Origin of the sequence: Sinomicrobium sp., from assembly GCA_029266035.1 — a bacterium.
GTDB lineage: Bacteria > Bacteroidota > Bacteroidia > Flavobacteriales > Flavobacteriaceae > Sinomicrobium.
This window is the reverse complement of sequence record JAJUFH010000007.1, coordinates 1-57,671: the sequence shown is the minus strand read 5'-3', so window position 1 is coordinate 57,671 and position 57,671 is coordinate 1. Positions and strand designations below refer to the sequence as shown.

General features: G+C 41.9%; 45 protein-coding genes, 3 tRNA genes and 1 rRNA gene (1 of these 49 running past the window's edge). 28 read left to right on the top strand and 21 right to left on the bottom strand.

The genetic code is table 11. The annotated features are described in order from the left end of the window. From ACYZZR_RS05575 to rplT, 5 genes are all read left to right on the top strand, one after another. On the top strand, nucleotides 1-1,383 hold the 3' portion of the coding sequence (locus tag ACYZZR_RS05575; protein ID WP_461533008.1) for a sodium:solute symporter. The gene continues 111 nt to the left of window position 1, outside the view; the window shows 1,383 of its 1,494 coding nt (coding positions 112-1,494); its start codon lies off the left edge, out of view; its stop codon occupies nucleotides 1,381-1,383. An 89-nt stretch (nucleotides 1,384-1,472) separates the two neighbouring features. Then, nucleotides 1,473-3,413 (top strand): threonine--tRNA ligase, encoded by a 1,941-nt coding sequence (gene thrS, locus ACYZZR_RS05570; protein ID WP_461533007.1) that lies wholly within the window; start codon nucleotides 1,473-1,475, stop codon nucleotides 3,411-3,413. 43 nt (nucleotides 3,414-3,456) lie between these two features. Further along, entirely contained in the window at nucleotides 3,457-4,020 is a 564-nt protein-coding gene (gene infC, locus ACYZZR_RS05565; protein ID WP_461533049.1) for a translation initiation factor IF-3, read from the top strand. Nucleotides 4,021-4,048: 28 nt separating this feature from the next. Further along, nucleotides 4,049-4,246, top strand: coding sequence for a 50S ribosomal protein L35 (rpmI, locus tag ACYZZR_RS05560; protein WP_072315460.1), 198 nt, complete (start codon nucleotides 4,049-4,051; stop codon nucleotides 4,244-4,246). A gap of 124 nt (nucleotides 4,247-4,370) precedes the next feature. Continuing rightward, nucleotides 4,371-4,715 (top strand): 50S ribosomal protein L20, encoded by a 345-nt coding sequence (gene rplT / locus ACYZZR_RS05555; protein ID WP_112373110.1) that lies wholly within the window; start codon nucleotides 4,371-4,373, stop codon nucleotides 4,713-4,715. A gap of 95 nt (nucleotides 4,716-4,810) precedes the next feature. Here the strand turns inward: rplT and ACYZZR_RS05550 are convergent, their stop codons facing one another. The 8 genes from ACYZZR_RS05550 to tgt all read right to left on the bottom strand — a co-directional run bounded on the left by ACYZZR_RS05550 (nucleotide 4,811) and on the right by tgt (nucleotide 16,764). Further along, nucleotides 4,811-5,764: a PorP/SprF family type IX secretion system membrane protein gene (locus ACYZZR_RS05550; protein ID WP_461533006.1), complete on the bottom strand. Its 954-nt coding sequence runs from the start codon at nucleotides 5,762-5,764 to the stop codon at nucleotides 4,811-4,813. 83 nt (nucleotides 5,765-5,847) lie between these two features. After that, nucleotides 5,848-8,877: a T9SS type B sorting domain-containing protein gene (locus ACYZZR_RS05545; RefSeq protein ID WP_461533005.1), complete on the bottom strand. Its 3,030-nt coding sequence runs from the start codon at nucleotides 8,875-8,877 to the stop codon at nucleotides 5,848-5,850. A 553-nt stretch (nucleotides 8,878-9,430) separates the two neighbouring features. Beyond that, a complete protein-coding gene (locus ACYZZR_RS05540) occupies nucleotides 9,431-10,651 on the bottom strand; it encodes an asparagine synthetase B (RefSeq protein ID WP_461533048.1) in 1,221 nt (406 codons plus the stop codon). A gap of 135 nt (nucleotides 10,652-10,786) precedes the next feature. After that, complete coding sequence (dnaB, locus tag ACYZZR_RS05535) at nucleotides 10,787-12,349, bottom strand: replicative DNA helicase (RefSeq protein ID WP_461533004.1); 1,563 nt, start codon at nucleotides 12,347-12,349, stop codon at nucleotides 10,787-10,789. Between the two features lie 194 nt (nucleotides 12,350-12,543). Beyond that, on the bottom strand, nucleotides 12,544-13,497 hold the full coding sequence (locus ACYZZR_RS05530; RefSeq protein ID WP_461533003.1) for an acetyl-CoA carboxylase carboxyltransferase subunit alpha: 954 nt from the start codon (nucleotides 13,495-13,497) through the stop codon (nucleotides 12,544-12,546). An 84-nt stretch (nucleotides 13,498-13,581) separates the two neighbouring features. Then, nucleotides 13,582-14,520, bottom strand: coding sequence for a DMT family transporter (locus ACYZZR_RS05525; protein ID WP_461533002.1), 939 nt, complete (start codon nucleotides 14,518-14,520; stop codon nucleotides 13,582-13,584). Further along, the gene (locus ACYZZR_RS05520) at nucleotides 14,507-15,583 is read right to left on the bottom strand and encodes an LptF/LptG family permease (protein WP_461533001.1); all 1,077 of its coding nucleotides are present in this window, start codon (nucleotides 15,581-15,583) and stop codon (nucleotides 14,507-14,509) included. Before ACYZZR_RS05520 ends, ACYZZR_RS05525 begins: the two co-directional genes overlap by 14 nt. 50 nt (nucleotides 15,584-15,633) lie before the next feature. Then, nucleotides 15,634-16,764, bottom strand: coding sequence for a tRNA guanosine(34) transglycosylase Tgt (tgt, locus tag ACYZZR_RS05515; protein WP_461533000.1), 1,131 nt, complete (start codon nucleotides 16,762-16,764; stop codon nucleotides 15,634-15,636). A 243-nt stretch (nucleotides 16,765-17,007) separates the two neighbouring features. Between tgt and ACYZZR_RS05510 the strand changes: the two genes are divergently transcribed. The 3 genes from ACYZZR_RS05510 to ACYZZR_RS05500 are packed head-to-tail and all read left to right on the top strand — an operon-like array spanning nucleotide 17,008 to nucleotide 19,479. Beyond that, nucleotides 17,008-17,853 carry a transketolase gene (locus ACYZZR_RS05510; protein ID WP_461532999.1) on the top strand — a complete coding sequence of 282 codons (846 nt, stop codon included), beginning with the start codon at nucleotides 17,008-17,010 and terminating at the stop codon, nucleotides 17,851-17,853. A gap of 24 nt (nucleotides 17,854-17,877) precedes the next feature. Continuing rightward, nucleotides 17,878-18,831, top strand: a complete 954-nt coding sequence (locus ACYZZR_RS05505) for a transketolase family protein (protein ID WP_461532998.1) — start codon at nucleotides 17,878-17,880, stop codon at nucleotides 18,829-18,831. 51 nt (nucleotides 18,832-18,882) lie between these two features. Then, the gene (locus ACYZZR_RS05500) at nucleotides 18,883-19,479 is read left to right on the top strand and encodes an outer membrane beta-barrel protein (protein WP_461532997.1); all 597 of its coding nucleotides are present in this window, start codon (nucleotides 18,883-18,885) and stop codon (nucleotides 19,477-19,479) included. Between the two features lie 81 nt (nucleotides 19,480-19,560). Here the strand turns inward: ACYZZR_RS05500 and ACYZZR_RS05495 are convergent, their stop codons facing one another. Next, nucleotides 19,561-20,265 carry an FKBP-type peptidyl-prolyl cis-trans isomerase gene (locus tag ACYZZR_RS05495; protein ID WP_461532996.1) on the bottom strand — a complete coding sequence of 235 codons (705 nt, stop codon included), beginning with the start codon at nucleotides 20,263-20,265 and terminating at the stop codon, nucleotides 19,561-19,563. Nucleotides 20,266-20,342: 77 nt separating this feature from the next. On the opposite strand from ACYZZR_RS05495, the gene ACYZZR_RS05490 reads away from it, so the two are divergent. Further along, nucleotides 20,343-20,717, top strand: a complete 375-nt coding sequence (locus ACYZZR_RS05490) for an RNA-binding S4 domain-containing protein (protein ID WP_461532995.1) — start codon at nucleotides 20,343-20,345, stop codon at nucleotides 20,715-20,717. A gap of 48 nt (nucleotides 20,718-20,765) precedes the next feature. Continuing rightward, on the top strand, nucleotides 20,766-21,269 hold the full coding sequence (locus ACYZZR_RS05485) for a phosphoribosyltransferase family protein (RefSeq protein WP_461532994.1): 504 nt from the start codon (nucleotides 20,766-20,768) through the stop codon (nucleotides 21,267-21,269). 35 nt (nucleotides 21,270-21,304) lie between these two features. Here ACYZZR_RS05485 and ACYZZR_RS05480 read toward each other — a convergent pair whose 3' ends face one another. After that, nucleotides 21,305-21,820, bottom strand: a complete 516-nt coding sequence (locus tag ACYZZR_RS05480) for a shikimate kinase (RefSeq protein WP_461532993.1) — start codon at nucleotides 21,818-21,820, stop codon at nucleotides 21,305-21,307. 176 nt (nucleotides 21,821-21,996) lie between these two features. On the opposite strand from ACYZZR_RS05480, the gene ACYZZR_RS05475 reads away from it, so the two are divergent. The 3 genes from ACYZZR_RS05475 to ACYZZR_RS05465 all read left to right on the top strand — a co-directional run bounded on the left by ACYZZR_RS05475 (nucleotide 21,997) and on the right by ACYZZR_RS05465 (nucleotide 22,302). Continuing rightward, nucleotides 21,997-22,069, top strand: a tRNA-Lys gene (locus ACYZZR_RS05475). Nucleotides 22,070-22,133: 64 nt separating this feature from the next. Continuing rightward, nucleotides 22,134-22,206: transfer RNA gene (locus ACYZZR_RS05470), tRNA-Lys, on the top strand. A gap of 12 nt (nucleotides 22,207-22,218) precedes the next feature. Further along, nucleotides 22,219-22,302 (top strand) — tRNA-Leu (locus tag ACYZZR_RS05465). A 130-nt stretch (nucleotides 22,303-22,432) separates the two neighbouring features. Here the strand turns inward: ACYZZR_RS05465 and ACYZZR_RS05460 are convergent. From ACYZZR_RS05460 to bshC, 6 genes are all read right to left on the bottom strand, one after another. After that, nucleotides 22,433-24,697, bottom strand: coding sequence for an aconitate hydratase (locus ACYZZR_RS05460; protein ID WP_461532992.1), 2,265 nt, complete (start codon nucleotides 24,695-24,697; stop codon nucleotides 22,433-22,435). A gap of 250 nt (nucleotides 24,698-24,947) precedes the next feature. Beyond that, entirely contained in the window at nucleotides 24,948-25,352 is a 405-nt protein-coding gene (locus ACYZZR_RS05455) for an OsmC family protein (protein ID WP_461532991.1), read from the bottom strand. Between the two features lie 72 nt (nucleotides 25,353-25,424). Next, entirely contained in the window at nucleotides 25,425-27,323 is a 1,899-nt protein-coding gene (locus ACYZZR_RS05450; protein WP_461532990.1) for a LysM peptidoglycan-binding domain-containing protein, read from the bottom strand. 27 nt (nucleotides 27,324-27,350) lie between these two features. After that, nucleotides 27,351-28,880, bottom strand: a complete 1,530-nt coding sequence (guaA, locus tag ACYZZR_RS05445) for a glutamine-hydrolyzing GMP synthase (protein WP_461532989.1) — start codon at nucleotides 28,878-28,880, stop codon at nucleotides 27,351-27,353. A gap of 94 nt (nucleotides 28,881-28,974) precedes the next feature. Beyond that, entirely contained in the window at nucleotides 28,975-30,345 is a 1,371-nt protein-coding gene (locus ACYZZR_RS05440; protein ID WP_461532988.1) for a pyridoxal phosphate-dependent decarboxylase family protein, read from the bottom strand. A gap of 36 nt (nucleotides 30,346-30,381) precedes the next feature. Continuing rightward, nucleotides 30,382-31,983 carry a bacillithiol biosynthesis cysteine-adding enzyme BshC gene (gene bshC, locus ACYZZR_RS05435; protein ID WP_461532987.1) on the bottom strand — a complete coding sequence of 534 codons (1,602 nt, stop codon included), beginning with the start codon at nucleotides 31,981-31,983 and terminating at the stop codon, nucleotides 30,382-30,384. A gap of 165 nt (nucleotides 31,984-32,148) precedes the next feature. Here bshC and ACYZZR_RS05430 point away from each other — a divergent pair, with 165 nt between their 5' ends. Both ACYZZR_RS05430 and ACYZZR_RS05425 read left to right on the top strand, forming a co-directional pair. After that, on the top strand, nucleotides 32,149-33,852 hold the full coding sequence (locus ACYZZR_RS05430; protein ID WP_461532986.1) for a M23 family metallopeptidase: 1,704 nt from the start codon (nucleotides 32,149-32,151) through the stop codon (nucleotides 33,850-33,852). A gap of 91 nt (nucleotides 33,853-33,943) precedes the next feature. Next, nucleotides 33,944-34,573, top strand: coding sequence for a hypothetical protein (locus tag ACYZZR_RS05425; protein ID WP_461532985.1), 630 nt, complete (start codon nucleotides 33,944-33,946; stop codon nucleotides 34,571-34,573). Nucleotides 34,574-34,661: 88 nt separating this feature from the next. Here ACYZZR_RS05425 and ACYZZR_RS05420 read toward each other — a convergent pair whose 3' ends face one another. After that, nucleotides 34,662-35,813 carry a cysteine desulfurase family protein gene (locus ACYZZR_RS05420; protein ID WP_461532984.1) on the bottom strand — a complete coding sequence of 384 codons (1,152 nt, stop codon included), beginning with the start codon at nucleotides 35,811-35,813 and terminating at the stop codon, nucleotides 34,662-34,664. A gap of 234 nt (nucleotides 35,814-36,047) precedes the next feature. On the opposite strand from ACYZZR_RS05420, the gene ACYZZR_RS05415 reads away from it, so the two are divergent. After that, complete coding sequence (locus tag ACYZZR_RS05415; RefSeq protein ID WP_461532983.1) at nucleotides 36,048-37,034, top strand: hypothetical protein; 987 nt, start codon at nucleotides 36,048-36,050, stop codon at nucleotides 37,032-37,034. A gap of 31 nt (nucleotides 37,035-37,065) precedes the next feature. Here the strand turns inward: ACYZZR_RS05415 and ACYZZR_RS05410 are convergent, their stop codons facing one another. Beyond that, on the bottom strand, nucleotides 37,066-38,079 hold the full coding sequence (locus tag ACYZZR_RS05410; protein ID WP_461533047.1) for a 3-oxoacyl-ACP synthase III family protein: 1,014 nt from the start codon (nucleotides 38,077-38,079) through the stop codon (nucleotides 37,066-37,068). A 447-nt stretch (nucleotides 38,080-38,526) separates the two neighbouring features. On the opposite strand from ACYZZR_RS05410, the gene ACYZZR_RS05405 reads away from it, so the two are divergent. The 9 genes from ACYZZR_RS05405 (at nucleotide 38,527) to ACYZZR_RS05365 (ending at nucleotide 51,962) form a co-directional block, all read left to right on the top strand. Further along, on the top strand, nucleotides 38,527-41,658 hold the full coding sequence (locus tag ACYZZR_RS05405; RefSeq protein ID WP_461532982.1) for a type III restriction-modification system endonuclease: 3,132 nt from the start codon (nucleotides 38,527-38,529) through the stop codon (nucleotides 41,656-41,658). Nucleotides 41,659-41,756: 98 nt separating this feature from the next. After that, nucleotides 41,757-43,217 (top strand): ATP-binding protein, encoded by a 1,461-nt coding sequence (locus ACYZZR_RS05400; protein ID WP_461532981.1) that lies wholly within the window; start codon nucleotides 41,757-41,759, stop codon nucleotides 43,215-43,217. A gap of 324 nt (nucleotides 43,218-43,541) precedes the next feature. Beyond that, complete coding sequence (locus ACYZZR_RS05395) at nucleotides 43,542-44,966, top strand: site-specific DNA-methyltransferase (protein WP_461532980.1); 1,425 nt, start codon at nucleotides 43,542-43,544, stop codon at nucleotides 44,964-44,966. Then, the gene (locus tag ACYZZR_RS05390) at nucleotides 44,920-45,477 is read left to right on the top strand and encodes a hypothetical protein (RefSeq protein ID WP_461532979.1); all 558 of its coding nucleotides are present in this window, start codon (nucleotides 44,920-44,922) and stop codon (nucleotides 45,475-45,477) included. Before ACYZZR_RS05395 ends, ACYZZR_RS05390 begins: the two co-directional genes overlap by 47 nt. Before the next feature lie 88 nt (nucleotides 45,478-45,565). After that, nucleotides 45,566-47,503: an SNF2-related protein gene (locus ACYZZR_RS05385; RefSeq protein ID WP_461532978.1), complete on the top strand. Its 1,938-nt coding sequence runs from the start codon at nucleotides 45,566-45,568 to the stop codon at nucleotides 47,501-47,503. A 44-nt stretch (nucleotides 47,504-47,547) separates the two neighbouring features. Beyond that, nucleotides 47,548-48,795: a C-terminal helicase domain-containing protein gene (locus ACYZZR_RS05380; protein ID WP_461532977.1), complete on the top strand. Its 1,248-nt coding sequence runs from the start codon at nucleotides 47,548-47,550 to the stop codon at nucleotides 48,793-48,795. Beyond that, on the top strand, nucleotides 48,796-49,419 hold the full coding sequence (locus ACYZZR_RS05375) for a DUF4391 domain-containing protein (protein WP_461532976.1): 624 nt from the start codon (nucleotides 48,796-48,798) through the stop codon (nucleotides 49,417-49,419). A gap of 119 nt (nucleotides 49,420-49,538) precedes the next feature. Continuing rightward, nucleotides 49,539-51,422 carry a molecular chaperone HtpG gene (gene htpG / locus ACYZZR_RS05370; protein WP_461532975.1) on the top strand — a complete coding sequence of 628 codons (1,884 nt, stop codon included), beginning with the start codon at nucleotides 49,539-49,541 and terminating at the stop codon, nucleotides 51,420-51,422. A gap of 159 nt (nucleotides 51,423-51,581) precedes the next feature. Beyond that, a complete protein-coding gene (locus ACYZZR_RS05365; protein ID WP_461532974.1) occupies nucleotides 51,582-51,962 on the top strand; it encodes a hypothetical protein in 381 nt (126 codons plus the stop codon). Between the two features lie 48 nt (nucleotides 51,963-52,010). On the opposite strand, the gene ACYZZR_RS05360 is transcribed toward ACYZZR_RS05365, so the two are convergent. Then, nucleotides 52,011-52,793 (bottom strand): S1/P1 nuclease, encoded by a 783-nt coding sequence (locus tag ACYZZR_RS05360; RefSeq protein ID WP_461532973.1) that lies wholly within the window; start codon nucleotides 52,791-52,793, stop codon nucleotides 52,011-52,013. Nucleotides 52,794-52,932: 139 nt separating this feature from the next. Here ACYZZR_RS05360 and ACYZZR_RS05355 point away from each other — a divergent pair, with 139 nt between their 5' ends. From ACYZZR_RS05355 to ACYZZR_RS05345, 3 genes are all read left to right on the top strand, one after another. Beyond that, on the top strand, nucleotides 52,933-53,742 hold the full coding sequence (locus ACYZZR_RS05355; RefSeq protein ID WP_461532972.1) for an HAD family hydrolase: 810 nt from the start codon (nucleotides 52,933-52,935) through the stop codon (nucleotides 53,740-53,742). A gap of 135 nt (nucleotides 53,743-53,877) precedes the next feature. Beyond that, nucleotides 53,878-55,143: a DUF819 family protein gene (locus ACYZZR_RS05350; RefSeq protein ID WP_461532971.1), complete on the top strand. Its 1,266-nt coding sequence runs from the start codon at nucleotides 53,878-53,880 to the stop codon at nucleotides 55,141-55,143. 52 nt (nucleotides 55,144-55,195) lie between these two features. Further along, nucleotides 55,196-55,933, top strand: a complete 738-nt coding sequence (locus tag ACYZZR_RS05345) for a DUF4369 domain-containing protein (protein WP_461532970.1) — start codon at nucleotides 55,196-55,198, stop codon at nucleotides 55,931-55,933. Between the two features lie 84 nt (nucleotides 55,934-56,017). Here ACYZZR_RS05345 and dnaN read toward each other — a convergent pair whose 3' ends face one another. Together dnaN and rrf are read right to left on the bottom strand one after the other, a co-directional pair. Continuing rightward, complete coding sequence (dnaN, locus tag ACYZZR_RS05340; RefSeq protein WP_461532969.1) at nucleotides 56,018-57,136, bottom strand: DNA polymerase III subunit beta; 1,119 nt, start codon at nucleotides 57,134-57,136, stop codon at nucleotides 56,018-56,020. A gap of 454 nt (nucleotides 57,137-57,590) precedes the next feature. Then, nucleotides 57,591-57,671, bottom strand: a 5S ribosomal RNA gene (gene rrf / locus ACYZZR_RS05335); the annotation flags it as partial.

Sequence of the window (57,671 nt, the reverse complement as noted above, 5' to 3'; positions counted from 1 at the left end):
AAAAGACAGTCACCTTGGTATGTTGTAGCCTTCGGAATGATAGGAGCATCCCTGAGTGGGGTCACTTTTATCTCAGTTCCGGGATGGGTCGAGGCCTCCCAGTTCAGTTATATGCAGGTGGTATTCGGCTATATCCTCGGATATCTGGTGATAGGCACCGTACTCCTACCACTGTATTATCGACTCAATCTGACCTCCATATACACCTACCTCGGCGAGCGATTTGGCGATTACAGCTACAAGACAGGAGCCTCCTTTTTCCTTATTTCGAGAATTATAGGTTCCAGCTTCAGACTATTCCTCATCGCCAATGTTTTACAGGTTATATTGTTTGACGAATTGGGTATCCCTTTCTGGGCTACAGTCACTATGGCTATACTACTTATCTGGCTGTACACCTTTAAATCGGGTATAAAAACCATAGTGTGGACCGATACGCTTCAGACGCTGTTTATGCTTATCGCTGTTGGTGTAGCCCTGCTTTCTGTGTATGGCGATTTGGGTATTTCAGAAAAGGGGCTCATCTCCTACGTTTCGGAAAGCGAGCTCTCACAGATATTCTTTTTCGATGATTACAAAAGTGCTGACTACTTTTGGAAACAGTTTTTTTCAGGAGCCTTTATCGCCATCGTCATGACCGGACTGGATCAGGATATGATGCAAAAAAACCTCACTTGTCGAAGTCTTAAGGACGCACAAAAAAATATGTTCTGGTTTACAGTGGTACTCATTATGGTCAACTTCTTTTTTATGGTTCTCGGACTACTGCTTACAATATACGCCAGAAAAAATGGGGTAGACGCCCGCGGAGACGAGCTCTTTCCTGTTCTAGCCAAAGACCATCTCGGTCCTTGGATATTTGTCACCTTTCTCATCGGATTGATCGCTGCAGCATACAGCAGCGCCGATAGTGCCCTCACCTCACTCACAACCTCTTTCAGCGTAGATATACTAAATATTGAAAAACACAAAGACAAACAAAAGCAGGTCAGCATCAGAAAAAGGGTACACATACTCATCTCCGCTGTGCTCATACTGGTCATTGTGATATTCAAATACGTTATCAAAGACGAAAGCGTTATCGCAAAACTCTTCGTCTTTGCCGGATACACCTACGGACCACTATTAGGGCTATACACATTCGGATTGTTTACCCGCTGGAATGTAAAAGACAAATGGGTGCCCCTTGTGGCCATTGCTGCTCCCGTGCTGTCTTATTTTATCTCAGATGCAGTCGCAGAGCGATTTGGATTCGACTTTGGTTTCTTTATCCTCATCCTCAATGGCGCCATCACCTTTTTCGGACTACTTCTCTTGTTGGACACAAGCAGAAGATCTCAAGAAGAAAAACAAAACAATTTACCCGAAACACAAGTAATGTAAAAACCATTGTCTGTATCACTTAAAACACCTCTGTGTATTGCACGCTTCGGCAGTTACGCTTATCTTTGCACCCTAAAAACTGGAATTCAATGATCGAGATTACCTTACCCGACGGGTCTGTTAAGGAGTATCCCAAAAACACTACTCCTATGGATGTTGCCAAAAGTATCAGTGAAGGATTGGCGCGAAATGTGATATCTGCAAGCTTTAACGGCACCACGATAGAAACGGCAACTCCGCTTACCTCAAACGGTAATCTCGTATTGTACACTTGGAACAACGACGAAGGCAAAAAAGCATTCTGGCACTCCACTGCCCACGTACTCGCTCAAGCATTAGAAGAGCTCTACCCAGGTGTGAAACTGACTATTGGTCCGGCTATAGATCACGGTTTTTACTACGATATAGATCCGGGCGACCACACCATTTCGGAAAAAGACTTCCCGGATATCGAGAAAAAAATGCTCGAGATTGCCAGAGGAAAACACAATTACAATATGAGGTCGGTCACTAAAGCCGAAGCTCTAGAATACTATAAAAAACAAAACAACGAATACAAGCTAGAGCTGATAGAAAATCTTGAAGATGGCACTATCACCTTTTGCGACCACGACACCTTTACCGATTTGTGTCGGGGCGGACATATCCCCAATACCGGAATTATTAAGGCTGTAAAACTGCTCAATACAGCCGGAGCTTATTGGCGAGGTGACGAAAACAACACTCAGCTCACCAGAATATACGGTATCTCTTTCCCAAAACAGAAGGAGCTCACCGAATACCTTCAGTTGCTTGAAGAAGCCAAAAAACGAGATCACCGAAAACTCGGAAAAGAGTTGGAACTCTTCGCCTTTTCAAACAAAGTAGGACAAGGACTTCCCCTCTGGCTTCCCAAAGGAGCTGCATTGCGCGAACGTCTGGAAAATTTCCTGAAAAAAGCACAGAAAAAAGCAGGATACGAACAGGTCGTCTCTCCTCATATCGGTCAAAAAGAACTCTATGTAACCTCCGGACACTACGCCAAATACGGCGCAGACAGCTTTCAGCCTATACACACACCTCACGAAGGAGAGGAGTTTTTGCTAAAACCGATGAACTGTCCGCATCACTGTGAGATATTCAATGTAAGGCCGTGGAGTTACAGAGAACTGCCAAAACGCTATGCCGAGTTTGGCACGGTATACCGATATGAACAGAGTGGTGAGCTACACGGACTCACTCGAGTTAGGGGATTCACACAAGACGATGCACATATTTTCTGTACCCCCGATCAGCTAGACCAAGAGTTTAAAAACGTCATAGACCTGGTACTCTACGTATTCGGATCGCTCGGATTTGAAAACTTTACCGCTCAGGTATCCCTTCGCGACCCCGAAACTCCAGAAAAGTATATCGGAAGTGACGAAAACTGGGAAAAAGCAGAAAACGCCATTATCAATGCCGCAAAAGAAAAAGGACTCAATTACGTTATAGAAACAGGAGAAGCGGCATTCTACGGTCCTAAGCTCGACTTTATGGTAAAAGATGCACTAGGCAGAAACTGGCAGTTAGGCACCATACAAGTGGATTACAACCTTCCGGAGCGTTTTGATCTGACCTACAAGGGTAGCGATAACGAAATGCACCGACCTGTAATGATACACAGAGCCCCTTTTGGCAGTATGGAGAGATTTGTAGCCATCCTTTTAGAGCACACTGCCGGAAACTTCCCCTTGTGGCTAATGCCCGAGCAAGCTATTATTCTCTCTATCAGTGAGAAATACGAAAAATATACCGAAAAAGTTTTAAATTCATTAGAAAATTACGAAATTCGCGCCCTAGCCGATAACCGAAGTGAAACCATAGGTAAGAAGATTAGGGAAGCAGAGATGAAAAAAATTCCCTATATGCTTATCGTAGGTGAGAATGAGGAGAAGGAAGGTACTATTTCCGTTAGAAAACACGGAGGAGAAGATCTAGGAAGTATCAGTGTAGAGGCATTTGCAAAAATAGTGCAAGAAGAGATAAACCGAACTTTAAAGCAGTTTTAAGCAAGGTCAGCAACAGAGAAGTTTAATTAAAAATTTGTAAGCCATAGCAATTAAAAGAAGATTTAACAGAAATCGTCCGCCCCAGAGAGAGGACAAGAACCCGCACAGAACCAATCGGGACATCCGAGTGCCGGAGGTTCGTCTGGTAGGCGACAACGTAGAAACCGGGGTATACCCCACTAGGGAAGCACTGTCTAAAGCCGAAGAACTAGAACTAGATCTGGTGGAAATTTCGCCTAAAGCAGTCCCCCCTGTCTGTAAGATCATGGACTACAAGAAGTTCCTCTACGAACAAAAGAAGAGGGAAAAAGTTTTAAAGGCAAAGGCTGCCAAGATTGTAGTCAAAGAAATACGTTTCGGCCCGCAAACCGACGAACACGACTACGAGTTTAAAAAGAAGCACGGCGAGAAATTCCTCAAAGACGGAGCCAAACTAAAGGCTTATGTCTTTTTTAAAGGACGCTCTATAGTGTACAAAGATCAGGGAGAGATATTGCTGCTCCGCTTGGCTCAGGATTTGGAAGAGTACGGAAAAGTAGAACAGATGCCAAAGTTGGAAGGTAAGCGAATGACTATGTTTATCGCTCCCAAGAAAGTTAAGAAATAAGCGAAGTAATCATAATAATTAGGAAATTATGCCTAAAATGAAAACCAAATCCAGTGCTAAGAAGCGTTTTAAGCTTACAGGTTCTGGTAAAATTAAGAGAAAGCACGCTTTTAAAAGTCACATTCTGACTAAAAAGAGTAAAAAGCGTAAGCTCGCGTTAACGCACAGTACCTTGGTACACGACAACGACGTTAACAGCATTAAAGAACAATTGCGTCTTAAGTAATTAAGCGCTTGTTCCGGTTTTATAGTATTGTACAACCCTGGAGTCAGGCCAATTATTAAAGAATTCACCATTGCGAATTTATCGTTTTTAAGTGTGAATCGCCTGCTACAAAAAACAAAAGATTATGCCAAGATCAGTAAATTCAGTAGCCTCAAGAGCCCGCAGAAAAAAAATTATGAAGCAGGCAAAAGGCTACTACGGAAGACGTAAAAACGTTTGGACTGTTGCCAAGAATGCGGTTGAAAAAGCTATGCTCTATGCATACAGAGACCGCAGGAACAAAAAGAGAACATTTAGAGCACTTTGGATTACCCGTATCAATGCAGGTGCCAGATTGCACGGACTCTCCTACTCCCAGTTTATGGGTAAGCTCAAAGCCAATGATATCGAGCTAAACCGAAAGGTACTCGCGGACCTGGCTATGAACCACCCAGAGGCTTTCAAGGCTGTTGTAGACAAAGTAAAGTAAACGTTATTAACAAGATATATTTCGCTTATTTAATCCGGTCTTGAAAAAGGCCGGATTTTTTTTGCCTTCTACACTAATCCTCTCCCATCACCAACTCACCATCCCCCGGTATTGTGAGTACATTTACACTCACCTATTCCCTGAAAAATATCCACTCCCAGTGTAATCATATGCGTTCCGCCATTGTAGCTCATTATCGAATTAAGAGCCACCTGATAAGAATAGGCCGCATAAAAATTGCTTATTTTAACCCCTGCCATAGGTCCGATATTGAGCGGATTCAACAGCTGATCGTTCAGAAAGCGATACGAAATACCCGCCCAGTAATAGTCCTCAAAATCGTATTTCCGAAATTTGATACTGAGGTCGGTACTCGATCGACCGTCGTGTTCAAAGAGCTGAAAATAAAGTGAAGGTTCTATTTCAAACTCACTTCTCTTGTGCTTTCTAAAGCGATACCCGGTATACACAGAGTAATTTCTATAAATTCCCGAACTCATTACAGTAAACTGGTCCGTAGGCTTGTTTAAGAGATTAGCGACATTGAAGCTCAGGTAAAATTTCCTGTAGCGATACAGCACACCTATATCAAAATTGTGATTGTTTACCAGATGATCGCCATGAATACCAGGATCGGAAGGATCGAATTCTGAAACATCAATCTTAAACTGGTTGAAATTATAAGAGAGGGAAAACGACAGAAAATGGTTCTCATAGGTATCGAGAGTGAGGTGATGAGCATAAGAAAGTCGCCCTCCATACTGGCGAGTATAACCGTTTTTGTCGTTAAAGAACATAATTCCAACTCCCGATCGCATTCCCAACCGCACATCCCCTGCCAGCGACTGTGTGGCCGGAGCATCTTCTATGCCCACCCACTGTGCAACGCCATTGGCTCTTAGTTTGATATATTCCCCCATCCCGGCATAGGCAGGTGATATCAGGAACTCACTGTCCCCCAGATATTGGGTATATACCGGAAGTGAGAGCTCTTGGGCATAAAATTTCGCCGTGCAAAAAATAGCGAGTAAACCTAATCTTATTTTCATCGGCTTCCTTTTTGGAATACAAAGGTTTTTCATCTCCTGATAGCTGCACTCCTTTCAATATTGTTCCTACCTCCTTTCACAATTTATCTATACAGTGTGAAGTGGCCTACAAATTCTCTGTTATCTTTCTCATTGTTCAGTTTTAGGGTATACCAGTAATCGCCTGTAGGCAGGAGACTACCCTTGTAAACCCCATCCCATCCCGCACCCGGAGGGAGTTTTACGAGCTCTCTTCCATAGCGGTCGTATATAATGACCTTCATGCCGGGGTATGCTTCGATATTCTTTATCGTCCAACTGTCTTGATATCCATCGCCATTAGGTGTAAACACCTTCGGAATCTCTATATCCACAAAATCCATCGCTATAGTTGAAGAGAGTGTACAACCCTTGGCATCAGTTACAGATACCGTATAATTTGCAGACTGATATATGCGGTAAGTATTCACTTCTCCCAAACTATTCCCATTCACCTCATAGCGATAAGTTCCCCTACCTCCGGAAGCCACAGCTGTAATTTCGTTCAGTTCGTTCACTTCAAGACGGAGCTCTAGTGGCGCTATATCCTCTATTATAAACGACACTCCCTGTACACATCCGTTGGCATGGGTAACCTCTATCACATGCTCTCCCGAACCGAGGTTTGAATAGCTGTTTCCCATTTGTAAAGGTGCCCCATCCAGGCTGTACATCACCTGTCCTGACACTTCGGGATTTACTTCTACAACAACCCTATTCGACGTATATGCACCTTCACATTCATAGCTGATATCCACTACAGGCATTATATTCACCGGATTGGCAAGTGGAATTTCGTATGCGTACTCACAACCGACGGCATCTCTGATATAGATTACATTATGCTCTTCTCCCGAAAGTCCGAAAAATTCAAATTGATTATCCACAAAATTATCCTTGTAATTAAGACTGGTAGCATAAGGCGGTGTTCCTCCCGAAATATCAATCAACACTCGGGCATCGCGGTCGCCTACACAGACTTCTTGATCAACATTCTGCTCCTGTAACTGCACACTTATTGCATCGGGCTGGGAGATCTCAACATCCACACTCAGTTCACACTCCCTTTCATCTCTTACTATTACCGTATAAATTCCCGCTTCGAGATTATTGAATACTCCAGAGGTTTGGAACACTCCCTTCCCTGCTATGCCATAACGCAACTCTCCCAAACCACCGCTAGCCTGTACTGTAATACTTCCTGTAGCCTCACCATTGCACAATACATCAGTACGATCTATAAGCCGTATGTCACTCAGAACAGCTGCACCTCCTACCCCGGTTACGGTAATATTCTCCTCCATATCAAAACACAATGAACCTTCTTCCAACTCCTTAAAAACGGTATAAACCCCCGGTTCATCTATCGTAATGGTTCTCGTATTCCCAATCACTTGTCCCGTGTTGTCTTTCCAGGTATAGGCAGAAAAGCCTTCTCCGGCAACGAGTTCCATTTGCAGACATTGTAACACCTCGTCCCTTTCATAAATACAATGAGCCGTGTTGACCAGAAAATTCACCGACTCTTCTCTGCCTATATTACATCCATCCACTCCACTAAAACTGGCATCCTCCTGAACAATTCCGCTCTCCACACCCGTATAGGTGGCAAAAGCCTGGTTCTTTACAATATGAGAACAGGCTGCTGTAAATTTATTACAGTCCGTCGCTACACTTACCGAAATAACAATACTACCTTGTGCTCCCACCTTAAACTCTCCATCGTTATCGGCTATGCTAAACAACAATTCGCCACTTTCCTGATCGTACTGGTAACTAATCCCCTCACTGGTCGACTCCACCTGCACATCCTTATTGACTGTTACCGGAAGCAGGTCTCTTATCGTAAAATCACGAGCGTGGTCGTTTCCGGCATTTTCAAATTCTATGTGATAGTATATTTTAGATCCCATAGCCACCTCCTGGTCGGAAAGATTAGCTCCTGAAGCATCTCGAACCGATGTCATCATTCGTATATCCGGCTCGTAAATCTCTGCACTAAAGGCTACAAAAAAGGGAAAATAAGAGTCTTGATTAGTGGTAAACCTCATCGTGGCTTCAGTTTCATTATTATTGAGGAGGTCTACTGTAGATATAATTTTAGAATCATAACCCAAGGTATTCTCGCTATTGGGAATTCGATCGGTTAACTTCTGACCGTTTTTGGATATTTTGCTGTTAAAATAATTATTTGCAGCACTGACCTCATCGCTAATCCGGAAACTCCCGCGATCGGAATTTAGATAAAAACTATCTCCCGCAGCATTTTGATCCCCTTCGAGTGCAATGGTCATCAAATCTACCCTAACCGGACCGGTAGGATTGGTACTGAACCCTGAAATAGGAACATTGACAGACGGCACGCTAGACTGTACCCAAGAAAACCCATCGAAAGTAGTGATAAAACGAGCCGGAAGCGACTGATCTTCATAGACTACGAAGATGGTCCAGCCCGCTGAGGTACCTGTACCAAAAATAGTACTGGCTCCACTATACTTCCCTTCTGCCGCGTGTACATTGGCTACGGTATACTCTCCTTCTACATTGGGAAGATTTCCTAAAAGATCCGTAATATCGGCATAGCAGGCATAAGGGCTTCTCAATCTCACATTAGATCTATCTGAATCTTTCCCGTCAAAAACCACTTCCTTCGCCGTGATATCTCTGTAGACCGACTCTCCGGGGAGCTTGAGTTTCACTTCTTCTATCGCATGTCTTACACCAGTCTGCTCTTGGTTTTCAAAAGGGTAAATACCAGACCAGTACAGGGCGGCATACTTAATACTATAGCATCCGTCACTATCTACAATAGAAAGTGTAGCACTGCTGGAACTAAAAGTAAACTGGTCATCGTCAATATCGATATAACGCATATCCAGATTGTCGTTGAAGGTAGTACCACTATAAGGAGTTTCGGGAGATGCTCCTCCCTCTACATATCTGTTTAATATACCATTGGCAATCATGGTCATATTTCCCCTTACCTTTTCCTTATATTGCTCATTAAACTGCTTTAGTACCTGAGCCTGAAGCGCGGAAGTCAACAGAAAGGCCACGATAAAAAAGACAGCCCCAAACACAGTATTCTGCTTCATATTTCAACTTTTGTTGTTATCCCCGAATAGATCGGGTTTCTCAGGGGCCGTTTCTCTGGAAATCGGTACTGGGATTTGAAGTATGTGGTCTGCACCTACTTCAAGAGTATTATGTTATTGCTATTCTGCGACTGCTGATTTTAAATATATATCAACTATAATCACAAAAAATCAAATATACACAAATCAAAGACAGGTAGTGCATATAAAAAAACACCTTTCCCATTAAATATGTTGAGAATGTAACCAAATGGAATAAATATCGGTATAGTACGGAATACAGTAAGAAGAAGTAATCTCAAATACAGAGAAATAAGATACAATTTTAGTCCGTAGCTCCTAGACAAGAATGGTTTTCCCTTTGAACAACCTATCGGAAATCTTCCACGGAATAACTCTTTCTATCATAGAATACGTCTTATTCACCAAAAGTAAGGCTTTTTGGTGAATACAGTTGCCAAAAGTAAAAATATCCGAAAGTATCAACACGTATTATTCCTAATAATCTTATTGTGATATCGGAGGTTTCGGATTAAAAAACAACACAAACCCATCAGGTTTTCTGTTTTTTCCTTTTTGCGGCCGGGAAAAGAATATTGTTGAGTATGAGTCGGTATCCCGGAGAGTTTGGGTGCAGTTCGAGTTCGGTTTTAGGGTCGCCCACCCTGTGCTGATAGTCTTCCGGATCGTGCCCTCCGTAAAATGTAAAAAAGCCTTTCCCTTTTACACCGTGAATATACCTCGCTTCACCATTGGCCTTATTTTCTCCCAATATCAATACATTCGACTTGATTTCCGTTCGATTAAAACTGGTTGTTTGTCCCATAAACCCTTTTACCAGTGCGGTGTGATTTTGGCATAACATAGTAGGCACCGGATCCCACTTGGCCGAAAACTCCATCAGTGTAAAGTAGTCTACTTCTTTGGCAACCCTCCGCTTTTCCGTCATATCTATAGACGAGAACTCATAGACGTCTGGGTTGCGTTCTAAAGTAAAGCCAGTAAAGGCAAAGGTTTTGTTGTAATCGATCTTCGACTGATAGTTGGGTGTAGAAGGGTCTCCGTCAAACATAGGCTCACATATATCCACTCCTTCTGCCGAAAGAGCTATATCAAAACTATCGGTAGCCGAGCACATGGCAAACATAAAGCCCCCACCGACCACAAAATCGCGTATCTTAAGTGCTACGGCGAGTTTGGAGTCGGAAACCTTGCTATATCCCAATCGCTTTGCACGTTCTTCTTCTTCCTTTTTTTGTTGAATATACCAAGGAGCCATTTTATAGGCTCTGTAAAACTTTCCGTACTGTCCCGTAAAATCCTCATGGTGTAGATGAAGCCAATCGTACATCGGCAATTTGTCGGCCAGAACTTCTTCGTCATACACTAAGTCGTAGGGTATCTCTGCATAGGTAAGCACCATGGTTACCGCATCGTCCCAAGGCGGATTGTCTTTGGGCGAATAGACCACGATTTTAGGTGCCTTTTCCAACACCACTGCATTCTGATTTTTTGCAGGACTACTTATCTCATTCAGAATATTGACAGCTTCACTGTCGGAAAGCAATTCGTAAGAAACACCTCGTATGGTACATTCTTTTCTCAACTCCTCAGATTCAGGTAGTAGAAAAGCCCCTCCTCTGTAATTGAGCAACCACTGTACTTTGACGTTTTTAGACAGACTCCAATAGGCTATACCATAGGCCTTGAGATGGTCTTTCTGCAAATCGGCATCCATTGGAATAAGCACGTGAGCCGCATAGGCAGAATACATTCCACTGCACAGCAGTACGATGAAAACGCCCTTTTTCAGCCATTGGTCAAAATTCATATTCAAAACTTTTCTCAAAGTTAACGAACTCGTTTAAACTTTTTCCAATGGGTTAATAATCTTTTACCTTACAGTCTATCAGAACGGAACATCATCATCTCCGGGTGCGTCGTTTATCGAACTTCCAAAAGCATCTTCCGCAGAAGGGAAAGCTCCGGGATTAAAGCCATTGTCGTCAGCATCGTTCATTTTGGACTGGAATTCAAAAGGAGAATCGAAATCGTCGAGGTTGTCAAATTTACCGAGATGTCCAATAAACTTCAAGCGGATATTGTCCAGACCACCATTACGGTGCTTGGCTACGATAAATTCTCCCTGCCCTTCGGTTGGCGAACGTTCTTCGTCATCCCATTCATCGATCTTGTAGTATTCAGGTCTATAGATAAACGACACTATATCCGCATCCTGCTCAATAGCTCCTGATTCCCTGAGGTCTGAGAGCAAGGGGCGCTTACTTCCTCCTCTGGTCTCAACGGCTCGCGACAACTGAGAGAGTGCTATCACCGGTACGTTCAGTTCTTTTGCCAATGCCTTGAGGTTACGCGATATAGTTGAAATCTCCTGTTCTCTATTTCCCCCTTTTTGAGAACCTCCAGCAGTCATCAACTGAAGGTAGTCTATAATGATCAACTTGATTCCGTGCTGAGACGCCAGTCTTCTGGCCTTGGCTCGAAGGTCGAAGATCGAAAGCGAAGGGGTATCATCTATAAACAACGGAGCCTTTTCCAGGGCCTTTACCTTTACATTGAGCTGTTCCCACTCGTGTTTTTCCAATTTACCGGTACGCAGCTTTTCAGAAGACAAACCGGTTTCTGAAGATATCAGACGGGTAATGAGTTGTACAGACGACATTTCGAGCGAGAAAAAAGCGACGGGGATGTTGGAATTCACCGAGATATTGCGTGCCATAGATAAAGTGAGTGCCGTTTTTCCCATACCTGGTCGGGCAGCAACGATAATCAGGTCGCTGGGCTGCCAACCCGACGTAAGTTTATCGAGTTTGTCAAAACCGGAAGGAATTCCGCTCAAGCCTTCTTTATTCGATATCTCCTCTATCTTTTTCTTAGCCTGCATAACGAGACTTTGTGCACTCTCAGAGGATTTCTTTATGTTGCCCTGAGTCACCTCGTACAATTTAGCCTCAGCACTGTCGAGCAAGTCGAATACATCGGTAGTCTCGTCGTAGGCTTCTTCTATAATCTCCGCAGAAATCTTGATAAGACTGCGCTGAATAAACTTCTGAAGTATGATTCGAGCGTGAAATTCGATATGCGCTGAAGAAGATACTTTTTGGGTGAGCTGGATAAGGTAATAATCTCCACCGGCGCTCTCGTGTGTTCCGTCCTTTTTTAACTGAGCGGAAACGGTGAGCAGATCTATGGGTTCGGTATTCTCAAACAGTTTGACAATAGCTTCGTAGATCAGTCGGTGTGAATCTCTGTAAAAGGCATCGGGGTGTAACATATCTATCACCTCATCGACCCCCTTCTTGTCGATCATCATTGCACCAAGCACTGCCTCTTCAAGGTCTACAGCTTGAGGAGGTATCCTTCCCTTTTCCAATGGGATAACGTTTGTCTTTCCCGAAAACTCTAATGCTTTCCCTATTTTGATTCCCGATACAGAGCCTGTTTTTTCCATAGATGCGAATGTAAAAAATGCAATTTCAACTCACCCTAAAAAAGGATAATTAATATCACCAGCTAATAAACATTTAAGGTGTTAACAAGTTACAACTTTATGTTCATAACGTAAAAAAAACCGAAGCTCACTACCCCGGTTTATCTGTTTTCTCGGATATTCACCCGAGATGAAAAGTTAATATTTTAAAGTACTCAGTCTTTGTACACTCCCATTCTGGAATATTTGTCCATACGTTCTTCTACCAACTCTTCCGGGCTCAGCTTTTTAAGGTCTTCATAGTTCTCAATAATAGCTTGAGCAACGGTTTTAAAGGTAGTTTCCCTATCTGAATGGGCACCTCCAAGGGGTTCTTTAATGATATCGTCTACGAGGTGTAATTTTTTCATATCCTTAGCCGTGAGTTTTAATGCCTCGGCCGCTTGTTCTTTGTATTCCCAACTACGCCACAGTATAGACGAACAGGATTCTGGCGATATCACCGAATACCAAGTGTTTTCCAACATGAGTACTCTGTCTCCCACACCTATTCCGAGAGCTCCTCCAGAAGCTCCTTCTCCTATAATCACAACTATAACAGGCACTTTGAGGCGAGTCATTTCCAGTATATTTCGGGCAATAGCTTCTCCTTGTCCACGCTCTTCTGCTTCAATTCCGGGATAGGCACCGGGAGTATCTATAAGAGTTACCACCGGCAAACCGAATTTTTCTGCCATTTTCATCAGCCGCAAGGCTTTGCGATAACCTTCGGGATTGGCCATTCCAAAATTTCTGTACTGTCGGGTTTTGGTATTGTATCCCTTCTGCTGACCGATAATCATAAAACTCTGGCCCTCTATCTTACCGAGCCCCCCTATCATCGCTTTGTCGTCTTTTACAGTGCGATCGCCGTGAAGTTCCAAAAAGGTATCTCCACATATCGCCCTGACATAATCGAGGGTGTACGGACGCGAAGGGTGACGCGATAACTGCACCCGCTGCCATGCCGTTAAATTCTTGTATATATCCTTTTTGGTCTGTGCCAGCTTTTTATCTATCTGCTTGCAAGTCTCGGTAACATCCACATCACTCTCTTCTCCAATAACGCGGCATTTGGACAACTGTTCCTCCAACTCTTTGATGGGTAGTTCAAAATCCAGATATTCCATTATCTCTTATATTTTGATTTAATTGAGCCTACAAACTTAAGCATTTTTTTGTGTCTGTTTTACCATTGGTTGCGATTTATAATATCAACACACTCCCATTCCCGGAGAGCCTCCCATATTTTTATCACCTCCCAATCCTTTCCTCTTTTTCACATTATCGCGCTGTTTAAGAATAGCGTTTCCCACTACTGTCGATAAAATAATGATACCTCCTATATAAAAGCCGGAACTCATTTTCTCTGAATCCCCCAACACAAAAAAAGCTAATAATATACCGTAAACAGGCTCCATATTAATAGTGAGCATCACCGTGTACGGACTGAGATGCTTCATCACTTTTACCGACGAAATCACAGCATAGGCCGTACATACAGAAGCCAGAACAAGCAGGTAAATCCAATCTGAAACAGATAAGACAAAGAAATCTCCAGTAAAAATATCACCGGGAAGTACCACCGACAAAAAGAGTACTCCTGCGAGCAATTCGTAAAAAGAGATTACCGAAGGGCGGTACTGTTTTGCAAACTTGCCGTTCAACAATGAGAAGATGGACGACAACAGTGCTGCCAGCAAGGCTAACAATATGCCTTCTACATACGACGATTCTACTCGAAAAATAAGATAGAGACCGAAAATCACCACCAGTCCCAAAGCCATTTCATACCAAATAGGCTTCCTTCGATACCAAATAGGCTCCAGTATGGCTGTAAACAGAGCTCCTGTTGATATGGTAGCTAGAGTCACGGAAACATTAGACCATCTGATGGCTGTAAAAAACAGCACCCAATGTAATGCCAGTACTATTCCGGCCAGTATAAAACCCAGCAATGCCTTTCGAGAAACGCGCCACGAAAGCTTGTTGTATCCCATATACATCCCTACAAAGGCTACTGCTAACAGCATGCGATACCACACCAAAGGTATGGCATCGACGGTAATAAGCGCTCCCAACACGGCCGTAAACCCCCAAATAAAGACTACAAAATGAAGGTGGAGATGGTTTTTCTGATTATCGTTTAGCATTGTTCAGCAGATAAATAGCAAGTACACCAAATATGAGGTTAGGCACAGCAGCAGCAAGAAAGGGCGAAAAGCCCGACTGCTCTGCCATAGTTCCGAATATTCTATCGAAAAAAATGAATATAAATGCCAGGGCAATCCCCAAAGCGAGATTGACTCCCATCCCACCTCGTTTCTTCCTCGAGGATACCGCCACCGCAATAATGGTAAGTATAAAAGCCGAAACCGGCAGACCCCAGCGTTTGTACTTGACCAAAAGGTAGGTGTTGATATTAGACGATCCTTTCTTTTGTTCCTTTTCAATAAAATCGTTGAGCTCAAAAAGATTTTTGGTCTCCGCGATATAAGATACCGGGGTAAGGTCGTCTAGATTAAATTCGAATAAGGTATCCAATCTACTTTCTTTATGCAGTATATCATCTTCAGGACCTATCTCCCGTTTTACATAAGACGACAAGCGGTACACACTGTCATTTTCTACCCACCGTATATTTCTAGCCGACAATTTATAGATAAGCTGCTCACCTTCAAAGTGTTCGAGAGTAAAATTGTACCCTATTTTATTTTTCGGATCAAAACTGCTCACATAAATAAAATCGTTGTCGTTGATCTGATTGTACAAATTGGTGGTCTGTCTGTCTTGTGCTCCTCTTTTGAGATATTTATAATAAAACTCTTTATACCCCTTACTGGCTTCAGGAACGATAAACATTCCCATTACAAAGGCTATCATAGCCACAACAGCTGCCCCTAGCAGATAAGGTCTCAAAAATCGGGTATAGGGAACCCCCGAACTCAGTATAGCCGTAATCTCGGTATTGTTGGCAAGTTTGGAGGTAAACCAAATTATAGACAAAAACAGAAAAATGGGAAACAAGAGATTGGCAAAATAAAAGGTAAAATTGATATAGTATTTTACAATTTCCGCAGTAGGAGCCTCCTGCTCTATCATTTTGCCCACCTTTTCTGAAAGGTCGATCATAATACCTATGGGAATAAACAGCAACAACATTACCGTAAAAGTTCCCAAGTATCTTTTTATGATATACCAGTCTAATATCTTCATGCGAATAAATTCAGTTTAAATCTCCGATACTGACAAGCGCTCATCCCTCATTACAATCGTTCTGTGAGTTTCCTCACCATCACGTTTTTCCAGTTGTTAAAATCTCCTTCCAGAATATGTTTTCTGGCTTCTCTCACAAGCCACAGGTAAAACCCGAGGTTGTGAATGGTCGCGATTTGCTTACCGAGAAATTCATTGGCAGCAAAAAGATGTCTCAAATAAGCTTTAGAATATTGGGCGTCTACAAAAGTAATACCCATTTCGTCTACGGGAGAAAAATCGTCCTCCCATTTCTTGTTTTTGATATTGATAATGCCATTGGCCGTAAACAACATTCCGTTACGAGCATTTCGGGTGGGCATCACACAGTCAAACATATCTACCCCAAGAGCTATATTCTCGAGAATATTGGCCGGTGTCCCCACTCCCATAAGATAACGCGGCTTGTCGGTGGGAAGTATATCGCAGACCACTTCGGTCATAGCGTACATCTCTTCTGCCGGTTCTCCTACCGAAAGACCGCCTATGGCATTGCCCTCGGCACCTGCTTCTGCAATGTATTCTGCCGACTGCCTTCTCAAATCTTTGTATACCGACCCCTGAACAATGGGAAAAAGAGATTGGCTGTAATCGTATTTTTCCGGCACCTTCCCGAGGTGTGCTATACAGCGATCCAGCCAACGGTGAGTCATATGCATAGAGCGTTTGGCATAGTTGTAATCGCAGGGATAGGGCGTACATTCGTCAAACGCCATAATGATATCTCCTCCTATGCTTCGCTGTATCTCCATAGCCCTTTCTGGTGAGAAAAAATGGTAAGAGCCATCGATATGCGACTTAAATTTAACTCCCTCTTCCTTGATCTTCCTATTGGCAGAAAGCGAATACACCTGATACCCACCACTATCGGTCAGTATATTTCTATCCCATCCCATAAACTTGTGTAGTCCTCCGGCTTTTTCAAGAATATCGGTCTGTGGCCTGAGATATAAATGGTAGGTATTCCCGAGAATAATATCTGGATTGATATCTTCCTTCAGTTCGCGCTGGTGCACCCCCTTTACCGATGCCACAGTACCTACGGGCATAAAAATAGGGGTTTCTATCACCCCGTGTGCCGTGGTAATCTTCCCAGCTCTGGCCTTGCTACCAGGATCTTTCGCCAATAACTCAAACTCCATATAAAACAAATTCAATCAGGCGGCAAAGATACAGATTATGCACAAATGAGAAGTCAACTCTTTCTCATTACAACAGATACTTTTTTAGTGACTATTGTCCACTACACTTTTCGCCCACAATTTCAAATAAAATAAAATAAAAACCGGAAAATTATTGTTCAAAGCACTCAATCTAACCTAGAAATCCTTTGAGGGATACTTTTTTAAGGCTATTTTTGCCGGGAATTAATTCAACTCATCAAAATGTCTAATATTCAACAACTAAACGACTTAGCAACGCAGGTTCGCAGAGATATACTGCGAATGGTACACCAAGTAAATTCTGGACATCCAGGAGGTTCTTTAGGGTGTACAGAATTTTTTGTGGCTTTGTACAACGAAATTATGGAACTGAACGATCAGTTCGACATGGACGGTATAGGAGAAGATCTCTTCTTTCTCTCTAATGGGCATATCTCTCCGGTATACTACAGTGTACTAGCTAGAAGAGGATATTTTCCGGTAAAAGAACTCAACACCTTCCGCAAGATCGATTCCCGATTGCAAGGCCACCCTACCACACACGAAGGGCTGCCAGGAATACGCATCGCTTCAGGTTCTCTCGGACAAGGAATGTCGGTTGCCATAGGCGCTGCACTGGCTAAAAAGCTCAACAAAGACGAGCATTTGGTGTACAGTTTGCACGGCGATGGAGAACTTCAAGAAGGGCAAAATTGGGAAGCCATTATGTATGCCTCCGGAAACAAGGTAGACAACTATATCGCAACGGTAGACTACAACGGAAAACAGATAGACGGAGCCACAGACGACGTATTACCACTGGGAGATCTCAGAGCTAAGTTCGAAGCATTCGGATGGGATGTTTTGGAAGTTGAAAACGGAAACGATATCGAAGCGGTGATCAAGGGATTGAAAGAGGCTAAAAACAGAACGGGAAAAGGCAAACCGGTTTGTGTATTGCTACATACCGTAATGGGACATGGAGTTGATTTTATGATGCACACTCATGCATGGCACGGAAAAGCGCCAAACGACGAGCAACTCGAAAAGGCACTGGCGCAAAATCCCGAAACCTTGGGGGATTATTAATCATCCACAAAACAGAAAACTGAAATGAAAAAATATACAGATACAGGAAAAAAAGACACCAGAAGTGGATACGGTGCGGGAATGACGGTTCTCGGGCGAACTAATCCCAATGTGGTAGCCCTATGTGCCGACCTTATTGGATCGCTAAAAATCCAAGAATTTATCGATGAAAATCCAGAGCGCTTCTTTCAGGTGGGTATAGCCGAAGCCAATATGATGGGTATTGCGGCCGGACTTACCATAGGGGGAAAAATTCCGTTTACCGGTACCTTTGCCAATTTCTCTACCGGAAGGGTATACGATCAAATACGGCAATCTATTGCCTACTCTGGCAAAAATGTAAAGATATGTGCTTCTCATGCCGGACTCACCCTAGGTGAAGACGGGGCTACTCACCAGATATTAGAAGACATCGGACTGATGAAAATGTTGCCCGGAATGACAGTGATCAACCCCTGCGACTACAACCAGACCAAAGCGGCTACCATTGCCATCGCCGAGCACGAAGGGCCTGTATACCTCCGTTTCGGACGTCCTGCCGTGGCCAACTTTACTCCCGAAGATCAGAAATTTGAAATTGGAAAAGCGCTGATGCTCAACGAAGGTACCGATGTAACCATCGTAGCTACCGGCCATTTGGTATGGGAGGCTCTTATAGCAGCAGAAGCCCTCGAAAATCGCGGAATCTCTGTAGAAGTCATAGATATTCACACCATCAAGCCTTTGGACGAAAAAGCTATTTTGGATTCTGTAGCCAAAACCGGATGTATCGTCACTGCAGAAGAACACAATTACTACGGCGGACTCGGAGAAAGTGTATCCAGAGTACTTGCTCAAAACCGTCCCGTACCACAGGAATTTGTAGCTGTAAAAGATTCTTTCGGAGAAAGTGGTACTCCTGCTCAACTGATGGAAAAATACGGTCTGAACAATAAAGCTATTGTAAATGCCGTTGAAAAGGTACTGAAAAGAAAATAACAGAACACCTCCCCGGACTGAGAAATCATCCGGGGAATTTAAACTGTACCTATGAAAAAAACACTTTTGATTATTGCTGCGCTACTGGTATATGCTGCCGGATATTCTCAGATAGACTTTGGAGTAAAAGCTGGATTTAACTACAACAAGACAGGTAAACTAAAAGATCAAGCTTCTGATGTTCTCTCCGGAGGTAAAGGAAAAGCAGGATATCACGTAGGAGTATGGCTCAGAGGTAATGTCCCGATTATCGGATTGTATGTACGCCCTGAGTTTATGTACACCCAAATTAGCAGCCAATACGAATTTGGCGGACAACGCGGCAATTTTGATCTGCAAAAACTGGATGTACCCATTTTGGTAGGGAAAAAATTTCTCGGATTTGCACACGCCTTTATCGGACCCTCATTCCAATTTGTAGTAGACTCCGATTTCGATGTCGACGATATAGAAGATGTCGATACCGACGGCTTTACGCTCGGCATGCAAATGGGGCTGGGCGTAGAATTAGGGAGCCTAGGGCTCGACGTACGATGGGAAAGGGGACTGTCAAACTCCGAAGCCGATATAGTGCGAAACAACAGCGAAAACCTAAAGATAGACAGCAGGCCAAACCAGGTCATCTTTGGGCTCTCTTATAAGTTTTAAAGACAGAACGAAGAACTCTAAACAAAAAAAGCGACCGGTACAAAACCGGTCGCTTTTTTTTATTTTAAAAATTTTTCTCTACTACTCCTCAGCTTCTCCTTCCCTCACACGGAAGAGCTCTATGCTAAAGGCAATGGGAGAATATGAAGGGATGCTTCCCTGTCCGGTATAATACCCCAATGCAGCCGGCATAAAGACCAAGCCAACACCGTAGTTTCCTGAATAAAGATACGTCCCGTCTTCTTCGTCAACAATAATCTCTCCACCAGATTTTAAATAGGGCATAAATTCAGAAAAACCTTGTACCACATTGTTCAAATCAAACCACACAGGAACATTACTGCGATCGAAAACCGCATCGTTCAAACGGAATCCTTTATATCTCACTAAGGCTGAATCTGTTTTTTCAGGAGCTTCCTGATCTCCCTGTCGTGCTACCAGGTAATACATCTTGTGATCTAGAGGTTCGTCCTCGCCGATTTCAATCGGAATAACGGTATCTTTTACCTGATCGATTAACGGAATCTTATCGCTGTTTTCCCCACCGATAGAATCTATTACTATTTTATAATCAAAATCTTCCAGCTCACCAGAAGCTGCAGCTTCAAACTCTTCGTAATTGTAAAAATGCGTGCTGAGATAATCTCTGATATCACTATCGTTCTCGGCTTCCACTTCTACAGGGTCTCTCACTTCTATCCGACCTCCGTCGTCGTCTTTTTTACAGGAATACAACAGGGTTAGCGTTCCAACCACTGCCAAACCTAATCTATTAATCTTCATCATTGTTCAAAAAATTGAATGCGCAAGATACAATTTTCTGTACATTTGTTTTATTAATTAATGTAGATTTTCCTTTTCTCATGCGTATCGACAAGTATTTGTGGTGTGTGCGCTACTACAAGACCAGAAATATAGCCACCGAAGCCTGTAAAAAGGGACATATAGAAATCAACGGGCAGAAGGTAAAGCCTTCACGAGAAGTATATCCGGGCGACAAGATTGTTTTGCGGAAAAACCAGATTGACTACCAGCTCACCGTACTCGATATTCCGCAGAGCAGGGTAGGTGCAAAACTAACCGATATATACCGTACCGATACCACTCCGAAAGAAGCTTTCGAAAATATAGAATTGCTCAAATACGCCAAAGATTACTACCGAAAAAAAGGAACTGGCAGACCCACCAAAAAAGACAGAAGAGATATTGATGACTTTCTCGATGAAGAGCCCGATTAAAATTCCGTTTTAATCAATACCTTTGTATAGGAATTTCAAATAGGAGTTATGACCACTGTTGAAAATAAAATACTGAGCCACGAAGAAATAGAACACAAAGTAAAAAGGATCGCATACCAGATATACGAGACCTTTGTCGATGAAGACGAAATTATCATCGCTGGAATAGTTTCGGGTGGACTCACCTTGGCTGAAAAAATTGCAGGGGTATTTTCTGAGATTTCAGATATTCCCGTAAGTCTTTGTGAAGTGCGTATCGACAAAAAAACTCCGACCAACCCTATAAGCACTTCACTTTCTGAAGAAGTCTATCGAGACAAAGCCGTTGTTTTGGTAGACGATGTACTCAACTCAGGCTCTACCCTGATATATGGAATAAAGCACTTTCTCAACGTTCCGTTAAAAAAATTAAAGACTGCCGTACTGGTAGATCGCAATCACAAGCGCTATCCTGTAAAGGCCGATTTCAAAGGAATTTCACTGTCTACTTCCCTACAAGAACACGTGAATGTAGAGTTTTCCGATAGCGGAAATGTAGCTTATCTGCGCTAACACCAAAGCTAAAAATATAACTGGAAGCAAGGATATCAGGAAATACGCGATGCGATGTCGTCGACTATTTCCGAAATTGTCTTGCCGTCAACTTCAACGATATGAGGCGCCCTTAGATAGTACGCATTGCGTTCAAAGAGATGCTTGCGAATAAAATCTTCCAGCTCTTCCTCGGAAAGACGTTGTAGCAATGGACGATGTTGTTTTTCCCTACTCAACCTCTTAACGAGCTCCCCTACCGATGCCTTCAAATAGAAAACATTGGCCGTAAGTTCTAGCAAAACATCCGTATTCCTACCGTAACAAGGAGTACCCCCACCCAGTGCTACGACGGTATCTTCTGCATTAGTGAGCAATATTTCCATATAGCGACTCTCGGCTTTCCTAAAGTATATCTCCCCTTTCTCAGAGAAAATACTCGAGATAGATTTTTCTTCCTTTTCCTCTATAAAATCGTCCAGATCTACAAATTTTAAAGACAGTTTTTCAGCCAGTTCTCTGCCTACTGCACTTTTCCCACTCCCCATATATCCTATCAATACAAGCACCATATACTTTAATTTATTTAAAAACAATACGTTATATTACTCTCGTAAAAAAAAGACAAATTTATATCAAAATCAGCTTGAAAAATAAATAATTGCTCTTATATTTGCACCCGCCTACCGAAAAGGAGGTTTACCTTCATACAAGAAGGTATTTTAATGTTTAAACCGTTTTGTTTCAAGACCTGGTAGCTCAGTTGGTAGAGCATCTCCCTTTTAAGGAGAGGGTCCTGGGTTCGAGCCCCAGCCAGGTCACATTATTATCATCAAACGATTCGGCGTTTTTGATGAGTGTTCTTTTTTAATAATTTAATCTTACGACCTGGTAGCTCAGTTGGTAGAGCATCTCCCTTTTAAGGAGAGGGTCCTGGGTTCGAGCCCCAGCCAGGTCACACATCATGTAAGCTCACGTGGTGGAATTGGTAGACACGCCATCTTGAGGGGGTGGTGTCCATTTGGACGTGCTGGTTCGACTCCAGTCGTGAGCACTTTAAAAGGCGGTACAGCAAATGTATCGCCTTTTTTATTACAAGATTGTCTCACCCTAAAAGAGCTATACAAAAAAGGCCACCCAAAAAAATACTCTGGTGGCCTTTTCTGCGTCTATAAACGATGTTATTAAGCTTTCCCCGCAGCGATAAGGTTAAGTGCAGAACCGGCTTTAAACCAGCCTATTTGTCCTTCGTTATAGCTGTGATTTGTTTTGATTACATCTTTACTTCCGTCTTTGTGAACAATCTCTATAGTAATCTGTTTACCGGGAGCAAAGGCTTCGAGATCGATCAAATTAAAGGTATCGTCCTCTTGAATCAAATCGTAATCGGCCTCGTTGGCAAAGGTAAGTGCCAGCATTCCCTGTTTTTTGAGATTGGTTTCGTGAATACGGGCAAACGATTTCACCAGTACTACTTTCACCCCCAAGTGGCGAGGCTCCATCGCAGCGTGTTCTCTAGAAGACCCCTCTCCATAGTTGTGGTCGCCCACTACAATAGTAGGTACTCCTGCAGCTTTATAAGCCCTTTGAGTATCTGGCACTCCGCCGTACTCACCAGTAAGCTGGTTTTTTACGAAATTAGTCTTTTTGTTATAGGCATTGACTGCACCTATCAAACAGTTGTTGGAAATATTGTCTAAGTGTCCGCGATAGCGCAACCATGGTCCCGCCATAGAGATATGATCGGTAGTACATTTTCCAAAAGCTTTGATCAGCAATTTGGCACCTGTAATGTTTTTACCATCCCAGGGCTCAAAAGGCGACAGCAACTGCAAGCGTTCTGAAGTAGGTGAAACCACTACATCGACACCACTACCATCTTCTGCAGGAGCTTGGTAACCTGCATCCTCAACTGCAAAACCTTCAGGTGGCAATTCGTAACCTCTCGGTTCATCGAGCATTACTTCCTCTCCGTCTTCATTGATCAGCTTGTCTTTTAGCGGATTAAAATCGAGTCTACCGGAAATAGCAATTGCGGTAACCAATTCCGGCGATCCTACAAATGCTAGAGTATTAGGGTTACCATCCGCTCGCTTGGCAAAGTTTCTGTTAAATGAATGCACTATGGTATTGCGCTCTTCCTTCTCCGCTCCTTCTCTATCCCACATCCCGATACACGGTCCGCAAGCATTGGCAAATACCGTAGCTCCGATTTTATCAAAAGTATCGATAAACCCGTCCCTTTCTATGGTGTAGCGCACCTGTTCAGAACCAGGAGTTATGGTAAAATTCGATTTTGTTTTGAGCTTTTTATCAGACACCTGTTTAGCCAAAGATGCCGCTCTGGAAATATCCTCATAAGAAGAGTTTGTACAAGATCCTATCAGTCCGTATTCCACTTTAAGCGGCCAGTCGTTCTCTTTTGCCGCTTCTTTCATTTTTGAAATAGGCGTAGCGAGGTCCGGTGAAAAAGGGCCGTTTAAGTGAGGTTCCAATTCGCTGAGGTTAATCTCGATTACCTGATCGAAATACTGCTCCGGATTTGCGTAAACTTCAGCATCACCGGTAAGGTGTTCTTTAACGGCATTTGCCGCATCGGCAACATCGGCACGTCCGGTAGACCTCAAGTAGCGATCCATAGAGGCGTCGTATCCAAAAGTAGAAGTAGTAGCTCCTACCTCAGCTCCCATATTACAGATGGTTCCCTTACCTGTACAAGACATAGCTTCGGCACCTTCTCCAAAATATTCTATGATGGCTCCTGTCCCTCCTTTTACGGTGAGGATTCCCGCCACTTTAAGTATTACATCTTTTGGAGCGGTCCATCCGGAAAGCTTTCCGGTGAGTTTTACTCCTATCAGTTTAGGAAACTTCAATTCCCACGGCATTCCAGCCATAACGTCTACAGCGTCAGCTCCACCCACACCAATAGCAATCATACCTAATCCTCCGGCATTAACGGTATGCGAATCCGTCCCGATCATCATACCTCCGGGGAAGGCGTAATTTTCGAGTACTACCTGGTGAATAATCCCTGCACCCGGCTTCCAGAAACCAATTCCGTACTTATTGGATACCGATCCGAGAAAATCAAACACCTCATTACTGGTTTCATTGGCTCGTTTAAGGTCTTTGTCTGCCCCTACTTTTGCCTGAATCAGGTGATCGCAATGCACTGTAGTAGGCACTGCAACTTTGGGTTTTCCAGCACGCATAAACTGCAACAGTGCCATCTGAGCAGTAGCGTCCTGACAGGCTATCCTATCTGGAGCAAAATCTACGTAATCCACACCTCTCTCAAATGCTTTTTCGGGAATATTATCCCACAGGTGAGCATATAAAATCTTTTCAGCTAAGGTCAAGGGCTTTCCAACAAGCTTTCGGGCACTATTTACCCTTTCAGCCATTTCCGCATAGACCTTTTGAATCATATCAATATCAAAAGCCATCGTTTATATTTTTTATTTTGAAAGTCCAGCAAATGTACGAAACCGCCAACACTTTTGAAAGTTTTTAATATATGCTTTTATATAACGAATAATTCTCAGCATTTACAACTAAAACCCTTTTATTTTTACACATTCAGCATTTTTAAGCTATAAAAATACAAAGTTGTTAATAACAGAGCTTTCACCCGGTCAAAAACAACTTATTGATTTTATTTATAAAGAGATAATAAAAGAAAATCGGACTGTGCTATCAGTCCGGCCATTGAAACACAATTTCTCTTTCGATATCCGGGTGCAAGCTGTAATGCACCGGACAGGTGCGCGCTGTGTTTTCGAGTATTTTTTGGGCTTTGTCTCCCGGGTTTGTATTGAAATTAAACACCACTTTAATCCCCGATATCCTTCTCGGTCCGGCCGACATTGTTTTGGTTACTTCCGCCTCTGTTCCGGCTAAGTCTACCTCCAGTTCGCGGGCTTTGATTCCCATTACAGTAAGCATGCAACTCGCCAGTGCTGTGGCAACCGTATCGGTAGGAGAAAAGGCTTCTCCTCTCCCGTTGTTGTCAGTAGGCGCATCGGTTACAAAAGTATTTCCCGAAGCGATATGCTCACAGGAAGTACGCAGTTCTCCTTGATAAATTACCTTTGATGTCATAAACAATCTCGTTATTCAAGCGCTTCGGCATTGGGCATTCGTTGATTAGCCCACTCTCTCATCTGTTCAACTTTAATTCTTAGCCTCTTCTATTTCCAAATTATCCGTATACCTCACTATATAGGCTCCGTTATTGTAATAGCCCCCTCCATTCGCTTTCTCGTGATATTTAAACTTGTTCTCCACATATTGAGTTTCACCGATCTCCGATACGGTGTCAAACAGGTCTTTGTTGTACGCCAATCTCAAAATGACATCGAGAGTGAGGTCATATCCCCTTACGGCATACCGGTTTGGAGAGATTCCGAATTTCCTCTCATAAGCTTGCGAGAAGGTGCTGTTCTCCGACGACATTTTATCTACTGCCGGATAGTGGAAGTGGAGATTTGCCAAATAAAAATTGGAAATACTCTCTGCCTCGTATGCACTTCCCTTTTTTGTAGTGTACATCACAATTTTATGTTCGTCAGATCGGGCAGAGTTCAGTATTCCGGTTATATTGGTCAGCAAGACAATATCGTTGGTCTCTACGATAACTCTATTTTCCAAAGTATTGCTGAGCAACTTTTTAAGATCGTCCAATCGAATGTATTTGTCTTCGGTAGGAGAGAGCACTTTTGCACCCGGCAATACTTGCTTTAAACTCGCCAATGCAGCCGCGTTTTTAGAATCCGCGATAATGACATGCTGTTTACCTTCACTTCCAGCTCTGAGAAAATTAAGCATTTTTTCTCTTAGCACATTGTCGTCTGGCACTGTTTGAAAAACATTTGATGCGGCTTTTATATCACCTGAAAAAGGCAAAAAGACAGGGGTGTGTTTTACACCGGAACTGACCTGGTCAAAAGCTTTGGCTATAAAGGGTCCGATAATAGCGTCGGAAGTTTTAAATTGCTTGGCAGCCAACAATCCACCAACTCCTGTCATATTTCCTCTACCATCAAGCACGTCGAGGTTTACCGATACCCCCAATTGTCGAGCTGTATCCAGTGCAGCCAAGGCACCAGTATAAAAATCGAGTGTACGACTGAGCAATTTACTTCCCTTTAGTTTATCTGTATAATCTTCACTAGCTCCCATTTCATTGAGTCGCAACGGAAGTACGAGAGCGAGATTTACTGTTTTTCCCCTTTCTATACTGTCTTCAAGATGAAAGGATTCGGTCACCACCCCGTCATCCACCACAAAATTCCCAGAAATATTTTTTGGCAATTTAAGTATCATTCCCACTTTCAGACCATCTTCCTTGAGCTCGGGATTAAGTGCTTCGAGTTCTTGTTGGCTCACTCCCAGCTTTACCTTCAGACGGTAAAAGCCTTCCTTGGGTTGCACTACGTAATAATTATGTGCGTCGTCAATCTCCCTTTCCGGCTGCTCTGTGGCATCGGGCACCAACAACTCCTGTCCGGGCTTTAACACCTCCCCCATTTCCGGGTTCAGTTTTTCCAATTCTTCAATAGTAATACCGTGTTTATAAGCCACTCTCCATTTTCCTTCACTGGCCTGTACGGTATATATTTTCGTATTGTTAGGTTCGATATCCTTAAAGACCTCTACAGTTTTGCGTTCATAGCGGGGAATACGTATTTTTTCCCTTTTCTTAAGCTGTCGTCCATAGAGTTCCTTGTTATACCTCTTTATATCGTCTACCCCTATATTGTACAACTGAGCAATGCTGTACAGAGTTTCCTTGCGTCTCACCTTGTGAGTGATAAAAGACACCACCTCTTGGATCATCTCAGGCCCCTCTTTTTTAGCCTGATCTGAAATGGGAATAATAAGAATAGAATTTATCACCAAGCCGTTCTTCACCTCCGGATTGAGGCGGATTATATCTGAGATATCTACCTGATACTTTCTCGCTATACTCTCCAGTGTTTCTCCTCTTTTTACCGGGTGGGTATCAAATTCTTGCGCGTGTACAACCACACTCAAAAAGAAGACCACTACAACTGTGACAATTCTGTTCATCTGCTTGTATTTAATTCATTTCAGAGCTTACTCCCACTCTATGGTAGCCGGTGGTTTAGAGCTTATATCGTATACTACTCTATTAACGCCTTTTACCCTATTTATTATATCGTTAGAAATCTTTTGCAAAAAGTCGTAAGGCAAATTAACCCAATCGGCTGTCATCCCATCTGTACTTTCTACGGCCCTGAGTGCCACGCATTTTTCATAAGTACGTTCGTCGCCCATAACCCCAACAGAGTTTACCGGAAGCAAGATGGCTCCAGCTTGCCACACCTTGTCATACAATCCCCAGCTCTTGAGTCCGCTTACAAAAATATCGTCTACTTCCTGCAATATCCTCACCTTTTCGGGAGTGATATCTCCGAGAATACGTATGGCGAGTCCTGGCCCGGGGAAGGGGTGTCTGCCCAATTGTTCCGGATCGATAGCCATAGAAGCTCCTACCCTTCTCACCTCATCCTTAAACAGCATACGAAGGGGTTCTACCACTTTGAGCTTCATAAAGTCGGGTAATCCCCCAACGTTGTGGTGACTTTTTATGGTAGCTGAAGGACCGTTTACCGAAATCGACTCTATCACATCGGGATAGATGGTTCCCTGCCCCAACCATTTCACATCTTTTATCTTGTGAGCTTCATCGTCGAATACCTCTATAAAAGTCCTACCGATAATCTTTCGTTTCTGCTCCGGATCGCTAACTCCTGCCAAGGCACTGAGAAAACGATCGGAGGCATCTACACCTATTACGTTGAGGTTCATATTTTCGTATCGCTTCAAAACAGTATCGAACTCGTTTTTACGAAGCAAACCGTTATTTACAAAAACACAGTGCAGATTTGCCCCTATAGCTCGGTGCAACAGCACTGCAGCTACGGTCGAATCGACTCCTCCCGAAAGTGCGAGAACCACTTTGTCGTTTCCGAGTTGTTTGCGAAGTGCCTCAACGGTCATATCTACAAAATTATCCGGAGTCCACGATTGGGAAATTCCGGCAATTCCGACCAAAAAGTTTTCCAGTATTTGCTTTCCGTCTGTCGAGTGATACACTTCCGGATGAAACTGTATCGCATAGGTATCTTCACCTTCTATGCGATAAGCTGCGTAGTCCACATCGGCAGTACTCGCCATCTTCACCGCATTATCCGGGAGTTTTTTTATGGTATCGCTATGGCTCATCCACACTTGTGAGCCCGTAGAAACCCCTTTAAAAAAAGGCTCGTCTCCATCTATATACGAGAGCTTAGCTCTGCCGTACTCTCTGGTTTCCGAGGGTTCTACACTTCCCCCTCCAAAATGTGCGAGATACTGGGCTCCGTAACAGACGCCTAAGAGCGGTACCTTCCCTTTGATTTCCGACAAATCGGGATGTGGAGCATCTTCACCCCTTACCGAATAAGGACTACCTGAAAGTATTACTGCCTTGTAACGCGATATGTCGTCTGGCAAATTGTTGAATGGATGTATCTCGCAGTAAATATTGAGCTCGCGAACCCTGCGAGCGATGAGTTGAGTGTACTGCGAACCGAAATCTAAAATAAGTACGTCGTGTTGCATGCGCAAAAATACTACTAAATATCAAATAACAAATTCAAATCGGGGATTTCCATTAGCGGAATTATTCACAAGCCTAACAAATATCCTCCCTGTATCAGACCATAGTGTCCAAGATGATCTTTATATCTTCTTCTGTGGTATCCGGATTGATAAAGCAAAACCGAGCAACGGTCTCATACAAATCTCCGGTCTTCCACTTGGTAGGCGTCACCAGCGCCACTCCGTCTCTGTGGTTTTTATAAGTCCAATGTGTATAATCGTCGGGAGTCCACCCCTTTCTTCTAAAAAGTACGCAAGACAAACTAGGTTCTCTGACCAGTTCGAGTTGCGGATAACTAGATATCATTTCGCCGGCCATTCTCGCCAGTGTAATCCCTCTCTCCACTGCCTCCTTATACTTCTTTGTACCGTGTAGAGCTAATGAGAACCACAACGGAAGTCCTCTAACTCTCCTAGTGAGCTGTATCTGGTAATCGGCAGGATTAAACCCCTGAGCTCCTTCATCTTTAAAAATATCCAGGTAAGAACCTTCTTGAGAATGAGCTTTCCTAGCCAGTTCGGGGTTCTTGTAAATCACCGCACCACAATCGTATGGCGAAAACAACCACTTATGCGGGTCTATAGTAATGCTGTTTGCTCTTTCTATACCGTAAAAGAGATGACGTACCGAATCGGCAGCTAGAGCCCCTCCTCCGTATGCGGCATCTACGTGAAACCACAATCCTTCTTGCCTACACACCTCAGCAATTCCGTCCAAATCGTCGATAATCCCCGCATTGGTGGTACCCCCTGTGGCTACCACTGCAAAAAGGCGACTTCGCTGTTCTGCCGAAAGCTGTGCTATAGCATCTTTCAAACTTTCTCCCGAGAGTCTGTCTTCAGAATCCACCAGATACACATCTACATCTATCACCTTGGCCATAGCCTTGATAGAAGAATGCGCCCCTACAGAAGTAATCATCAACCCTCTATCTCGAGTGTGTTTTTCAGAAGCTCTCCAATGTTCTCTCGCTGTAACCATCGCCGATAAATTGGCTGCTGTACCTCCACTGGTAAACACCCCAAAGGCTCCTTCCGGTAAACCGGTAAGGGAAACCAGCCATCTCATAGCTTCATTTTCACAGAAAATTCCTCCTGCACCTTCCATCCAGTAAGCGCCGTGTATACTAGACGCGGAAGTAATGAGGTCGAACATAATCGCTGCGCGAGTAGGCGCTGCCGGCACAAAGGCCAAATGTCTCGGATGATCTATAGGCACCGTAGCTTTGACCAGCACATCGCGGAACAAACGGAAGGCTTTCTCTCCTCCAATTCCTTCATCAGTAATGGTTTCTCCCACCAGCTTTCGCAGCTCCTCCTCCTTTTTGGGTTTGCCCAATTCGGGTGATGTTTGGGTAATCCGGTTTATGGCGTATTTCATGACATCTAGGGTCATGTCTACCACATCCATATCTATATTGTGCATCGTATTTTCTTTTCGGCAAAGATAGTGATTGAGGAGCTACTCTTTTACAGTCAATATCGTAAATCCTCCTTGCAGCGGCTCTAACACCTCGTTCAACAAGTCGATAAATCCGCTACCGTATTCGCGGTAGAACCACGCAAAATTGACTGTTCTTTCCTGTAGTGATCGCCCCGGAAACAATTCGTCTTGCAAGTCGGTAATTCGCACCACCTGGTCCGAAAGTTTGCGTCGCTGTGCTTTGAGCAATCGCTTTTCCAGTTGCGCCAAGCCTTTCAGCTGTTTTACCTCTTGGGCTTTTACCGCATTCAAAAAGCTTTTGTCGGTCTGCTCTGCAAGAGTGTACAGCGCTTCAAACTGTTGTTTGAGATGAGTTTTTTGCCGACTAAAATCGATATCGATATCGCTGATTTCTCTAACTCTCTTATTGATAAAAGCATCCCTCTCCATAAAGAGTGAAGCCGATTGCAAATTGAGTCGATTCATTTTTTCTCGCTCTCGAGCACTGACCACCAAGACCGAATTTCGTACCAACAGCACCGGAAAAGGCACCTCTACCGCATTGAAAAAATCTTTCATCTGCAACCAATAGGCAATTTCACCACCTCCTCCTATATAACAGAGATTGGGCAACACCACTTCCTGATACAAAGGGCGCATAAGCACATTTGGAGAAAAGCGTTCTGGAGTTTCACGTAGCTGCTTTAAGAGTTCATCTCTACTCCACGTGATATCAGTCCCTACCACAGTGTAGTTGTCTCCACTACCTTCTATACGTTCGCGAAAATCGTCACCCAGATAAAAGAGATTAATCTCCCTCGGATTTACCTGAACGCCATAGCCGGCATTTTTGAGTTCTTCGGAAGTGCGCGACACCTGAGTGTAAGCAACCTGTTCCAAAAGATCACTCTCCATATACGGCACAAAACGCCGCTTGAGTGAGCTGTCGTCTCCGTCGACAATCACCAGTCCGTAACGCCCAAAAAGCTGATTGACCAAAAAACGGGTGGCTTCTGCGAGGTTTTCATGCCCCAGATAAGCCTCTTTGAAAAGTGTTCTGAGCTCGTCGGCATAAATACCCGGTCCGAGTTCGGCCGAAAACAAGCGGAAAACTTCCTCGAGTCCACTGGGTGAAAATCTCCCTACAGCCCCTCCAGAATCCCTGTTCCAGTTAAATTTCTTCCCGTCAAAGTTAAAATAGCTGATCTCCTCAAAGTCGTGATCTTCGGTAGCCATCCAGTATACAGGAACTACTTTTTTATCGGGATAGGTCTCATTCAAACGCTGCGCCAGTTTTATAGTAGACACTATCTTATAGAGAAAATAAGAAGGCCCAGTAAAGAGGTTTAGTTGATGACCTGTGGTAACCGTAAAGGTATCTCCACCTGCCAAGGCGTCAATATTGCCCTTTGTGGCAGCCGACAATTCCACCCCGCTGTACTGTCGTTTTAAAGCTTCGACAAGTACATCACGCACTTCCGCAGAAAAGGCAGCCCCTTTTTCTTTCATCTGTTCTCCTAAAGACTCAATGCTAGGAAAACGGTGATAAAATGGCGTAAGCCCTTCTTTTTCTTCAACATAATCACATATCAAATCGGAAAAATATCCGGTCTCTCTCAATGAAATACACTCTGAAGGCATAGTTGCTCTTGTAATTTTAGAAGATGTAAAGATAAAACTCTTTGGCAGACCGTTTCTAAAAATTACGTTAAGATGTCTTCTGCATACCACCACCCACTCAACAGCATATAATTTTTGCCCTTTTGGTCGTATTAACTATTTTAGCCGAGTCTAACAACAAGTTCCATGCGATTATTCCATTTTGCACTCGCTCTTCTGGCGATTTCAACTAGTTTTTCTCAAGAGAAAACCTATCCAAACAACTATTTTCAATCACCTCTCGACATCCCCCTACTCACTTCGGGAACTTTTGGCGAACTCAGAGGTGACCACTTTCACGCCGGAGCTGATCTCAAAACGCAACAACGTGAAGGACTAAAAGCTCATGCCGCTGCAGACGGGTATATTTCGCGCATAAGAATATCTCCTTGGGGATACGGAAAAGTGCTTTACATCACCCATCCCAACGGCTATACATCGGTATATGCTCATTTAAAACAATTCAATCCCCTTATAGATTCTTATGTCAAAAAGCAGCAGTACAAACAGGAAAGTTACAGTATAGACCTCACCCCAGACCCTTCGGAATTTCAGGTAAAAAAAGGAGATTTCATCGCCTATACCGGCAATACCGGAAGCAGTGGAGGTCCACATCTGCACTTTGAAATAAGAGACAGCAAAACCGAAAAACCCATCAATCCGTTTTTATTCGGACTGAAGGTAAAAGATACTCAAGCCCCTGTTATCCAAGAGCTATACGCCTATTCCCTTAGCGACAGCAGCCGAGTAAACCAGTCGCAACATCCAATACGCATTCGCTTTTCGAAGCAGTCAGATGGTACATTACTCGCCGACAAGGTCACCGCCTTCGGAGCCATAGGTTTCGGTATACGCACCTTCGACCGTCAAGACAATTCATACAACAAAAACGGAGCCTACAAGGTTCAGCTTTCGGTAAATGGAGAGCCAAGGCTCTCCTACGGCTTCAACACCTTTTCTTTTGCCAAGACGCGCTATATCAAGACAATGATCGACTACAGTCACTATATCCAAAAACGGCAAATCATACAAAAGTGCTTTATCGACAACGGAAACAAACTCGGCATTTACAGCATACAACAGCAAAATGGCATTGTACAAATCGAAGAGGGTGCCGACTACAATGTCACCATAAAAGTGAGTGATTTTGAAGGAAACAGCAGCACGCTTCAAATTCCCCTATCCGGTAAAAAAGAAGACATCCGACAGTCTGTAACAAAAAAGTTCACTCCCTATCAACTTAAAAAAAACAGAGACAATATATACACTGTGGGAAAAGCCACCGTCTTTTTCCCTGCTAACACCAGTTACAGCAATCTCTATCTCGACTTGAAAGATCTGGGAGACAACAGCTACCGCATACATCATCCCGAAATTCCACTACACGACAACTACACCCTCACTATAGATGTATCTGAATACCCGGAAGACGAGCGCAAACAACTCTTTATAGCCCACACCAACAGCAGGGGGAAACCAGTGTATCAAAAGACCTACAAAAGAGGAAATTCCTTTTCTACCCACACCCGAAGTCTCGGCATATATAGCATAGTGAGAGACAGCACACCGCCAGAGGTAAATCCGGTAAACTTTAAAGACAAACAGTGGGTATCCAACTATCGAACCCTAAAAATAAAAATCTCCGACCCTTTGAGTGGTATAGATTCGTATCGAGCCACCATCAATGGAAAGTGGATTTTAATGGAGTACGAACCAAAACAAAATATGCTCAGCTATCATTTTGACGATGTCATTTTTGACCAAAGCGAACACAACCTCCAACTCGAGGTAACCGACAAAGTGGGGAATAGCACTATATTTAACGCTACCTTATACCGGGCAAAAAAGTAAAAGCTTTACCTTTGCCGCATCTCTGCAAAAAAGCACAGCTATACTCTGTAGGGATACGCAGTTATTTAAGTGACAAAAACACTTCTAAAAGGTGAAAAGAATATTATTTATACTGGCATTCCTGACTTTTTCAACCGGTTTTGCCCAGAAAACTATTTACGAAAGCAAACACTTCGACGAACTGAGCACAGATCATAAAATTCTGGCCATTGTCCCCTTCTTGACCACCCTACACCTACAGCATTCCAACAACCTAAGCGATCAGCAAATGAATCAACTGAAAGCGACAGAAGGTTATGCTGTACAGGAAGCTCTGGAGAGCTATTTTTCACAAAAAGGAAACAAAAAAAACTTTCGAATAGAATTTCAAGACATCAAAAACACCAATGCTATATTGAGTAAAAACGGAATTAACCTGAGCAATATCGACATCTACACCACCGAAGAGCTCTGTAAAATTCTCGATGTAGACGCTCTAATAAGCGGTAATATGACACTGCGAAAACTCATATCAAAAGGAGTAGAAAGTCCCAGTTTTTTTGATGTGCTAAGCGGAGAAAGCGACTACGGCCGTATCGCGGTAAAACTAAGCGACGGCAAGACCGGAAAACTACTGTGGAAATTTGAAAAAACCATGAACAGAAAATCCGGAAAAAACACCCGAGACATCATAGAATCCATCATGAAAAAGGCCTCTAGGAAGTTTCCTTATGAGAAGTAGGTGGTGAGGTATTGGATTAATGAGTTATTGAGTTAATGGGTTATTGAGTTAACGAGGTCCTGACTAAGTAACCTAATAACCAAACAACCTAACAACCACCCACAAACTCCCCCAGTGTATCCACAACATAATCCAATTCTTCCCTTGTATTAAAAGACGAAAGAGAGAATCGCAACGACGGTAGTTTCTGTGCTTCTTCACTCAACACCGCACTGAGCACATGCGACCCCATGAGACTTCCACTTTGGCAGGCACTTCCCTGCGAACAGGCGATACCTTTTAGATCGAGGTGAAAGAGTAACATCTGCGCTTTATCTGAACTAAAAGGAAGGCGAACGTTGATCAGCGTATAGGTACTCTTTTCAGCGCAGCCGCCATTGCCATTAATCTCCAATCCGCGGATACGAGCTTTGAGCTGTGTGATAAAATATTCCTTTAGCCCACTTATATACGTTCGTTCCTGTTCCAAATTTTCATAGGCCATTTCAAAGGCCTTCTCCATTCCCACTATATTGTGAACGGCCTCGGTTCCTGCGCGATAGCCACGCTCCTGTTCCCCTCCAAAAATCAGAGGTTGCATTCCCGTCTTTTTTCTAATAAAGGCAAATCCCACTCCTTTCGGACCGTGAAATTTATGAGCAGAAGCCGCTAGAAAATCTACCGGACTGCGCTGTAAATCCCACTCCCAATGCCCTACAGACTGTACGGCATCTGAGTGTAACAAGGCCTCGTTTTCCTTACAAACACGAGCAACTTTGTCTATATCTATCCTGTTTCCTATCTCGTTATTCACATGCATAAGACTCACCAGTTTTGGAGTATCATCTTCTTGGAGAAGCTGTTCCAAGTTGGTGAGATCGGGACTTCCCTCAGCGTCGAGAGCGACAAACTTCAACACGGTTCCGTATTCCTTGTGCAATTGTTCGGCTGTATTCAAAACCGCGTGATGTTCGGTAGGAGAAGTAATAATAGTCTGTATTTTTAGATCGCGAACGGCACTGCGAAGTATCATATTATCCGCCTCAGTCCCCCCTGAAGTAAAAACAATTTCGGAAGGAGAAGCATTGAGATAGCTCGCGATAGTCTTTCTGGCCTTCTCTATCAAGGTGCGAGACGAGCGCCCAAAGCTATGTGTAGAAGATGGATTGCCATACTGCTCTTTCATCACAGCGTATAAGGCATCGACAACCTCTTCTCTCATGGGAGTAGTCGCCGCATTGTCGAGATATATCTTATGCATCAGTTCTTTAAAATTACAGATAATATTATAGGTTATACACACATTTCCATTACTTTTGTTTCGGAAATGCGTGTACAAATTTAAGTGATTTGAACGGATACGCCCACCATAGAGACGCAAAGAAGTACAAGCTTTGAGCTTTTTGGTGAGCAGTTGAAGATTTAGAAGGATTGTTTACAGTCAAAACACCACACACGTTTTATCCTAAACAATGCACAAAGATTATCAATTGCCATGAATGCTATGACCTTAAAAAACACAATTGCAATATTTGTCCTATCACTTTCTCTGTTTTCGTGCAACGACGGAGATTTAGAGATAGAACGCGTAGACCTCTCAGAATCTGATATAGCTTCTTGCGACAACTTTAGAGAAACTGGACTTATATTTAAGGCGGACGAAAATGAGGCTCTTATACTGCAATTACCCACTAATTTTTTGAGAAACAGAGCCACTACAGACAGCATTGAAAGTCTTATACCTTCCAATTCAAAATTGTACTACCGCTTTTTCGACGGTGACGTAGACAACAACTACTTTTGTAGTGTCATTACCCCTGCCACGCCCTCGGTAGAAAATGAAATTACTGCAAGTGGCGGAATAGTACGTGCTGCAACTACCGCCAAAGCCGACGGCAGCGGCTTTAACCACGGTATCAGAATCCACGGTGCCGTGCTCCAAAACGAAGCCGGAGAGAGCATAATAGAAGATGAATTCTATCTAGGTACCTTCTCTACATCTCCAGAAAATGCCAATCTCGACATCGTCTATTCCAACGACAATGTAGTATCTTATTGCAACGACACCCTGCTTTACAAAACAGGTATCACAAACGAAGGAAAAGGTATTGCCATAGTTCTCGATCTTGAAAAAGACATGCTGCTCGATCAGGTCACCGAAGAAGATTCACTTCGAACAAGTGATATCGGTACTGACTCGAGAGTCTTTTTCCATATTTTCAGTGGACCCGTTCCGGAGGGATATTTCTGTGCTTCTGAAAAGCCTGAAACCCCGGAAGAACAAGCCGTATACGAAGCATCACAGGGAGAGATTAGCATTGCCACCAGTGAAAATGGTGAGAACAACGGCTATGTACACCAAATAAATCTGGCCAAAATGTTATTGCTCGACAATCAGGACAGAAGACTTATTCCTGCTAATACTTCTCTGGGTGTTTTGACCACAGGAGGTAGTACCGATGATGAAGATTCACAGCCCTAGACTGTAGGGCTTATTGTATTTTAAACGCTACTTAACTCCAGCGAACAATAGCGCTCCCCCAGGTAAATCCACTGCCAAAAGCTGCTAGCACCAATAAATCTCCTTCTTTGAGCTTTCCAGCTTCCCTAGCTTCGGCCAGCGCTATTGGGATGGATGCTGCCGTGGTATTGCCATAGCGCTGTATATTGTTGAATACCTGCTCATCCGAAAGTCCAAATTTTTGTTGGATAAACTGCGATATCCTAAGATTTGCCTGATGGGGTATAAGAAGGTCTATATCTGATGCTGTGAGCTTGTTTTTCTCCAAACCTTCAACAATCACCTCTCTAAACCGCGACACGGCGTGCTTAAATACAAACTGCCCGTTCATATACGGATAATAAGACAGATCGTCCGGATCGTTCTCCTCCAATATCTGCGTAACCCATCGCTTCCCCATACCCGGTGCAATCAACGCCAATTCTTTGGCGTGCTCGCCTTGAGAGTGGAGATGTGTAGACAACACCCCTTTAGACCGGTCTTCCTCTCTACTCAGAATTACCGCTCCGGCACCGTCGCCAAAGATCACCGAAACCCCGCGACCTCGAGTGGTCATGTCCAATCCCAAAGAATGTAATTCCGAACCAACTACCAAAACATGCCGATACATCCCTGTCTTGATAAACTGATCGGCCACCGAAAGTGCGTAGATAAAGCCCGAACACTGATTTCTGACGTCCAGGGCTCCTACTGTTTTCAATCCCAGATCTTGTTGAAGTTGAACACCAGGTCCGGGAAAATAATAGTCCGGACTGAGCGTAGCAAACACGACAAAATCGATATCGTCTCGATCTATACCTGCACTCTCTATCGCTTTCTCGGCCGCTTTCACCCCCATACTGGCTGTGGTATTCCCATCGCCCTTTGCCACATGTCTCCGCTCCCTAATTCCGGTGCGCTCCTGTATCCACTCATCGCTGGTATCCATAATATCGGCAAGGTCATTATTGGTCACCACATGTTCCGGTACGTAATAACCCGTTCCGGAAATTCTGGAATTGTACATCATATTACTGTTTTTTTTAACTTGAGAATACTAAAACTATAAAATAAATCTGAGTCTGTATACATCGGAGGCCAAAAACAGATAAAATAATGTGAAATAAGAGCATTTTAAAGGAAACCTCCTATGGATTATACCACGAAATAAACCCTCCATAAATCTCTAAACAACAAACAATACAAGACAACATAAGATTTCAATGATATTTTAATAAATTTAGTTCCTATAACAGAAATAAAAAACAATAGAATTATGGAGCTCAAGCCAACCAAAAGATCAGACTCCATCAAAGAATTAGAGGCATTTATATGCTCCACTTCGGATATGAGTATTAAATTCAACCTGAAGCTTTAATTAATAATTATGTAGAAAAATAGAGCATTACGCCAATCCGCAAGAACATTTCCTTTATTATTCCTTATTTTGCAGATAAAACATACTTACTTTCTTATGAAGTTACAATTCAAAGAACAAGATTTTCAAATTCAAGCGGTTGAGGCTGTTGTAAAATGTTTTGAAGGCCAAGCCTTGAAAACCAATCGCTTTACTTTAGAGAAAAGTGCAGAGATTCTGCGAAAAGCGAAAGAACGGGCGAGCGGAATTGCTACATTGGAATACGGTGTGGAAGAGTTGATTGGCTATAGAAACAGCGCTATCCAAATTACTCCAGAACAAGTTTTTGAAAATATTGTAAATGTTCAACGCGAACACTACCTCATCGAAAATCAGAAATTAGATATCGTAAAGGGTGCTCATATTGGTTATAATTTCACCATAGAAATGGAAACAGGTACAGGAAAAACCTATACCTATATCCGTACCATGTACGAATTGAATAAAAAATACGGTTGGAGCAAATTCATCGTCATCGTTCCCAGCATAGCTATTAGGGAAGGAGTTTTCAAAACCTTTGAACTCACGCAAGATCATTTTCAGGAGATTTACGGACATAAAATCAGTCCGTTTATCTACAATTCTGCGCGTCCGCAGGATATTGAAACCTTTGCTTCGGAGGGACGCATTAGTGTAATGGTGATTAATACGCAAGCTTTTGCAGCGCGTGGTGCAGATGCAAGACGTATCCATCAGGAATTGGATCATTTTGGATCGCGTAGACCAATTGATATTATTGCACAAACTAAACCGATTATCATCATTGATGAACCACAATCGGTCGGAAAAGAAGGCTCGAAGACACTGAAAAGTATGGAAGATTTTAAACCGCTTTTTACTTTGCGTTATTCAGCTACACACTTGGAAGAATACAATAAGATTTTTCGTTTGGATGCACTGGATGCTTACAATAAAAAGTTGGTTAAGAAAATCCAAGTTAAAGGAATCAACCTGAAAGGTACTTCGGGAACAACCGGATATCTATACCTTGAATACATCAGTCTGAGCGCCAACAAACCGCCAATAGCCTATCTAGAATATGAAAAACGTTCAGGCAATGGTGTAAAACGGGTACGTGAAAAATTAGAACAAGGCGCAGATTTATATGAACTTTCTGGAGGTTTACCAGCATATAAAAATTGTACTATCACCGAAGTAAATGGTTATTTAAACAAAATTGTGGTCAATGGGCAGGATATTTATCCTGGCGATATGCTAAATGATAAAGATGAACTGGCTTTCCGCAGAATTCAGATTCGGGAAACCATTCTTTCGCATTTGCAGAAGGAGAAAGTCTTGTTTGATAAAGGTATCAAAGTTTTGTCGCTTTTCTTTATTGATTCGGTAGAAAAATACCGGAAGTACGATGAGATGGGTGAAGAAACTCTGGGTGAATATGCGCAGATTTTTGAAGAAGAATACAAAAATGCCATCAACGAATTCATCGATTTGTTTCATCAGGAATATACCGATTACGTGGTGGAGACCGATGTGCATAAAACCTCCAAAGTATATGCGCCGGGTAGTTATCTGGGCTATTTGCAACGCGATGACGCCGACCGAGTACACAATGGCTATTTTTCTATTGACAAAAAAGGAAAACCTGTCGATCCTACTATTAAACGTGGTCGTGAAGATTCAGATGATGTTTCGGCTTATGATTTGATTATGAAAGATAAAGAACGTTTGTTGAGTTTCGAGGAACCTACACGTTTCATCTTTTCCCATTCGGCTTTGAAAGAAGGTTGGGACAACCCGAATGTATTCCAAATCTGTGCGTTGAAAAATGTGGACAGCGGCAGTCAGACCCGTCGCCGGCAGGAAGTAGGACGTGGTATGCGTTTGGCCGTCGATAAAAATGGTGTCCGTCAGGATTTTGAATTAGTAGGCGAACAGGTGCACGACCTCAATGTGCTAACCGTAATTGCATCTGAAAGCTATGAAGATTTTGCGAAGGGTTTACAAACCGAAATTGCGAAATCACTGAAAGAACGGCCGGTAAAAGCGGACACCAAATTCTTCCTCGGAAAAGTATTGACCAACGAAAAAGGTGAAACCATTCGCTTAACCGATGAAGACGCCAAAAAGCTAAATAAGTTTTTGTACAAACACGATATTTTGGATGATGATGATAAAATCACACCCGAAGGAAAAGAACTGATCGAAAAAAATCAAGTTCCTGTTCCCGAAAATTTAGTAGCATACGCTTCGGCGGTTAGTCAATTATTGCAAACAGTCTATAACGGCGAAGGCATCAAACCAGAGAATGACCGAAACACCGTTCCGTTGACGGTCAATAAGAATTTCGCCAAAAAAGAATTTCAGGAACTCTGGAAAAAAATCAGTCTGAAAACAGTTTACGAAGTTCAGTTCGATACCGAAAAGTTGATCAACCAAAGTACCATCAGACTAAATGCCGATTTACATATTTCGGACAGAAAATACGAAATCAAAACCGGTGAAATGGGCGAGATTGAAAAAAATATGTTGAAAGAAGGAGAAGCCATTTATCTCACCAAAACCGATTCCAAGAAATTATCTTCTGACTTATACACCGAAGTGACTTACGATATTGTTGGCGAAATTGTAGCGTTAACTAATTTAAAACGCAGTACTATCGTTGCAGTTTTAAAGAAAATCGAACCTAAAACTTTTGCCTTACTGCGTAAAAATCCTGAAGAGTTTATTGCTAAATCTGCAAAGCTGATTAACGAAACCAAAGCTTCATTGATTATTAACAATATAGCTTATCACAAAACCGAGGAATCTTTTGATGCCAAAACGGTATTTACCAACGGTAAAAACGTATTGCGTACTGAAGAAATATTACAAAAGCATATATACGATTTCCTTGAAACTGATTCTAAAATAGAACGTGAGTTTACCAAAAACTTGGAACAAGCCACAGAAGTGATTGTATATGCCAAATTGCCAAAAGGTTTCTACGTTGCAACACCGGTTGCCAATTATAGCCCGGATTGGGCCATTGTATTAGACAACGAAAAAGTAAAACACATCTATTTTGTGGCAGAAACCAAAGGTTCGGATGATACCAATGATTTACGAGCAGTGGAAGCCTTAAAAATTCATTGTGCAAAAGAACATTTCAAAAGTATAAGCAACGGCGAAGTGAAATTTGATGTGATTGCAACTTACGATAAATTACGAGACATTGCACAGTTGAAGTAATAAAAAGTTTATTTAATTTGAATTCGGAAAACGGATAAAAGTAATTGACTATCAATGAGTTTTTATTTGTTCCGAATTCGGAAATAAGAAGTATAGAAATGAAAAGTTGGATTCCAAAAGCATTACAATATTTAGAGAAATCTTTAGGGAAAGTAGCTGTAGAACTGAATGAATTAGATTGGAAAGAAGCTATTTCTCCCAATAATGCCAAATTATGCCAGCATATATCTGCTTTTGCAAATATGCCAGGAGGTGGCTTTATAGTCTTTGGGATAAAGAATAATACGAAAGAAGTAATTGGGCTAAGTTCAAATGAAGCAAATGCTATTGTAGATAAATTTGCTTCCTTATGTCGAGATGGCGTTGAACCATTGGTTAGTATTGACTACTCTATTGAAAAATTTCAAGAGAAAGAGGTATTGATTATTTACATTAAAGAAAGTGCGGTGAAGCCTGTGTTTTTACATGGAAAAACCGTAGAGGATAGTTTTATTAGAAGTGGTGGCTCAACAAGAAAAGCATCGCGGCAAGATGTAGGAGCGTTGATGTTAAATAGTAAATCCCCGACTTGGGAAGAGTTACACGCATCGAAATTGTTGACTGAAATTGAGGTGATTGATTTATTGGATTTTAGTAAAATTTTAGAATTACTCAATAAGCCCACACCTGCAAATTTGCCGGAAATCATAAAATGGTTAGAGGATGAAAAAATGTTGGTTAATGCAGATGGGAAAGGATATTATATTACCAATTTTGGAGCCATTACCGCAGCTAAAGATTTAAAACATTTTGATGGTTTGGTTCGAAAATCAATCAGACTGATTAAATATGAAGGGAAAAACAAAGCTGGAGCCAGCAAGGAATTTCCCGGAAACAAAGGGTATGCCATTGGATTTGAGGCTTTGATTACTTTTATCAAAGGACTTTTAGACGATAGCGAAGTTATTAAAAACGCACTAAGGGTAAATACTTCTGTTTATCCGGAAATTGCCATTCGCGAATTGGTGGCTAATACGCTTATTCATCAGGATTTTACCATTAGAGGCGCTGGTCCTATGGTAGAGATTTTTGATGATCGTATTGTGTTTACCAATCCAGGTAAACTATTGCCATCCAAAAAAATCGACCGTCTTATACGAACAACGCCCGAATCAAGAAATGAGATTTTAGCGGCTGCATTTAGACGTTATAATATTTGTGAAGAACGAGGCTCCGGCTTTGAAAAAGCAGTAATTGAAATAGAGCTGTTTGGATTACCTCCTTTAAAAATTGAAGAACTTGAAAACTCATTTCGGGTAACGATGTATGCACCTAAAGCTTATGCAGAAATGACCAGTGATGAGCGTATAGAAGCTGCCTATCAACATGCCGTAATTACCTATTTTGCAGATGGAGGATTTAATAACGCCTCTTTAAGAGAGCGATTTGGAATGCACGATAAACAAGCATCACAAATTTCATTATTAATAAAAGAAGCTATTGAGGCAGGAAAAATAAAACCGAAAGAAGAAGGGAATGTCTCTAAAAAATTCAGTAAATACGTTCCGTACTGGGCTTGATTTTTATTTAATTAGAATTCGTAAAATTATATTAATTAATTGATTTACAGTGTTTTGTTATTTAATTAGAATTCGGAAATCGCAGTGGAACAAAAAAAACGAAATGAAAACGAAAATCAGAAATAAAACTATATAAATAATTGATATTCAGAAAATTGATTTGCTTTCTGTGTTGAAAACAAAAAACGAAATTGATTTCAAAAAAAAATAACGGAGAAATAAAAATCGAAAATAAAAAATGTAATGAATTGATTTTTAGTGATTTAATTTATTTTTAGTGATAGATAAATTAAAATAAAAAATCCGATTAAAGACAACAAACAAATGAACAACGATAAATTACCCTTACAATCCACCGATATAACCGCTATGAACATCGAAAAAATAGCGGCGCTTTTCCCGAATTGCATTACCGAAACCGCTGAAGGAAAGAAAGTGGATTTCGATATGCTGAAACAAGAATTGGCTACCGAAATAGTAGAAGGCAACAAAGAACGCTACCGATTGGAATGGCCGGGCAAACGCGAAGCCATTGTGACCGCCAATATCCCCACCAACAAAACTTTGCGCCCGGTGCGTGAGGATAGCGTGGATTTTGACAATACCGAAAACATCTACATAGAAGGCGACAACTTAGAAGTGTTGAAACTCTTGCAGGAAAGTTACCTGAACAAGATAAAAATGATCTACATAGACCCGCCTTACAACACCGGGAAAGACTTTGTATATAAAGACAATTTTGCTAAAAGCGGAGAAGAAGAACTGCTGGAAAGCGGACAAAAAGACGAATACGGACAACGTCTGCAAGCCAACCCCGAAACCAGCGGACGCTACCACAGCGACTGGCTGAGTATGATGTACCCACGCTTAAAATTAGCCCGAAACCTGCTGACCGAAGATGGCGTAATTTTTATCTCGATTGACGACAACGAAGTACATAACCTGCGCAAGATTTGTGATGAAATTTTTGGGGAAGGGAATTTTGTGGGGCAATGGCAATGGTTTAAGTCAGCTACTCCACCTAACCTGTCATATAAAATAAAGAAAAATATTGAATTTGTTTTAGCATATGAAAAACAAAGGAGCACCAATAAGTATAAAGGAGTTAAAAAGGACAGTAAAAGCGACGACCCTTTTACTAAACCTCAAAACAGTCTAAAAAAACTAAGATTTCCAATTAATTCGATCAATTTTAAAATTGAGAACGGTGTATTTGAAGCTGGACTTTATGGTACAGAAAAGTTTCCAAATAAATTGCTAAATGACATAACTATTGAAAATTACAAAAATATTAATGAAGCAGTTTTTGAAAACAGATTTATTTGGGTACAAGACAAGTTAGAAGAGGAAATTAAAAATAACACAGTTATTAACTGTTCGAAAAGTGGTGTATTGTCATATAAAAAGCAAAAATATTCTGAAGAAGTTCCTCCAAATTTAATTGACATTTCGGTAGGTGTTGAAACTACCGAAGAAGCAGGAAAAGATTTGCAAAAAACATTTGGCAATAAAATTTTTGACTACCCAAAACCAACGTCATTATTAAAATATTTATTGAAGTTTAATGAATCTATTAATTCCAACGACATTATTCTTGATTTCTTTTCCGGTTCCGCCACCACTGCCCACGCCGTAATGCAACTCAATGCAGAAGATGGCGGCAAGCGCAAATACATGATGGTACAATTGCCCGAAACCACCGATGAAAAAAAGCGAAGCCTACAAAGCCGGTTACAAAAACATCTGTGAGATTGGTAAAGAACGCATACGCCGAGCTGCCAATAAAATAAAGGAAGAAAAAGCAGAGAAAGCCAAAAAAGAAGGATTGTTCACAGAATTTAAAGACGAGCAAGATTACGGTTTCCGTGTCTACCGTTTAGATTCATCGAATATGCAAGATGTGTATTACAAACCGCAAGATTACAATCAAGCACAATTAGACATATTTGCCGACAACGTCAAAGAAGACCGCAGCGCCGAAGATTTAGTCGCTCAAATTATGCTGGATTGGGGCTTGGAATTGTCTTTACCTATCGAGCGTAAAAACATTGCCGGCAAAGAAGTATTTGCCGTCGCCGGAGATTCTTTGTACTGCTGTTTCGATAAAGACATAGACGAAGCTTTTGCCAAAGAAATCGCCAAAGACCAACCTATGCGCATCGTTTTCCGCGACAAAGGTTTCAAAGACGATACCGCTAAAGAAAACGTAAAACAATTGTTGAAACAGTTGGCACCACAAAGTGAGATGAAGGTGATATAAGAGCGGTGGTTTCGGCTACGCTCAACCACCGCCCCTCGTTGCCTGAGCGAAGCCGAAAGCAACGAAGGCAACATAATAATAACAAGGAATGAAATTAATCGACAATATAAACACCCGCTTAATAGACGACCTTAAAGAGAGCATTGGCAAAAAAAGCAAAATGGCCATTGCGGCTTCGTCGTTTTCTATCTATGCTTTTGAGGCTTTGCGTAAGGAACTACAAAGTGTAGAAGAACTGCGTTTTGTGTTTACTTCGCCCAGCTTTTTGCAGGAAAATTTTAAGAAAGAAGTACCTAAGTTCTTTATTCCACATTTGTTTAAAGAAGCGGATTTATGTGGCGGCGAATTTGAACTGCGTTTGCGCAATCAGCTCACGCAACGTGCCATTGCCAAAGAATGCAGTCAATGGGTAAAAGACAAAGTAATTTTCAAATCGAATAAGCAAACCAATTATCCTTTGCAGGGAATGATTCACGCAGAAAATTCCGCCAGCGATTCCTTTGCTTGGACTAATGTCAATAGTTTCACTACAGCCGATTTGGGTGTTACGCCCAAAAAAGGGTTTCCAACCTTAATTCAAAAAACCGATTTCCCCAATGCCAAAGCTTATTTGGAGTATTTCAACCAGGTTTGGGAGGATGAAGAAAACTTAGAAATCGTCACCCAAAAAGTACAACAATATTTTGAAAAGGCTTTTCAGGACAATAGTCCGGAGTTTATCTATTTCATTACACTATATAATATTTTCAATGATTTCTTGGATGATTTGACTTTAGATAACCTGCCTGACGACCGTGTTGGATTTAAAGATACGGTTGTTTGGAACAAACTCTTTAATTTTCAGAAAGATGCGGTAATTGGCGCCATTAATAAATTGGAAAAATACAAAGGTTGTATCTTGGCAGACAGCGTTGGCTTGGGTAAAACCTTCTCGGCTTTGGGCATTATCAAGTATTATGAAATGCGCAACAAAGATGTATTGGTGCTATGTCCGAAGAAGTTGGAAGCCAACTGGAATACCTACCGGCATAACGACAAAACCAATATTTTAGCCAAAGACCGTTTCAATTACGATGTGCTTTTCCACACCGATTTATCGAGGGAAACAGGAATGAGCAACGGGCGGAATTTGGCGAATGTTAATTGGGGAAATTACGGTTTGGTCGTGATTGATGAGTCGCATAACTTCCGAAATGCCGGATTGACATATTCAGATAAAGAAAACCGCTATCAGGCTTTGTTGCGCAAAGTGATGCGTGAAGGTATTGAGACCAAAGTATTGATGCTTTCGGCAACGCCGGTAAACAATCGTTTCAACGATTTAAAAAATCAATTGGCATTGGCGTATGAGGGCGATCCGGAAAGAATTGACGAAAAATTGGAAACCCATAACGGCATTGATGTTATTTTCAAAAGAGCGCAATCGGCTTTTAATACCTGGTCGAAATTGGATATTGCCCATCGCACCACCGAAAAGTTATTGGATTTATTAGACTTTGATTTCTTTGAAATATTAGATTCGCTGACCATTGCACGTTCAAGAAAACACATTACCACTTATTACGATACCAGCGATATCGGTAAATTTCCTATGCGTAATAAGCCAGTGTCTTTAGCTTGTGCCTTGACAAAAAATAATATAGTTACCTACAATGAAATAGCGGAACTATTGGGGCTGTTGAATTTATCAGTTTATACCCCTTTAAAATATATTTTGCCCAGTCAAGTAGGAAAATATGCAGAGAAATACGATAAAAAGACTAAAACTGGGAAACTGACACAGTTTGATAGGGAAACGAGTTTGAAAAACCTGATGCGCATCAATTTATTAAAGCGTATCGAAAGCTCTATCGACTCTTTTAGGATTACCACCAATGGTATTTTAGCTCAAATAAAAAATACCATTAATACGATTTCTAGAGAAGGATTAGAATCTATTTCCAGCATTGAATTTGACACCCAAGATGAGAATTTTGATTGGGATGCCAATTGGGGTGATGAAGAAAACTTGATTGGAAAAAAGTAAAAGTACATTTAGCGGATTTGGATCGCCGACAATGGAAGGAAGATTTGGAAGAAGATTTAGCCATCATCAATCAATTGATGGAAAAAGTGAACCAAATCACACCTGCACTGGATTTGAAACTACAAACATTAATCCAATCCATTGAAAACAAGATTGAAAATCCACTGAATCCAAACAATAAAAAGGTTATTATTTTCACAGCTTTTGCCGATACCGCAGACTATCTGTATGAGAATGTGAGTAAATATTTTAAAGCTAAAAACAACATTCATTCTACTTTAATTACAGGATCGAGAAGAGTAGCGACAACGAAAACCATACCTACAGAATTGAATGCTTTGCTGACTTGCTTTTCGCCAAAATCAAAAGGGAAAGATTTATTGTTTCCTACCATCAACGAAGAAATTGATATTTTGATAGCTACCGATTGTATTTCGGAAGGGCAGAATTTACAGGATTGTGATTACCTAATTAATTATGATATTCACTGGAATCCGGTACGCATTATTCAACGTTTCGGCCGTATTGATCGTATTGGCTCTACGAATGAAACGATTACTTTGGTGAATTTTTGGCCAGACATTACCTTGGATAGCTACATCAATCTGAAACAAAGGGTTGAAGATCGTATGATGATTTCGGATATGGCAAGTACAGCCGATGATAACATCCTGAAAGAAAACCAAAAAGATTTAGAGTACCGAAAATTGCAATTGCAAAAACTGCAAGACGAAGTAAGCGATTTGGAAGATTTGCGAGAAGGGATTGATATCACCGATTTGGGATTGAATGATTTCAGGATTGATTTATCCAATTACATCAAAGAATACGGCGAAATGACGGATATTCCCGAAGGCATTCACGCGGTGGTTTCCGCTACTGAAATATTGAAACCGGGTGTTATTTATATCCTGAAAAATATCAACGAAAACATCAATATCAATAAACTCAATCGCTTGCATCCTTATTATTTGGTGTATATTGATCGAGATGGAAAATTGTTGTTCAACCATATTGATTCCAAAAAAATATTAGATGCTGTTAGAATGTTGTGTAAAGGTGTAAGAGAACCCATTATTGCTTTATGTGAACAAGTGAACAAAGAAACCGACGAATACCACAATATGACTTTTTACTCTGATTTACTGAAGAAGTCCATTGGAACCATATTAGATACCGAGGAAGAAAAAGAAGTGTTGAGTTTATTTAAATCTGGCGGAACCAATGTGATAAAAGATAAATTCAAGGGCATAGAAGATTTCAAATTGATTTCGTTTTTAATAGTTAAGTAAATGTTTCAGTTGCCTAAAAATACAGAAGTAAGGAAAGTTATCCCTAAAAATGCTTTTGATGCTTACACCAATACCAAGCAGAAAAAAGCATTTTCGGATAAGGTTGTGCGTATTAGCTGGCTGAACAAAATAGCTTTTGATACGGTAAACCTTAATGGTGTTGATGTTCAAGAAATTCAGGTTTTTAAAATAGAATTAAAAGAAAAAGTAATCATCAAGGATTTGCTTTTCATTGTCGAAAAATCCATTCCGTATCACATTATCTTTTGGATTGAGTTTCAGAATGAATTTTATATTTCTACTTCTGCCAAACACCTGCACCCTCAAAATGAAGATATAGCTGTTATTGACTATACATTTACCTCCGACTGGAAATCAATTGAAGACAACTCCTATCAAATCGAGCTAAAAAATAATTTAGATTGGGTTTTTAAAAGTTTTTGCGACCAATTAAAGTCTATCGATACGGCTACAAAATCCATCACTGAGCTGGTTGAGAAACAAAAAAACAACGATGCCATTTTAAAAGAAATAGAAAAGCTGAAAGCACAAATAGCCCGTTGTAAGCAGTTCAATAAAAAAGTGGAATTGAATATGAAGTTGAAGGAGCTTCTTCATAGATAAACTGAATATCACAATTATCCCGCCCAAAGCTTTCTTATGCCACTTTGGCAGCCCTCCCTTACTTGGTATTTTTTTTGGAAAAGGAAATCTAAAAAAATTACCATTAAAACTCATATACAATGACAACCGGAAATATCAATGTATCGGTGGAGAACATTTTCCCACTGATCAAAAAGTTTTTGTACAGCGATCACGAAATCTTTTTAAGAGAGCTGATCTCCAACGCTACAGATGCTACCTTAAAACTCAAGCACCTCACTAGCATAGGAGAGAGCAAGGTAGAATACGGTGATCCCATTATTGAAGTTAAAATAGACAAAGAAGGTAAAAAACTCCACATTATAGATCAAGGAATCGGAATGAGTGCCGAAGAGGTGCAAAAATATATCAATGAAGTGGCCTTTTCGGGAGCTGAAGAATTCCTTGAAAAATACAAAGACTCCAAAGATACCGGAATAATCGGTCATTTCGGTCTCGGATTTTACTCTGCCTTTATGGTAGCCAGCAAGGTCGATATCATCACCAAATCTCACACAGACGCTCCGGCGGTAAAGTGGAGTTGTGACGGGAGTCCGAAATTCACCCTCGAAGAGACAGACAAGGCAGAACGAGGAACGGAGATCGTGCTACATATTGCCGACGATTCTACCGAATTCTTGGAAGAAAGCCGCATCAGAGAACTGTTGGTAAAATACAACAAGTTTATGCCTGTGCCGATCAAATTCGGAACGCGCACAGAAACCCTACCCAAACCCGAAGATGCCAAAGAAGAAGATCCCGCTCCTACTCGTGAGGTCGACAATATCATCAACAACACCCAACCGGCATGGACCAAACAACCGGCTGATCTCAAAGAAGAAGATTACAAAAACTTCTACAGAGAGCTGTATCCCATGCAGTTTGAAGAACCCCTGTTTCACATTCACCTCAATGTAGACTATCCGTTCAACCTCACAGGTGTACTGTTTTTCCCAAAACTCAACAACGAGATCAATCTGCAAAAAGACAAAATACAACTGTACCAAAATCAGGTATTTGTAACTGATAATGTAGAGGGTATAGTCCCCGAATTCCTCACCATGCTTCGAGGAGTAATCGACTCGCCCGATATCCCGCTCAACGTATCGCGAAGCTATCTGCAGGCCGATGGTAATGTAAAGAAGATTTCAAATTATATCACTCGAAAAGTAGCCGATAAACTTTCGTCCCTCTTTAAGGAAAACAGAGAAGACTTTGAGAAGAAGTGGAACGATATCAAGATCGTTATAGAATACGGTATGCTCTCTGAGGAAAAATTCTTTGAGAAAGCCGATAAATTTGCCCTCTATCCTACGGTAGACGACAATTTTTATACCTTCGAAGAGCTACAGGAAAAGATAAAGGATCAGCAGACAGACAAAGACGGTAAACTGGTTGTTCTTTACACCAACAATAAAGAAGAACAACACAGCTATATAGAAGAGGCCAAAGCCAAAGGTTATGAAGTACTCCTTCTGGATTCACCTATAGTGGCCCACCTGATCCAAAAACTGGAAACTGGTAAAGAAAATATATCTTTTGCCAGGGTCGATTCTGAACCTATCGACAACCTTATCAAACAGGACGAGGAGAAAATATCCAAACTCTCAGATGAGGAAAAAGATTCTCTTAAAGAGATTGTTACCGCAACTGTGCCCAAAGAAAAATACACGGTGCAACTGAAGGCAATGGACAGCGATGCGGCTCCATTTGTAATTACAGAGCCTGAATTTATGAGGCGTATGAAAGAGATGAGCGCTACCGGAGGCGGTGGTATGTTTGGAATGAGCAATATGCCAGAAATGTACAATTTGGTGATCAACACCAACAACGAACTGGTATCTCAAATACTTCAAACCAAAACCAAAGCCAAGCAGGAAAGGCTGATAAAGCAATCCCTCGATCTCGCACGACTGTCTAAAGGACTGCTCAAGGGAGAAGAACTGACCAGCTTTGTAAAGCGCAGCTTCGACATGATAAAATAAGTCCGTAGTTTTTATATCGGCAAACGCCATTCTCTTTACAGGATGGCGTTTTTATTTTTAACATTATTCGTCCTAGCGCTATACCCTTTGAAATGAATCGGATTTTTTCGTACATTTAGACGAGCACCTTTTGCGAAAACACTCTCAATAGCCGGGTATATGAAAAACTTGTTTAAAAAACTACAACTGGAAGATCAGAAAGAAATCCTCATCCTCAATGAGCCTGAAGGATTTTCTGAGCAACTGGCCGAACTGACCGACATAGAAATCTACGAATCGCTAGTGAAGTTGAACAAAGTAGAATTCGCTCTGGTGTTCGTGACCAGCATACGCGAATTTGAACAGCAAATGCTCACATTAGGACCAAAACTCAAAGATGGTGTTGTACTTTGGATAGCACATCCGCGAACCATCTCCTCCCGTTTCAATACAGATATCACCGATGCTTACGACTGGCCTCCTCTTACCCGAAACGCCTACAAAGTAGCAAATACCCTCACCATAGACGAAGACTGGGAGGCAATACGTTTCACAAATTGACTAAGTCTTTTTGTCAAAATCTCACAAGAGTAAACCGACAAATTCCGATTAGCCGAAAATATCATTGAGCACGGCAGCCAAACGTATTCCGCCTTTGAGCAGTTGCTGTCTTACGGTATCAAAATTATCGTACATATACTTATAGCCGAGTTTTTCTCCTATTTCGGCAGAGGCGTAAATCTCTTCGGCTAGCTGACGAGATTCTTCTGCCCAATCCCTTGAATTACCCGAGCTTATCGCTTTAAAAGCATCTCGAGAAACATCCTGATAGCTGTCGGCTATCTCTGTGTAGCTCATCTTGTAAAAATCTATCATTTTTGAGTCCCATACACTGTGTAGGTTAGTCCCCTGGTTAAACCACCTGAGCTGTATGTCGTTCCCACCTTTGTCTTCAGCTCTTCCAGCGTGTAAAGGTTGGTGAATATCACCTACAAAATGCACCAACAACTTCAAGTAAAACACCTTGTCTTCTTTAGTCGCCTCGTCGTCTTTTAACACTTCTGCGCACTTTTCGATAGCCGTTATCAGGTCGCCATCTGAACTAGCTGTACTGTCGTCATACTTTTCACCAGGGGTAATATTCACATAGTGCCAGGGATTGATATAGCGATAACGCGGGTCCGATTTTATCTCGTCGGCATAGGCTGCTCCAAAAGCTAAATTCTGTCCGCTCAACAAACGGTCTATCTTTTTCCTAGCTTTCTTGCTCAGGTGTTTTTGAGCAATTTCGGCTATGGTACGATGCCCGGTAGGTCCCCAATCGGCAGTTCTTTCTGCAGACCACAGCAATGGTCCTACCATTATCAGCAATAAAAGGAGTGTTTTTTTCATACTGATAAATGTACTGTAAAATATTTATATGGCAAGGCTGAAATGAGGCGACAAAGCGAGGGATAAACAACAGGGTAGTAGCTGTTTTAAATATCCGAATTATATTTGTACAATCACAGAATAGCAACACCCTAATTATATGGCTTATCGCATAATCTTCACAGACATCGATGGCACTCTCCTCAATGCGGAAAGAGATCTGTCTGCAAATACTATCAGTGAAATTAACAGAATAAAAGACAATATGCCTGTAATACTGGTTTCGGCAAGGATGCCGAAACAGATGACACACTTACAGCAAAAACTCGGAATTACCGACGCTCCACTCATTTGCTATAACGGGGCGTTGGTACTGTTCGACCACAAGCCTATTCACTCTGTAGAAATCCCCCTAGAAACCGTACAACAGATCGTGACTTACAACGAAGACAATGCAGAGGGGAAATTGCACATCAGCCTCTTTCAATACGACTCCTGGTATGTAGAAGCCTACGATTACTGGGCACAAAGAGAAGAAAACAACACTAAGATCAGTCCGAAAATAAAATCTAATCGCACTGTAATAGACGAATGGAATCGCAGCGGAGTCGGAGCTCACAAAATAAGCTGTATGGGTGATCCGGAACTCATCGAAAAAGCCTACTTGCACTTTGAAAAAGAACTCGGAGAAAATCTTCACCTATACCGCTCTAAGGACACTTATATAGAGATTGCCAACAAAGAGGTTTCAAAACTCACAGGAATAAAAATACTTTTGCAGCAATACGACATTCCTCTTGAAGACGCTATCGCTTTCGGCGACAACTACAACGACACCGAAATGATAGCCGCTGTGGGTCACGGTGTAGCAGTAGCCAATGCTCGCGACGAAGTAAAGGCCGTTGCCAAAGCCATTGCACCTCACCACAAAGAAGATGGTGTCGCTCTTCATCTTCGCAATTTGCTGTAACTTTTGAACTCCTCCCCTTCTGCTTAAAACAATGCCAAACAGAGAAAGATAGTCTAGTCGTTACCATTAAGTTTATCAACAGCTTTACAGTTCTCCTCGATTTTTGTATTTTGCTGAACTAACTGTGAACTAATTATGGAAAACACTACTATTTTTACAGACGACACCATCGTCTTCGGACTGCTGATGTTGTCGTTGGGTTTTATTTTTTACACCTCCTCCAAAAAATCGGGTTTTTGGTATAAATTCTATAAAATCATCCCCACCCTACTCATGTGTTATATGATTCCGGCTGTACTCAATTCGGTAGGAATCATCAATCATCAAGAATCTCAACTGTACGAAATGGCAAGCCAGTACCTGCTCCCTGCAGCCTTGGTACTCATGACTTTGAGTATCGATCTCAAAGCGGTTTTCAATCTCGGTCCCAAAGCGCTTATCATGTTTTTTACCGGTACTGTAGGTATTATACTCGGCGGACCAATAGCCATTCTCATCGTCTCCATCTTTTCTCCTGAAACAGTAGGAGGTGCGGGATTTGACGCTATATGGCGCGGACTATCTACACTGGCTGGAAGCTGGATAGGAGGTGGTGCCAATCAGGCCGCTATGCTGGAAATATTTCAGTACAATCCCGAAAAATACGGAGGTATGGTACTGGTAGACGTTGTTATTGCAAACTTATGGTTGGCTATTCTACTGTTTGGAACCGGAAAAAACGAACAAATAGACCGTTGGTTTAAGGCGGATAATTCGGCTATCGAAGCACTAAAGCAAAAGGTTTCTGCCTTTGCCGAAAAGACGGCTCGAATCCCCACGGCATCCGATTATATCATCATTTTTGCCATCGCCTTCGGTACTGTGGGAATCTCACATTGGGGCGCTAATTTAATATCCGACTTTCTCAGCTCAAATTTCCATGCTATCAGCGATAAACAAAGTGCATTGTCCTCTTTCGGATCTCAGTTTTTCTGGATGATTACCATAGCTACAGTAGTAGGTGTTTTACTGTCGTTTACTTCAGCTCGAAATTACGAAGGAGCCGGAGCCGGAAAGTTTGGTAGTGTGTGTATCTATATCCTTATAGCTACCATCGGAATGAAAATAGACCTAGGTGCCGTATTCGAAAATCCGGGTCTCTTGGCTATCGGATTGATATGGATGGCTTTTCATGCCGCTCTACTCATCGTAGTGGCCAAATGGATTAAAGCACCTTTCTTTTTCCTCGCTGTAGGTAGCCAAGCCAATATGGGCGGAGCCGCATCGGCACCAGTAGTAGCCGCAGCCTTTCACCCCTCTCTCGCCACTACAGGTGTACTACTCGCTGTGTTTGGCTATGCCATAGGAACCTATGGAGCTATGTTGAGCGCATGGCTGATGGAATTTGCCTCCGGGCTATAGTATAAATGGATCAGATTAAAGATATTTGCACCGCTAATTTTATAACCGCTCAATGAATATGATATTTGCAAAACGATCACTCGTAGTTGCTACACTGCTTATGATGTCTTTTTCGTGTAGTAAAAAAGACGAAAATACCATGCACCTTACAGGACAAGTAAAAGGATTGAAAAAAGGGACTGTCTACCTGCAGAAAATTCAAGATTCTACTGTAGTCACCCTAGACTCTATGATTATTGACGGCAACAGTCACTTCGATTTTACTACCGAGATAGAAGAACCCGAAGTATTTTACCTCTCCGTAAATCGTTTCAACAGTATAAACAAAGACAACAGTCTTCATTTTTTTGGAGAAAAAGGAGAGATCAACATACAAACGAGTTGGGATTTTTTCTCAGCCGAAGCCAAAGTTACCGGCTCAGAAACTCATAAAAAACTGGAGGAATACGAAAGTATGATCCAGAAATTTAAGGAAAAGAACCTCGAACTAATAACAGAGCAAATCAAGGCTTCGGGCGACTCGCTAAAAACCGATTCCCTTGTCAGAATCTCTAATAGAAACATTACAAGGAGCTATCTATACACTCTAAACTACGCTCTGGCCAACAAAGATTCTTATATAGCACCTTATATCGCCTTGGCAGACGCGGCTAATGTTCGATTGAAATACTTAGATACCATCAACAAATCACTCAGCCCGAAAATAGCAAATTCTAAATACGGAAAAGCACTAGACGAATACGTAAAACTCCGCAAAGAATTGGAAGAAAAACAGGAAGATGAAAATTAGCCATTGTCAAAATGCGTAAAAACAAAAAGCCGTTTTACTCGATGAGATAAAACGGCTTTGTTTTTATACAGAAAGAATAATCTATCAGTTATTGAGCATCACTGGCATAACGAGCATAGTGATATACTCCCCTTCGTCCAATCCGTCTGCCGGAGTGAGAATACCGGCGCGATTGGGTAGTGACATCTCCAAAGACACCTCGTCGGAAGAAAGGTTGTTCAGCATTTCTATAAGGAAACGCGAATTAAACCCTATCTGCATATCATCTCCTTGATAATCACATCCGAGACGCTCTTCTGCCTTGTTGCTGTAATCTATATCTTCGGCAGAAATATTCAATTCTGCACCGGCTATTTTAAGTCTTATCTGATGGGTAGTTTTGTTAGAAAATATACTCACCCGCTTTGCAGAACCCAAAAATTGCGTTCTATCTATAACCAGTTTATTCGGATTCTCCTTAGGGATAACTGCCTCGTAGTTGGGATATTTCCCATCGATAAGACGACATACCAACTCTATATTATCGAAGGTAAATTTGGCATTGCTCTCGTTGTACTCAACCTTGACCTCCGTCTCGCTTCCGGCCAAAATCCCTTTTAGTAAATTAAGAGGCTTTTTGGGCATAATAAACTCGGCTACCTCGCTTGCTGAAAGATCTGTACGCTGATATTTCACCAACTTGTGTGCATCCGTAGCAACAAAGGTGAGGTTTTCGGGAGAAAATTGAAAAAACACTCCACTCATCACTGGGCGTAGGTCGTCATTTCCAGCAGCAAAAATAGTCTTTGAAATAGCCGTTGCCAAGACATCACCTACGATAGAAGTCGCACTTGGCTCAGACAGTTCCACCGTTTTTGGAAACTCCGCAGCATCAGCATAAGCCAAGGCATACTTTCCGTGATTAGAACTGATTTCAATCGTATTGTTGTCCTCCATCACAAAAGTGAGAGGTTGCTCAGGAAAGGTCTTCAAAATATCCAACAACAATCTAGCAGGAACAGCTATACTACCCTCTGAATCCGATTCAACCTCGAGCACTGAACTCATGGTAGTTTCCAGATCGGAAGCCGATACTGTGAGTTTCGAACCGTTTAATTCGAATAAAAAGTTATCTAATATCGGAAGTGTGTTACTACTGTTGATAACACCGCCCAATACCTGTAGCTGTTTTAATAAATACGAACTGGATACTATAAATTTCATCTGTATTTTTTTAGGGCTCCTTTCTCTCAAATACGCAAAAGGAGATTTCTTGTCTTTAGTTACAAATATATCCTAATTATAGCTTTTATAGAAAGATATTTATCAACATCTTATAAATACAAATGATTGCATAAGAAATCTTGCTTATAATCTGTAATAGAGAGCTCCCGCAATGAAGTAAAAACTAATAATCAAAATATAAAAACCACAACCCATTGATTATCAATACACAAAATAAAAGAATCAATTTAAAAAGATTGCAGATACTCAATCCCTTCAAAAAAAGCACAAACCATCAGCCTTTTACCATCTTATAAAAAGAGCTCTTTATCAACAATAAATTAACAAGCCCATACGTACGGGCGAATTGCAATTCGCCCCAACCGCCCCCAACCCGGCCCCCAACCTTAGCCATAAAAAAAACCCCTCACCACGATGTGATGAGGGGTTGATAAGAAGGCGGCGACATACTCTCCCACTAATGCAGTACCATCTGCGCGCATGGGCTTAACTTCTCTGTTCGGAATGGTAAGAG

Bases quoted from the DNA above. Each gene is read 5' to 3' on its own strand.
- thrS (WP_461533007.1), top strand. From the start codon at position 1,473: ATGATCGAGATTACCTTACCCGACGGGTCTGTTAAGGAGTATCCCAAA.
- rpmI (WP_072315460.1), top strand. From the start codon at position 4,049: ATGCCTAAAATGAAAACCAAATCCAGTGCTAAGAAGCGTTTTAAGCTT.
- rplT (WP_112373110.1), top strand. From the start codon at position 4,371: ATGCCAAGATCAGTAAATTCAGTAGCCTCAAGAGCCCGCAGAAAAAAA.
- ACYZZR_RS05550 (WP_461533006.1), bottom strand. From the start codon at position 5,764: ATGAAAATAAGATTAGGTTTACTCGCTATTTTTTGCACGGCGAAATTT.
- ACYZZR_RS05545 (WP_461533005.1), bottom strand. From the start codon at position 8,877: ATGAAGCAGAATACTGTGTTTGGGGCTGTCTTTTTTATCGTGGCCTTT.
- ACYZZR_RS05540 (WP_461533048.1), bottom strand. From the start codon at position 10,651: ATGTATTCTGCCTATGCGGCTCACGTGCTTATTCCAATGGATGCCGAT.
- dnaB (WP_461533004.1), bottom strand. From the start codon at position 12,349: ATGGAAAAAACAGGCTCTGTATCGGGAATCAAAATAGGGAAAGCATTA.
- ACYZZR_RS05530 (WP_461533003.1), bottom strand. From the start codon at position 13,497: ATGGAATATCTGGATTTTGAACTACCCATCAAAGAGTTGGAGGAACAG.
- ACYZZR_RS05525 (WP_461533002.1), bottom strand. From the start codon at position 14,520: ATGCTAAACGATAATCAGAAAAACCATCTCCACCTTCATTTTGTAGTC.
- ACYZZR_RS05520 (WP_461533001.1), bottom strand. From the start codon at position 15,583: ATGAAGATATTAGACTGGTATATCATAAAAAGATACTTGGGAACTTTT.
- tgt (WP_461533000.1), bottom strand. From the start codon at position 16,764: ATGGAGTTTGAGTTATTGGCGAAAGATCCTGGTAGCAAGGCCAGAGCT.
- ACYZZR_RS05510 (WP_461532999.1), top strand. From the start codon at position 17,008: ATGTCTAATATTCAACAACTAAACGACTTAGCAACGCAGGTTCGCAGA.
- ACYZZR_RS05505 (WP_461532998.1), top strand. From the start codon at position 17,878: ATGAAAAAATATACAGATACAGGAAAAAAAGACACCAGAAGTGGATAC.
- ACYZZR_RS05500 (WP_461532997.1), top strand. From the start codon at position 18,883: ATGAAAAAAACACTTTTGATTATTGCTGCGCTACTGGTATATGCTGCC.
- ACYZZR_RS05495 (WP_461532996.1), bottom strand. From the start codon at position 20,265: ATGATGAAGATTAATAGATTAGGTTTGGCAGTGGTTGGAACGCTAACC.
- ACYZZR_RS05490 (WP_461532995.1), top strand. From the start codon at position 20,343: ATGCGTATCGACAAGTATTTGTGGTGTGTGCGCTACTACAAGACCAGA.
- ACYZZR_RS05485 (WP_461532994.1), top strand. From the start codon at position 20,766: ATGACCACTGTTGAAAATAAAATACTGAGCCACGAAGAAATAGAACAC.
- ACYZZR_RS05480 (WP_461532993.1), bottom strand. From the start codon at position 21,820: ATGGTGCTTGTATTGATAGGATATATGGGGAGTGGGAAAAGTGCAGTA.
- ACYZZR_RS05460 (WP_461532992.1), bottom strand. From the start codon at position 24,697: ATGGCTTTTGATATTGATATGATTCAAAAGGTCTATGCGGAAATGGCT.
- ACYZZR_RS05455 (WP_461532991.1), bottom strand. From the start codon at position 25,352: ATGACATCAAAGGTAATTTATCAAGGAGAACTGCGTACTTCCTGTGAG.
- ACYZZR_RS05450 (WP_461532990.1), bottom strand. From the start codon at position 27,323: ATGAACAGAATTGTCACAGTTGTAGTGGTCTTCTTTTTGAGTGTGGTT.
- guaA (WP_461532989.1), bottom strand. From the start codon at position 28,880: ATGCAACACGACGTACTTATTTTAGATTTCGGTTCGCAGTACACTCAA.
- ACYZZR_RS05440 (WP_461532988.1), bottom strand. From the start codon at position 30,345: ATGCACAATATAGATATGGATGTGGTAGACATGACCCTAGATGTCATG.
- bshC (WP_461532987.1), bottom strand. From the start codon at position 31,983: ATGCCTTCAGAGTGTATTTCATTGAGAGAGACCGGATATTTTTCCGAT.
- ACYZZR_RS05430 (WP_461532986.1), top strand. From the start codon at position 32,149: ATGCGATTATTCCATTTTGCACTCGCTCTTCTGGCGATTTCAACTAGT.
- ACYZZR_RS05420 (WP_461532984.1), bottom strand. From the start codon at position 35,813: ATGCATAAGATATATCTCGACAATGCGGCGACTACTCCCATGAGAGAA.
- ACYZZR_RS05415 (WP_461532983.1), top strand. From the start codon at position 36,048: ATGAATGCTATGACCTTAAAAAACACAATTGCAATATTTGTCCTATCA.
- ACYZZR_RS05410 (WP_461533047.1), bottom strand. From the start codon at position 38,079: ATGTACAATTCCAGAATTTCCGGAACGGGTTATTACGTACCGGAACAT.
- ACYZZR_RS05405 (WP_461532982.1), top strand. From the start codon at position 38,527: ATGAAGTTACAATTCAAAGAACAAGATTTTCAAATTCAAGCGGTTGAG.
- ACYZZR_RS05400 (WP_461532981.1), top strand. From the start codon at position 41,757: ATGAAAAGTTGGATTCCAAAAGCATTACAATATTTAGAGAAATCTTTA.
- ACYZZR_RS05395 (WP_461532980.1), top strand. From the start codon at position 43,542: ATGAACAACGATAAATTACCCTTACAATCCACCGATATAACCGCTATG.
- ACYZZR_RS05390 (WP_461532979.1), top strand. From the start codon at position 44,920: ATGAAAAAAAGCGAAGCCTACAAAGCCGGTTACAAAAACATCTGTGAG.
- ACYZZR_RS05385 (WP_461532978.1), top strand. From the start codon at position 45,566: ATGAAATTAATCGACAATATAAACACCCGCTTAATAGACGACCTTAAA.
- ACYZZR_RS05375 (WP_461532976.1), top strand. From the start codon at position 48,796: ATGTTTCAGTTGCCTAAAAATACAGAAGTAAGGAAAGTTATCCCTAAA.
- htpG (WP_461532975.1), top strand. From the start codon at position 49,539: ATGACAACCGGAAATATCAATGTATCGGTGGAGAACATTTTCCCACTG.
- ACYZZR_RS05365 (WP_461532974.1), top strand. From the start codon at position 51,582: ATGAAAAACTTGTTTAAAAAACTACAACTGGAAGATCAGAAAGAAATC.
- ACYZZR_RS05360 (WP_461532973.1), bottom strand. From the start codon at position 52,793: ATGAAAAAAACACTCCTTTTATTGCTGATAATGGTAGGACCATTGCTG.
- ACYZZR_RS05355 (WP_461532972.1), top strand. From the start codon at position 52,933: ATGGCTTATCGCATAATCTTCACAGACATCGATGGCACTCTCCTCAAT.
- ACYZZR_RS05350 (WP_461532971.1), top strand. From the start codon at position 53,878: ATGGAAAACACTACTATTTTTACAGACGACACCATCGTCTTCGGACTG.
- ACYZZR_RS05345 (WP_461532970.1), top strand. From the start codon at position 55,196: ATGAATATGATATTTGCAAAACGATCACTCGTAGTTGCTACACTGCTT.
- dnaN (WP_461532969.1), bottom strand. From the start codon at position 57,136: ATGAAATTTATAGTATCCAGTTCGTATTTATTAAAACAGCTACAGGTA.